Origin of the sequence: Neisseria sp. HMSC078H04, from assembly GCF_001838135.1 — a bacterium.
In the GTDB taxonomy this organism is placed as follows: Bacteria; Pseudomonadota; Gammaproteobacteria; order Burkholderiales; family Neisseriaceae; genus Neisseria.
This window is the reverse complement of sequence record NZ_KV835825.1, coordinates 172,209-219,832: the sequence shown is the minus strand read 5'-3', so window position 1 is coordinate 219,832 and position 47,624 is coordinate 172,209. Positions and strand designations below refer to the sequence as shown.

Here is a 47,624-nt window from a genome sequence, read left to right as displayed (position 1 = left end):
TTCGGTTCGGTTCGGTTCGGTTCGGTTCGGTTGCCATAATTGCGTCTTCCATCAATGATTACTTACAAAGTGTCCATTTTATCGGGATATGTTGAAAGTTAAAAGAAAAGAAGGCCGTCTGGAAAACTTTAATATTCGTTTTTCAGACGGCCTTCTTTTCACTTGCCGAAACAAGAATATTTGGTTTCTCAACTTTACAAAACGGTCAGTCCTGCTGCTTGCTTCTACCCCAAAAACTCTTTCAAAAACAGCAACACGCAGGCGAGTTCGTCGGCGGATTCGCGTTGGGTGCCGTTGCCGGTATGGCCGCCGCCGTCAGGCGAGTAGAGCCAAGATTGCGGCGAGGTTTCGCGCAGTTTGGCGTAGAACTTGAGCGCATGGGCGGGATGGACGCGGTCGTCGCTGAGGCTGGTGGTAATGAGCGCAGGCGGATAATCGATGCCGTCTGAAAGATTGTGATACGGCGACAATTCGCCCAGCCAGCGTTTGCAGACTTCGTATTTCTGCGGATTGCCGTATTCGTCCGTCCAGCTTGAACCGGCGGAGAGCAGCGGATAGCGGATCATATCGGTCAGCGGCACTTCGCACACCAGCGCACCGATGCTTTGCGGTTCGCGCACGAAGGCGGCGGCGGTAATCAGGCCGCCGTTGCTGCCTCCCTGTAAACCGATGTGTTTGGGCGAACTCATGCCGCGTTCGGACAAATCACGCACGACGGCAAGCAAATCGTCGACGCTTTTATGTTTGCTTACGCCTTGCGCCGCCTGATGCCAGCGCGGGCCGAATTCGCCGCCGCCGCGTATGTTCGCCAACACGAAGGCGTTGCCCTCTTCCAGCCAATATTTGCCGACGCTGCCCAGATAATGCGGTAATTCGGGAATGCCGAAACCGCCGTAGGCATAGACTAAGGTCGGCGTGTCGGGGGCGGCGTTTTTGCCGACGTGGAAATAAGGAATGCGCTCGCCGTCGGCCGAAGTCGTCCAAAACTGCTGCACGTTGATGCCGTCTGAATCGAACTGCTGCGGCTGACGGCGCATGATGGTCAGTTCCATCACGTTCAAATCCAGCGCAAACAGCGTCAGCGGCGTGGTGAAATCGCTGGCGGCAAGGTAAACCACATCGCCGCCCCACGGCTGGTCGGTCATTTCCAGCGCACCCGAAGGCAGACGCGGCAACTCGGCTTCCTGCCATTTGCCATCAGTAAAACGCCATGCTTTCAGACGACCCTGTACGTTTTCCAGTAGGCTCGCCACCACAAAACGCTTGGTCGTTTCCACGCTTTCCAATGCCTGCATTTCATCGGGCGCAAACAAAAGCTGCGCTGCCCCGAGTTCGCCCCGATTCAGCTTCACCGCCACCAGCGCGCCGCTCGGATAGCTTTGGTTCGCGCGGTTCCAGTCCTTGCGCAGTGTCAGCAAAAGATGTCCGGCCAGATAGCCGACTACGTCGCAATCGGCAGGCAGGTTCAACGGTTTCGCCTCGCCTTCGGCCGACACCTGCAAATAGATTTTGGTGTAAAAACCGTCAGACGCTTCAATCAAATCAATCGGCGAACCTTGCGGATCGAGATAACGCCACGCGTTCACCATCATGCCGTCTTCGGCAATTTGATACACCGGCAGGCTTTCCTCGAAACTTTTGCCGCGCTCCACCAGCCACACTTCGCGCGGATAGCCCGATTCGGTCAACTGGCGTTCGTCCCAAGCCGGACACACCCAAACGCTGTTTTCATCGCGCCACGACACATGGTTTTTGCCTGCCGGAAAGTGAAAACCGCCTTCTACCAACTCCCCCGCTTCCAAATCCACTTCCAGCGTGTACGCCGTATCGCCGCCCGATTTGCTCAGTGTTAACAACGCGCGGTTGGGCTTTTCCACCAAGTGCGACACGCCGCCCAGATATACATCGTCGCCGAGCAATTCGTCGAAATCCGCCACTGAAAACAGGATTTTCCACTCGGGATAGCCGGAACGGTAAGTCGCTGCGGTACACACGCGATACACACCCTTCGGATATTCTGCGTCCTGATGGAAATGGTACATCCGCGCGCGGTGTTCCTGACAAAACGGAATCTGCCGCGTGTCCTGCATCTGCGCCAAAATGCCGTCGGACAATTCGCGCGCTTTGTCGTTTTCTAAAAAACGGGCGCGCGTTTCGATATGCGCCGCAGCGGCAAACTCTTGCGTTTCGGGAGATTCGAGGTTTTCAAAATGGAGATAGGAATCGGGGTAAGATTTCATAGGAAAAGGCCGTCTGAGAGATTGGGAAACGGAATTATAACGGCAAAATCAAAAAAGGCCGTCTGAAACCTGCGTTTCAGACGGCCTGAGACATTATTTAAGTTAACGTCCGTATATTTTCCACAAACCTTCCTGCAAACCAAACGCAGGCTCGCCGTCTTGCGGCTGGATGCGAACGTAGCTGCCGTCAGGCTGCATCAGCCAAGCCTGGGTATTGTCTTCCAAGGCCATTTCCAAACCTTCGCAGATCACACGTTCTTTGAGTTCGGGCGTGGTAATCGGCGTGGCGACTTCAATGCGGCGGAAGAAGTTGCGACCCATCCAGTCGGCGCTGGAGATAAAGGTATCGTCTGCGCCGTTGTTATGGAAGCAATACACGCGCGAGTGTTCGAGTTGGCGGCCGATAATGGAGCGGACGCGGATGTTTTCGGACAAACCTTTTACACCCGGGCGCAAAGTACACATACCGCGCACAATCAGGTCGATTTGCACGCCTGCCGCGCTGGCCTGATACAGCGCATCAATTACGCTCGGCTCGATGAGTGAGTTCATCTTGGCGGTAATCCGCGCCGGTTTGCCGGCTTTGGCGTGCTCGGTTTCCTGCTTAATGCGGTCGATGACCATTTTGTGCAGGGTAAACGGGCTTTGATAGAGCTTGTTCAGACGACCCGGCTTGCCCAAGCCTGTGATTTCCATAAACAGAATGTTCACATCGGCAGTGATTTGTTCGTCAGCGGTGATGATGCCGAAGTCGGTGTAAATGCGCGATGTACCTTGGTGGTAGTTGCCGGTACCGAGGTGCGCATAACGCTTGAGCACGCCGTCTTCGCGGCGGATAACCAAAGCCATTTTGGCATGGACTTTGTAGCCGAATACGCCGTACACGACGTGCGCGCCCGCCTCTTCGAGCTGTTTCGCCCAGTTGACGTTGTTGGCTTCGTCAAAACGCGCCATCAGTTCAACGACGACGGTAACTTGTTTGCCAGCCAGTGCGGCCTTCATCAATGCGCGCACAAGCTCGGAATTGCTGCCGGTACGGTAGATGGTCATTTTGACGGCCAATACATCCGGATCGGCAGCGGCCTCGCGTATCATTTGGACAACCGGATCAAACGACTGATACGGGTGATGCAACAAAATCGGCGACTGTTTGACCAGCTTGAACACGGAACCGTTTTTGCGCAAGGCTTTCAGACGGCCTGCATTGCGTGGCGGAAACTTCAAATCCGGCCTGTCTACCAAATCGGGAACGGCATTGAGGCGCACCAAATTGACCGGCCCTTTGACCTGATACAGTTCGGCAGAAGTCAGCTTGAACTGGGCAAGCAGGAAGTCGTGAATATGCGCCGGACAAGTGTCCGCTACTTCCAAGCGCACGCCGTCGCCGTATTCGCGGTCGTGCAACTCGTTTTGAATCGCGGCACGCAGGTTTTTCAAATCTTCTTCATCAACCGTCAAATCGCTGTCGCGCGTGAGGCGGAACTGATGGCAGTCTTTAACCTTCATGCCGGGGAAAAGTTTGCCGACATGGGCGTGCAAAATCGAAGACAAGAACACAAAGCCTGCATCGCCGCCGCAAATTTCAGACGGCATGGGGACGACGCGCGGCAAAATGCGCGGAGCCTGCACAATCGCCATTCCTGACGGACGGCCGAACGCATCCGTGCCTTCGAGTTCGACGGCAAAGTTGAGCGATTTGTTTAACGGGCGCGGAAACGGGTGCGAAGGATCGAGGCCGATGGGGGTGAGAATGGGCAAAAGCTCGTTGTCGAAATAGTTTTCAATCCATTTCTTTTGCGCGGCCGTCCAATTGCGGCGGCGGTAAAAATGAATGCCTGCACGGTCAAGTTCGGGCTGAAGCACATTATTAAACAAATCATATTGCTCGCGGATCAGCGCCTGCGCCTCTTTTGTCACCGCCTCAATGGTTTCGGCTGCGGTTTTGCCATTGTCGAGCAGCTGATGCGGACGCAGTTTGTTTTCGCGTTTCAACCACGCCATACGCACTTCAAAAAATTCGTCCAAATTGGAAGACACGATGCACAGAAAACGCAAACGTTCCAACAAAGGAACTTTCGTATCCTGCGCCTGAGCCAGTACACGGCGGTTAAACGCCAACAGGCTGAGTTCTCGGCAGAGAATGCGGTTTTGCTCGGGCATGGTTCACTCCTGAAACATCGGTCATTAACACCATCAAGTATAACGTTTTGCCGACGTTCCGTCAGGTTTCAGACGGCCTTGACAGAAAACCTTATCCCTATTTGAGGCAAGACAAAGGGTTATCCGTTATTTTCTATACCGAAACAGCGGTTTTTGCTATAATGCGCCGTTTAATGCAACCGCAATACCACTGCTAAAGGATAAGAAAATGGGCTTTTTGCAAGACAAAAAAATTCTGATTACCGGCATGATCTCCGAGCGTTCCATCGCTTACGGCATCGCCAAAGCCTGCCGCGAACAAGGCGCGGAATTGGCATTTACTTATGTTGTCGACAAACTGGAAGAGCGCGTCCGTAAAATGGCGGCCGAACTCGGCTCCGAACTCGTGTTCCGCTGCGACGTTGCCAGCGACGACGAAATCAACCAAGTTTTCGTTGACTTGGGCAAACACTGGGACGGCTTGGACGGCTTGGTTCACTCCATCGGCTTCGCCCCTAAAGAAGCTTTGAGCGGCGACTTCCTCGACAGCATCAGCCGCGAAGCATTCAACACCGCTCACGAAATCTCCGCATACAGCCTGCCTGCGCTGGCAAAAGCCGCCCGTCCGATGATGCAGGGCCGCAACGCCGCAATCGTTGCACTGAGCTACTTGGGCGCCGTTCGTGCCATTCCTAACTACAACGTTATGGGCATGGCCAAAGCCAGCCTCGAAGCCGGCATCCGCTTCACTGCCGCCTGCCTGGGCAAAGAAGGCATCCGCTGCAACGGCATCTCCGCAGGCCCGATCAAAACCCTGGCCGCTTCCGGCATCGCCGATTTAAGCAAACTCTTGGGCCACGTCGCTTCCCACAACCCATTGGGTCGCAACGTTACCACTGAAGAAGTCGGTAACACAGCCGCCTTCCTGCTGTCCGACCTCGCTTCCGGCATCACCGGCGAGATTACGTACGTTGACGGCGGTTACAGCATCAACGCACTGAACGACGAAGAGAACTAAACGGTTTACACGCAAAACGCACTTTCATGATGAAAGTGCGTTTTTTATGACTATTACATTATGGCTTGAATAACTGCATAACCAAAAAGGCCGTCTGAAAGTCAAATACGGATACGAAACATTACCTTTACAGGTTTTTAATGATTATGTTTTCAACATTATTATATTATCATTCCACCTTAATCTGAAATTCCGATAGAGCATTGATTCTAAAGATAACATTCATGTTATCTGATACTTAGCCGCTGATAAAAAGTGGTGTAAAAAAGTAACAGAAAAAATTCAGACGGCCTGTTTTTTCATACAGAAGGCATAGAAGCCGGGCATTTTTAGCATGAAATACAAAATTTAACATTAATGAATTTTTCTTAACCGATAAAGCGTTAATATGCCTGCCGTTTTATTGAACTACATCTGATTTTGACTCAAACACATACAGGAGATTAATTATGTCAATCGCTTCAGAATTTAAAGAATTTATTATGCGTGGCAACGTTGTCGACCTCGCAGTCGGTATGGTTGTCGGTACAGCATTCAGCGGCATCGTCAAATCATTGGTTGACGATGTAATCATGCCTCCTATCGGTCTGCTGATCGGCGGCGTTGATTTCTCCAACCTGTTCATCACCCTGAAAGACGGCGCACAAGCCGCTCCTGCAGAAGGTTACGCCAATCTAGCAGCCGCTCAAGCAGCCGGTGCCGTTACCCTGAACATCGGTCTGTTCATCAATACTGTGATCAGCTTCCTGATCGTTGCCGCTGCCATCTTCTGTGTGGTTAAAGCCATCAACTCTGTGAAAAAAACCGAAGCTCCTGCTGAAGAAGCACCGGCAGAGCCTAGCGAAGAAGTTCTGTTGTTGCGCGAAATCCGTGACTCTCTGAACAAAAAATAATCACAATACCCAAACATACACACACAAACCAAGGCCGTCTGAAACCATTTCAGACGGCTTTTCTCATACCAATTTTCATTAAGCCCTTCCTATTGAAAAAAACATGCCCTCCCTTTCTCAGCAAGCTATCCTGCTTTTTCAAGCATGAAGCAACCCTCGTGGCAAACACAAAGCAAATGAGCAGTGCATCTCCTTACCAATAAAAAAGCCCGATGCGTTCAACATCGGGCTTTTAACTGGAAAACCAATCTTAATCTTTGCGTGTTTCCACCAAAATCATTTCGACTGCTACGTCTTCCACTTCTACTTTAGGCACATCCGAACGGCGTGTTTTGGCAACCGGTTCAGGTTGTGGCTGCGCAGCAAAAGCGGCAACGGCTTGCGGATCGGTTTCAACGAAGATCAAATCGCCCAAGCTCTCAGGTACAACGATTGCGACAGGCGCTGCTTCAGCTACGGCTTCAGTTTGTGTGGCAACAGTTCCGGCTGGTGCTTCAACCGGTGCAACAGTAGCCGTTGCATTCGGAGACAATACCGCAGCAATGGCTTCTTTGACATTGTTGACCGCAGATGCAAGCAGGGCTTGTTCGGCATCGGCTCCTTCAGTTTGCGCTACGGCAGGCTCGTCTTCGCTTTCAATCGCAAATACAAATGGCTCTGCGCTGGTCACTTCAGGCTCGGATACCACAATCACCAGCGGCTCGGCTTGGTCGCTTTCAGAAGACAATGTTGCATTTGCAGCTTCAACCGTTTCGTTCAAACCTAAAACATGCGCTACGGCAAAGAGGACTTTGTCGGCGGTGTCGGTAATGTTCAGGTATTGCTCGATTTTTGCTGAAGACGGAATATTGCGTTTTTTGCTGTTGGAACGGCGGTCGTTGCGATTGTTGCGCTGACGGTTGTTGCGGTCGCGTCCTTGACGGCCGTTGTTTTTCACACCCTCTTCGCTGCGGGCGTTGTCGTCCGCTTCAACTTGCGCCTGTTCGCCATCGGCTTGAACGTTCACGTCCTCAACACGGTTTTCCGCAGATTGATTACGGTTGCGCTCGTTGCGACTGTTGTTGCGGCGGCGTTTATTGCCGTTTTGTTCCGCTTGGTTTTCAGACGGCATCTCAGCCAGTGCAGCTACTTCTTGAACGTTTACGTCTTCAACCGTTTCCTCAACACGGTTGCGCTCGTTGTTGCGATCATCGCGGCGGTTGTTGTTACGGTTACGGTTGCGGCGCGTATCTTTACGCTCGTCGTTGCGGCTTTCGTTTGATTTGCTTTCTTCAAACTTGCTGTCGGCAGCTTCGGCATTCACTTCGCGCACTTCGACTTTGCTGCCGTCGTGTTTGTTGTTGCGGCGTGGATTTTGACGGCGGCTGTTTGAACGGCGGTTACTGTTTTGGCTGCGGTTGTTTGTAGTGCGTTTTTCAGCAGACTCTTGAGCAACTGCGGCAGGTGCAGGTGCAGGCTCACCGCCGAAAATGCGTTTCAACCAAGCTTTGAAGCTGTCCCACCAAGAGGCTTTTTTCTCAGGGGCGACAGTCGGTGCAGGCTGGGTATGGCGTACGCCTTTGACAGCTGGCTCAGGACGGGAAGCTTTAGCTTTTTCGCTGCCGAAAGGTTTGGCGGATTCGTCTTCTTCCGGCTCGGCAACGCGTTTGTAGCTCGGTTCGCCGTCTTCTTCTACGTCATCAATGCGGATGCGGTTGATTTCGTAGTGCGGATTTTCCAAGTGGATGTTTGGAATCAGGACGACGTTCACATCCAAACGCTCTTCCATCGCAAACAGCTCGGCGCGTTTTTCGTTCAACAGGAAGGTGGCAACATCGACAGGCACTTGTGCATGCACTTCGCCGGTGTTGTCTTTCATTGCTTCTTCTTGAATGATGCGCAAAACGTGCAGGGCGGTCGATTCGATGCCGCGGATGACACCGGTACCGGCGCAACGCGGACACGCAACATGGCTGCTTTCGCCCAGAGCCGGTTTCAAACGTTGGCGGCTCAACTCCAAAAGGCCGAAACGCGAAAGTTTGCCCATTTGCACGCGGGCGCGGTCTTTTTTGAGCGCGTCGCGCAGGACGTTTTCAACATCGCGTTGGTGTTTCGGATTTTCCATGTCGATGAAGTCGATGACGACCAAACCGCCCAAGTCGCGCAGGCGCATTTGACGGGCAACCTCTTCGGCGGCTTCCATATTGGTTTTGAATGCAGTGTCTTCAATATCCGAGCCGCGTGTGGCACGCGCAGAGTTGACGTCGATGGAAACCAAGGCTTCGGTGTGGTCGATCACAATCGCGCCGCCTGACGGCAGGCTGACGCTGCGTGAGAACGCACTTTCGATTTGGTGTTCGATTTGGAAACGGGAGAACAGCGGCGTGTGGTCTTGATAGAGTTTCAGACGGCCTACATTGCTCGGCATGACATAGCTCATGAACTCGGCAACTTGGTCATAAACTTCTTGATTATCCACCAGAATCTCGCCGATGTCGGGACGGAAATAGTCGCGAATCGCACGAATCAGCAGCGAGCTTTCCATAAAGAGCAGGTAAGGGTCATGGTGTGCTTTGCCTGCTTCTTCAATGGCTTGCCAAAGTTGCTTGAGGTAGTTTAAGTCCCATTCCAACTCTTCCGCGCTGCGGCCGATGCCGGCTGTGCGGGCAATAATGCTCATGCCGTTTGGAATGTCGAGTTCAGCCATGGCGGCTTTCAACTCTTGACGCTCTTCGCCTTCGATACGGCGGGATACGCCGCCGCCGCGCGGGTTGTTCGGCATCAATACCAGATAGCGGCCGGCCAGGCTGATGAAGGTGGTCAGTGCCGCGCCTTTGTTGCCGCGCTCGTCTTTTTCGACTTGGACGATGACTTCCATGCCCTCTTTGAGCACGTCCTGAATACGCGCCCTGCCGCCTTCGTAGTCGCGGAAATATGAACGCGATACTTCCTTAAACGGCAAAAAGCCGTGGCGGTCGGTTCCGTAATCAACGAAACACGCTTCCAGCGACGGCTCGATGCGGGTAATGATACCTTTGTAGATATTGCCTTTACGCTGTTCTTTGCCCAGCGTTTCGATGTCCAAGTCCAAAAGGTTTTGGCCATCGACAATGGCAACGCGCAGCTCTTCAGCCTGCGTTGCGTTGAATAACATTCTTTTCATAGTCACCTCGTGAACAGCGGCCGTTTGATTTGTGAATATCTTTTTCAGACGGCCTGTCTGTCCGGTTGGCACTCTTCAAAGGCAAGATGGGAAAATCCCCGTGTAACCAGTATTTGATTTGAAATCCGCAGGGTTGCATGCTTGAACTCAAGCCATGTGCGGACGGATTCGAATAAAGAAGGAAATAAAGAACAATGCGGCGGAAAGGTTGATGGTTCCGCTGCCGTCCGAATGCTGATGCTTCGGACAAAATAAGGCAGCCTACATCTTCTTATTATCGTAGCGCCGGTAATTTCGGACGGTGCTGCGCGGACTGCGTCTTACGCCCGGCCGGACGGCAGGTTCAATTCAAACTTAATTACGGGATTGCGTTTGCCGGCTTTGAACAAACACAAGGAAATGCTTTGCGGAGTGCGTTTTTAATATAAAATCTCGTTTTAACAATAAATCCGTTTCAGACGGCCTGCGACGGCAGGTTCGAGTCCCGAAACGGACGTTTGGGATTATAGAGAAAATGCACGCAATACGCAAAGATTCAGTCAGCCTGATTGCCGTTGCCGAACACGAGGAAGGCCAACGCCTTGATAACTATCTGATAAAAATCCTCAAAGGCGTCCCGAAAAGCCATATCCACCGCATTATCCGCGCCGGCGAAGTGCGGCTGAACAAAAAACGCTGCAAACCCGACAACCGCATTCAGGCAGGCGATACTATTCGCATTCCGCCGATACGCATCGCAGAAAAACAAAGGCCGGCTGAAAACCAGGCCGCGCCAGCACGCGAGTTTGACATCGTTTACGAAGACGATGCGCTTTTGGTCATCAACAAACCGTCCGGCGTTGCCGTCCACGGCGGCAGCGGCGTGAGCTTCGGCGTCATCGAACAAATCCGCCGCGCCCGTCCCGAAGCGCGTTATCTCGAACTCGTCCACCGCCTCGACAAAGACACCAGCGGCCTTTTGATGATAGCCAAAAAACGCAGCGCCTTGGTGAAACTGCACGAAGCCATCCGCAACGACCATCCGAAAAAAATCTATCTCGCGCTGGGTGTCGGCAGGCTGCCGAACGACCGCTTCCACGTCAAGCTTCCCCTGTTCAAATACACCGGCGCACAAGGTGAAAAAATGGTGCGCGTCAGCGAAGACGGCCAATCCGCCCACACCATCTTCCGCGTGTTAAACCGTTTTTCAGACGGCCTTTTGCACCAAGTCGGCCTGTCCGACCTGACCTTTGTCGAAGCCACCCTGAAAACCGGCCGCACCCACCAAATCCGCGTCCACCTACAATCGCAAGACTGCCCCATTGCCGGCGACGAACGCTACGGCGACTATCAGGCCAACAAACGCCTGCAGAAACTCGGTTTGAAAAGAATGTTCCTGCACGCTTCCGAGCTGCACCTCGCCCATCCGCTGACCGGCGAAAAACTAATCCTGAAAGCCCACCTGCCGCAAGAATTAGCGCAATTTGTTTTAATGCTGGAAAATCAGGAAAAGGCCGTCTGAAAGGAAACCCATGAAACCCAAACTCATTATTTTCGACTGGGACGGCACGCTTGCCGACACCACCAACCCCATCATCCACACCTTTCAACAAAGCTTTGCCGATTGTGGCCTGCCCGTTCCCGAAGCCGACCAAATCCGTCCGCTCATCGGATACAGCCTGTCCGGCATCATCCGCCGCCTTGCCCACAACGTCAGCGAACACGTTCAGGAAACCCTGATTGAGACCTATGCCGCGCACTACCTCAATCCCAACAACCGCAACATGACCCTGTTCACCGAAGCCCTGCCCTGCCTGCAACGCTTGAAACAACAAGGCTATTGGCTTGCAGTAGCGACCGGCAAAGGCCGCAGCGGACTGGATAGGTCCATCGAGCAAACCGGCACCCAAGCCTTTTGGCTGGAAACCGCCTGCGCTAGCGAATATCCGTCCAAACCCGCGCCCGATATGGTACTCGCCCTCTGCGACCGACTGGGTGTTGAGCCGGAAGAGGCCATCGTCGTCGGCGACACCACCCACGACCTAGAAATGGCCGCCAACGCCAAAATCCGCGCCATCGCAGTCACCACCGGCGCGCACACCGCCCAACAACTTTCCGCCATGCCCCATGTCGCCATGCTCAACAGCTTGGCCGAATTGCCTGATGTATTGGAAACCTTATAAAAGGCTATGCAACATCTATATTAAAGGCCGTCTGAAACCTATGTTCAGACGGCCTTTAATTTGTTTTATCGATCCGAGCGCACCCTGACAAATGTTGCAAATTTCGGCGTTCCCTTTTGCGTAAAACCACGATAACGGTAAGTAATCAGCGCACCGATTTTCGGCGGATGGTCGCGGTCTTTATCCTTAAAACCGCTGCCGATACGAAACTCGCCATATCGGTTTTTGCATCCTACTGCACCCAAACGCCCGACATTGCGCCCTTTGCCCTCATAATGACGCGTTACCGTACATTCATCATCATATTCACTTTTCAGCTTCAACAGCTGCCCATTTCTACCGCTTGCATAACGGGCTTCAGGTTGACGCAGCATCACCCCTTCCCCACCCAGCGCTTCAACTTGTTTCAAAAAATCCAAAGCATGCTGTTTGTCGCGCACCTTGACTTGCGGAATAACCGTAAACCGTGCCGACGGGTGTGATTTCAGCCATTTCGAAGCCGTTTCCAGCCGCTGATACAGATTACCCTGCGCCTGCGGCACATCAAAAACATGCAAACGGATGCCGTCCCAATTTCCCGAGGCAGAACGCACCATCGCGGAAATTTGCTCAAACCGCCCTCGTCTTTATCGTTACAATTTGACATCCCCCATGATTTCATGAATACTGTAAATAAGCAGTACCAAAGATTGGAGGAATTATTATGAGTGGTTCAAGCAAATTTTTCTTTATTTTATCGGGTATTTTAAGCATTATCCTGGGGATATTCTTACTCTTAAATCCCGTTATTAATCTCATGGCTTTTGCCTGGCTATTTTCTATTATCTTTTTTGTCAGTGCAGTCAGCTCCATTATAAATTATTTTATGTTACCCCCTGAATTGCGTAGCGGCTGGTATCTCATCAGCGGTATTATCAATGCTCTATTCGGTATCTTTCTCGTATGCGGCGGATTTGCATTCCTACCGTTAGTATTCCCGATCACAATCGGCATCTGGATGGTAATCGATGCTATCATCATTTTCATTAAATCAAGAAAGTCCGACAGCATGGTATCACTCATGGGACGTAATGCAAAATGGCTTGCACTAATTCTTTTACTATTAGGCCTATTACTCATATTCCAGCCGATTGCTTCCGGTAAGGTATTTATCTACTTTATCGCTTTCGGTTTCTTATTTGACGGAATTTATTCCATCGGTGAGGCTTTTAAAAAATAGAATATAACTAAATAATTACACTATAAGATCGACCAGGTACTGCCAAATAGCTGTCATAAATTACGATGTCTATTTCGTATTTGTGGCAGCTATTTTATTTGTTTTGGCTAGCCGTCATGGTAAATGTATTCGCCTACTACATTTGCAAGTGGTTAGACGCTTTTCTAGCTCTTTTATTTAGCAACTAGCCCAAAACGCTCTAACATTAGCGTAATATGGTTCGCATTACATTATTCATAAGACACTTTTCCATACTTGCTTTTGTTATTATATATGCATAATAACAAAAGACCGTCTGAAACGTAAACAAACATTAAATAAGCATTTCCTAGGAACACCCATGGCACTCCAATTTGAAATCAACGCCGTTACCCCCTTCCGTCAAAACTGCACGCTGATTTGGGATGACGAAACAAAAGAAGCCGTTTTGACCGATGTCGGCGGCGACGTCCCTTATTTATTGCAACAAGTCCAAAGCAAAGGCCTCAAGCTGACCGCCATTTGGCTGACCCACGGCCATCTTGACCACGCAGGCGGCGTGGTTGAACTTTTGAAAACCTGCGACGTACCCGTTCTCGGCCCGCACAAAGACGACGAATTCCTGCTCCAAGCCCTTCCGCAAACAACGGCGCAATACGGCTTCCCTGTTTCTCCGTCATTCACGCCGACACGCTGGCTGGAAGAAGGGGAAACGCTCAAAGTCGGCAACCATAGCTTCCAAGTCCTCCACATTCCCGGCCACACCCCCGGCCAAGTCGTTTTTTACAACGCCGAAAACAGTCTTTTAGTCGCAGGTGATGTCTTATTTTATGAGACCGTTGGTCGCACAGATTTTCCGCGCGGCAATCATGATGACCTCATAAACAATATCTGCGCTAAACTATTAACCCTGCCCGAAACCACGCAAGTTATAGCCGGACACGGCCGCATGACCAGCATCGGGCATGAGAAAAGGTACAATCCGTTTCTGGTTCGTTAATATGAATGTTGTATAAAGCCAACATTCTGGCATACACAGATTATGCGTATAAAGGAAAACTGGCATACAATTTGCAGGGATAATACCCGAAAGATTAAGTACCTAATCTCCGGCAAATGCCAAAATGAACTAAAGCACAAAGATAACAAGGTATTACGCAATACAACCTGATTTATCAAAAACCGGAAATCTCTAAACCCCAAGCCTTACTCGCAGTGAAATTGTTACAAAGTGACAATAAATGTCAGTCAGGCCGTCTGAACGGTTCTGCCGACTCAGGCGGATACAACGGAGATGAGGCGCAATGCCCTGCCGGAATGTGCCGATGTTCTGTTTGTCAAACCGTCGGGTACATCTTTAAGAAGCACAACATTATTTGGGTAAACCGGCAAACTCGCTGCCGGCACTAACAGGCCGTCTGAAAAGTTCGGCTGGTAAAATCAATAAAAGGATTATCAAATGAAAAAAATCGCAAAAGTGGGCTTCGTCCTGCTGGCTACCGGCCTGCTGGCCGCCTGTGCTACTAAGAGCAAAATCACTCCTGAAGGCACTACAGACGAGCCACGCTTCCCTAAACCTTACTCCCTGACCTTCAACAAAGACCGTGGTACATTCCCGACTTTTGACGAGCTGGATCAAATGCGTCCTGGTCTGACCAAAGACGACATCTACAAAATCCTCGGCCGTCCTCACTACGACGAAGGCATGGTTGGCGTGCGTGAATGGGACTACCTGTTCCACTTCTACACCCCAGGCGTAGGCGTTGACCCTGAAAACACTTCCGGCGTTGAAGGCATCACTACTTGCCAATACAAAGTGATCTTCGACAAAGACAAATTTGCACGCAGCTTCTTCTGGAATCCAGTATTCCCTAAAGATGCTGTATGTCCTCCTCCAGCACCTAAACAAGAGCCTCAAGTGATCATCCGCGAGATCATTAAAGAAGCTCCTAAACGCATCCGTCAATAAGGACAAATTTGAAACGGATCCTATTGGGTATAGCCTTGGCAGCAGGTCTGAATTCTTTGGCCGCTGCCGATGCTGTCAGTGACTATATCCAGCGTAAAAAAGTTGTGGTCAATACAGCTAAGGCGGAGCTTTGCTTTGCCGATGACGGTCAGTGCCATCCGGTACTGATTGGCAAGACCACTCCGAAAGGCAAATTCAATATGACGCCGATGATGACCAGCAAACCGGGTTACGGTGGCGAGGTTATCGGCTTCAAAGAAGAAAATGACTTTCTGTTTGCGTTACACAGGGTATGGACGCTCAAGCCGCAGGAAAGACGCATGGAACGCATCGCCTCCCCTCACGTGGCCGACCGCATCATAACCAATGGTTGTATCAACGTACAAAATAATGTGTACGAAAAACTGCGTCAGTATTTCATTCTGGAAATCATCTGATGTAAGTCAGTCAAACAAAGGCCGTCTGAAACTTTTCAGACGGCCTTTCTTCTCAAACGAAAATTCAACGGCAATTTACTTGCTCCGTCAGTACCAAACGAAGAATATTTGACCGCTTCATCCTCAATTCGTCCTCAAGCCATATCACTTTTTACCATATCCAAAGAACCAACGGTTATTTATGCCGTTTCTCGCCCAATGCTAGAATCGCGCGTTTATATATCGGCTCGCCGAGAAATCAAATAAATAATATAGTGGCAGGAATAGCTTTTATTTCCTGCCCCCTACACACACAAACATCATGACCGATTCTTCTGCCAAATTACCCAATTTGTGGCTGCTGATTGCCGCTGCTGCCTCCATCCTGCTGATTACCATCGGCATGAGAATGACTTTAGGGCTTTTTGTCCTGCCCGTCGTCAACTCGACCGAATTGAGCATGACCCAGTTCAGCCTGATTATTGCCGTTTTCCAATTAATGTGGGGCATATCGCAACCCTTGTCCGGCGCGTTGTCCGACCGTTTCGGCGCGTTTAAGGTTTTAGCCGGCGGTACGGTTCTGTTGATTGCCGCCTGTCTGATGGTTCCGCAAATGCCGACTTATTGGGGGCTGATGCTGGGTATCGGTTTATTGTTGGCATTCGGTACGGGTTCGGGCGGATTTTCCATCATTATGGGACAGGTCGCCGCCAAAACGCCGCCTCATCGGCGCGGCTTAGCTTCCGGCTTGGTCAATGCAGGCGGGTCCGCAGGGCAATTTTTGTTCGCGCCGCTGGTTCAAGGTTTGATTGCCCTCCCCCACGTCGGCTGGACGGGGACATTTTATGTTTGGGCAGTCATTGCCATCTTGATTTTGCCGATTTCTTGGTGGCTGGCCGGCGGCAAACATGCTTCTCACACCGTCCATACTGACGACGGCGGCCAAACCTTGAAGCAGGCCGTCTGTAAGGCTTTCGCCAACCGCAGCTATATCTTGTTGCATTTGGGTTTCTTTACCTGCGGTTTCCACATTGCCTTTTTGGTTACCCACCTACCAACCGAAATTTCACTTTGCGGCCTCCCCGCTACGGTCGCTTCGACCTCCATTGCCATTATTGGTTTGGCAAACATCGCCGGCTGTATTTTTTCAGGCTGGTGTACCGGCAGATTTTTGGGCAAATACGTCCTCTTCGGTTTATATGCTTCGCGTGTCGCCATGATATTGATTTATCTGGCCGCACCTAAAACCGATTTAAACTTCTATCTTTTCGCCGCTGGACTCGGTTTCACTTGGTTGGCAACCGTCGCCCCCACCGCCGCCATTACCGGCAAACTTTTCGGTACGCGCTACTTGGCCACCCTCTTCGGGTTGACCATGTTGAGCCACCAAATCGGCGGCTTTTTGGGTTCGTACATCGGCGGCATCGTCATCACGCGCTTCAACGATTACGGCTGGATGTGGTACGCCGACGCAGTCTTGGCAGGCGCGGCCGCCCTGTTGAATTTACTGATTCATGAACGGAAAGCGGCTGCCGCCTGACGCGGAAACCTTGACATTTCAAGGCCGTCTGAAACGTTTCAGACGGCCTTTGCCTTATTCCATTTTTTGTGTTTTATCCACAATCGATATTCCTATCCATTATTTAACACTCTCTTACAAACCCGTTAAAATACTGCCTTTATCATGCTGATTGTCTGACTCTGATGAACTGGTCTTATCTGATCGATGCCATCCCTAAATTTGTCGATGCGGCAAAGCTGACGCTGGAATTGTCGGTATATGGCGTCGTTTTGTCGTTGCTGTTCGGCCTGCCCGTTGCCGTGGTTACGGCATACCGCATCCGCCCCTTCTACGCATTGGCACGCACCTATATCGAACTGTCGCGCAATACGCCCCTGCTGATCCAATTGTTTTTCCTGTATTACGGCCTGCCGAAAATGGGCATTAAATGGGACGGTTTCACCTGCGGCGTGATCGCACTGGTTTTCTTGAGCGCAAGCTATATGGCGGAAGCCATCCGCGCCGGTATTTTGGCCGTCCCCAAAGGGCAGATCGAAGCGGGCAAGGCCATCGGTTTGAGCCGCTTTCAAGTGTTCCGCTATGTCGAATTGCCTCAGGCATGGGCGGTCGCCGTTCCCGCCATCGGCGCAAACGTATTGTTTTTGATGAAAGAAACATCTATCGTCAGCGCGGTCGGCATTGCAGAATTGTTGTTCGTTACCAAAGACATCATCGGCATGGACTATAAAACCAACGAAGCCTTGTTCCTGCTGTTTGCCAGCTACCTGATCATCCTTCTGCCCGTTTCGCTTCTGGCGCGCTGGGCAGAAAACCGCGTACGGAGTGCAAAATATGGTGTTTGACTGGCTGTTTGAAGGACAAAATGCGGCACGCTTGGGCGAAGGCTTGTTGCTGACGGCGCAGATTTCCCTGGTCTCCGTTGCCGTCTCCTGCGTATTGGGTACGCTGTTCGGCTTGGTTTTGCGTTCGCGCAACCGGCTCATCCGCTTTATCGGACGGTTTTATCTCGAAACCATCCGAATCGTGCCGATTTTGGTGTGGCTGTTCGGCCTGTATTTCGGCCTATCCGTCTGGACAGGCATCCACATCGACGGATTTTGGGTCTGCGTCTGGGTATTTACCATGTGGGGCATCGCCGAAATGGGCGATTTGGTCCGCGGTGCATTGGAATCGATTGAAAAACACCAGGTCGAATCAGGCCTGGCACTCGGCTTGAGCCGCGGGCAGGTATTCCGCTACATCGAGCTGCCGCAAAGCATCCGCCGCGTATTGCCCGGCGCCGTCAATCTGTTTACGCGCATGATCAAAACCAGCTCGCTCGCCTCCCTTATCGGCGTCATCGAAGTCGTCAAAGTCGGCCAGCAAATCATCGAAAACTCGCTGCTGACGCAACCCAATGCTTCATTTTGGGTTTACGGCCTAATTTTTATGCTGTATTTCTTCTGTTGCTGGCCGCTGTCGCTGCTGGCGGCAAAACTTGAACAAAAATGGGAACACTGACATGGCTTTACTGAGCATCCGCAACCTGCACAAACAATACGGCAACGTAACCGCCATTCAATCCTTAGACTTGGACTTGGAAAAAGGCGAAGTCATCGTACTGCTGGGCCCGTCCGGCTGCGGCAAATCCACCCTCCTGCGCTGCGTAAACGGTTTGGAGCCGCACCAAGGCGGCAGCATCGTGATGGATGGAGTCGGCGAATTCGGCAAAGACGTTTCCTGGCAAACCGCCCGGCAAAAAGTCGGCATGGTCTTTCAAAGCTATGAACTGTTTGCCCACATGACCGTCATCGAAAACATCCTCTTAGGCCCGGTGAAAGTACAAAACCGCAACCGTGCCGAAGCAGAGGCACAAGCCGACAAACTGCTGGAACGCGTCGGCCTGCTCGACCGCAAAAACGCCTATCCGCGCGAACTCTCCGGCGGCCAGAAACAACGCATCGCCATTGTCCGCGCCCTGTGCCTGAATCCGGAAGTCATCCTGCTGGACGAAATCACCGCCGCACTCGACCCCGAAATGGTGCGCGAAGTCTTGGAAGTGGTTTTAGAACTCGCCCATGAAGGCATGAGCATGCTCATCGTAACCCATGAAATGGGGTTTGCCCGCAAAGTTGCCGACCGCATCGTCTTCATGGACAAAGGCGGCATCGTCGAATCGTCCGACCCCGAAACCTTCTTCTCCGCCCCCAAAAGCGAACGCGCCCGCCAATTCTTGGCAGGCATGGACTACTGATTTTATTTTCAGGCCGTCCAAACCCTTTTTCAGACGGCCTCCACTTTCAACCAAACATTTGAAAAGGAAACACTCATGCAATTGAATGCCAAATTCAAAGCCCTCCTCGCCTCTGCCGCCATCGCCGTCGGCCTGACTGCTTGCGGAGGCGGCTCCGGCGATGCCCAATCTTCACAAAGCAGCGGCGCGGCAACCGTTGCCTCCATCAAAGAAAAAGGCGTCATCCGTATCGGCGTATTCGGCGACAAACCTCCGTTCGGCTATGTTGACGCCAACGGCAAAAACCAAGGCTTTGACGTTGAAATCGCCAAAGACCTGGCCAAAGATCTGCTCGGCAGCCCCGACAAAGTCGAATTCGTCCTGACCGAGGCCGCTAACCGCGTCGAATACGTCCGTTCCGGCAAAGTCGACCTCATCCTCGCCAACTTCACCAAAACACCCGAACGCGCCGAAGCCGTCGATTTCGCCGACCCTTACATGAAAGTGGCCTTGGGCGTAGTTTCCCCAAAAGACAAACCAATTACCGACGTTGCGCAATTGAAAGACCAAACCCTTCTGGTCAACAAAGGCACTACCGCCGACGCCTTCTTCACCAAAAGCCATCCTGAAGTCAAACTGCTGAAATTCGACCAAAATACCGAAACCTTCGACGCACTGAAAGACGGCCGCGGCGTAGCACTCGCCCACGACAACGCCCTGCTGTGGGCATGGGCAAAAGAAAACCCGAATTTTGAAGTCGCCATCGGCAACCTCGGCCCTGCCGAATTCATCGCCCCGGCTGTTCAAAAAGGCAACACCGACCTCCTGAACTGGGTCAACGGCGAAATCGCCGCCATGAAAAAAGACGGCCGTCTGAAAGCCGCCTATGAAAAAACCCTCTTGCCCGTGTATGGAGAGAAAGTCAAACCGGAAGAATTGTTGGCGGAATAAACCGACTATTTTCTCGGCAAAAAGTCACTTGGCCGTATTTCAGCTATCCGATTTTTGATTGATTTAAACAAATATCATACCTAACAACAGGCCGTCTGAACGTATTATCGATATCTTCAGACGGCCCATTGTTTAAAAACGAATAACATGATAACCTTTTAATAATGGATGAAATAATTCGTCCGATATTTCCACAAAGCAAAAAGGACTCTATCTTATGAACCGTCGTCAATTTATCGGCAGCGCTGCTGCTGTTTCCCTCACCGCCGCCGCTTCTTTCGCCCGTGCTCACGACCATGCAGGCCATGCACACCATGTTGGTCACGCGCATTCTGCACCGCGCGCCTACGAAGCTGCGCGCAAAGCGGCCGCACATTGCGTTGAAGCCGGTCAAATCTGTCTGGCACACTGCATCGCCCTGTTGAGCGAAGGCGATACCTCCATGAAAGACTGCGCAGCCGGCGCTAACCAAATGTTGGCACTGTGCGGCACATTGCAAAACCTCGCTGCCCAAAATTCACGCCTGACCCCGTCTTTGGCAAAAGTGTGCATCGAAGCCTGCAAACAATGTGCTGCCGCCTGCAAAGAACACGCCAGCCACCACGCTGAATGCAAAGCCTGCTACGAATCTTGCTTGGCTTGCATTAAAGAATGCGAAAAAATTGCCGCTTAAGCACTATTGAAAAAAGGCCGTCTGAATTTCAGACGGCCTTTTATTTTGCTATTTTATTCACGCTATTCGGCTGCAAGCTCTTGCTCATCGAGCAGTTTTTTCCGAACAATCGCAGGATTACCCGCAGCCACGCAATAAGGCGGCACATCTTTGGTAACCACCGAACCTGCGCCGATTACCGCGCCCTTACCGATGGTAACACCACCCATGATAATCGCACGCCGACCAATCCAGACATCGTCTTCAATCACAATCGGGCGGATGTCCGTATAGCCTTCAAAGCGGCGGGTTTCAGGGTTGAATTTGTGGTTGGTCGAATAAAACAGGCATTCCGGCCCCATCATCACGTTCTTGCCGAGGGTCAAACCGCGACAGATTTCGCAGTTTACGCCGATACCCGAATTATCGCCGACTACCGTATCCGGAAAGACGTATCCGCCTTTTTCAATATTGACGTTTTTACCGATGTTTGGAGAAATGCATGCAGCCAAAGCGGCGCGGAATTTTTGCGCAATTCTGCCGAATGGTTTGCAATAAGACGGAGGCAACATTCCTCCCCAAACACGCAAAATGCACGTCAATATCCTTTTCCACATTGATTCCGTCTCCTGTTCGTACAAGCGTAAATATTATTCAGACTATTATTCTTCTTAAAGTTTCACATCTAGAAGAGGTTTTACATCCTCTTTTCAGTTAGATTACAGCCCGATTACACAACATTTGGTTTGAAACTCTATTCTAAACTGTTCTCGCCTGTTGCGAAACTGCCCGCTACGCAAAATATCCGCTTGACGAAACAGCCAAAAATAGCGAAAATCCCACGCTTAACTGAAGTACAGGCAAAACCCCTGTGCCCGCTTAATCGAAAGGAAATCAAATGAAACAAGGTATTCACCCGAACTACCACGAAATCAACGTTACCTGCTCTTGCGGCAACAAATTCGTGACCAAATCCGCAATGGAAAAAGACAGCTTCAACGTTGAGGTTTGCTCTCTGTGCCACCCTTTCTACACCGGTACTCAAAAAATCGTCGACACTACCGGTCGTGTGGACAAATTCAACAACAAATTCGGCAACCTGTTCAAACGCTAATTGCCGCTTTGTCAAAAAGACTGCTTCGTGCAGTCTTTTTTGCATTCAGGCCGTCTGAAACATTTCTTTCAGACGGCCTGAGCTTTTTGTCGTCAACCGAATGCCATATCATTCCAAACACCCGAGAAAAACGAGCCGTCAGCATTATTTTACAAAGCTCTCCGGTCCGGCATATCGCGCAAACCCGTCAAACCCTGTACCATTGCTATTCAAACCAACCGTTTTTTGACCTTCCATGCTGACTTACACACCGCCCGATCCGCGCCGCCCCCAAAAAACCCATGAAAAACCATGGCTTCTGCTGCTGATGGCCTTTGCCTGGCTGTGGCCGGGCGTGTTCTCGCATGACTTGTGGAACCCTGCCGAACCCTCCCTCTTTACCGCCTCCGAGTCCATGAAAAACGGCGGCAACCTGCTGATTGCACAAATCTTCGGCCAACCCGATTTCACCATCTCCCCTGCTTTTTTATGGGCTGCAACCGCATTCCAAACCCTGTTTTCGCCTTGGGCGGCCGATGCCTATGATGCCGCACGTTTTGCCGGCGTGGTATTTACCGCCATCGGACTGACCGCTAGCGGTTTTGCCGGTTTCAACTTTCTCGGCAGACACCATGGCCGCAGCGTTGTCTTGATCCTTATCGGCAGCATCGGTTTGCTGCCCATCGCCCACTTCCTCAATCCCATGTCGGCCGCTTTTGCTGCGTTTGGATTGATTCTGTGCGGCTTTTCACTGGCACGCCGCCGCGTTATTATTGCCATTTTGCTGTTGTGCTGCGGCTGGGTTTTACTCTCCCTCTCCTCAGGCTACCTGCTGACCGCGGCCATGATGTTTTTGGCAATTGCCCTGTCGCTCCATTCCACTTGGCAAAGCAAACGCTATCTGCTGACCCTGATTGGCGCCATCGTCGTTTCCCTGCCCCTGCTGATTCTGTATCCTCTGGTTTTATCCAAAACCAATCCAGAATGGTTTGATATTTGGTTCAACCATTATTCCTTCGGCGTATTCGGCGGCTTCCATCAGATTCAGACGGCCTTCAACCTGCCCTATTATCTGAAAAACCTGCTGTGGTTTACCCTGCCTGCCTGGCCGCTAGCGGCATGGACGCTCAGCCGCACGCGTATCCACGATAAAAACTGGGGCATTTTGAGCCTGTCGTGGCTGGTTATCATGACAGCCCTGCTCGCCATCAACCCGCAACGCCTGCAAGACAACCTCGTTTGGCTGTTGCCGCCGCTCGCCCTGCTCGGTGCGGCACAACTGGACGGCCTGCGTCGCGGCGCAGCTGCATTTATCAACTGGTTCGGCATCATGGCATTCGGTCTGATTGCCGTCTTCCTGTGGCTGGGCTTCTTCGCCATGAACTACGGCTGGCCTGCCAAGCTGGCCGAACGCGCCGCCTATTTCAGCCCATATTACATCCCCGACATCGACCCAATTCCGATGACCGTCGCCCTGCTGTTTACCCCGTTGTGGCTTTGGGCGATTACGCGTAAGAACATCCGCGGCCGCCAAGCCGTAACCAACTGGGCAGCCGGCGTGACCTTGGCCTGGGCCTTGCTGATGACCCTGTTTTTACCATGGCTCAACGCCGCCAAAAGCCATGCGCCGGTGGTTCACCAAATGGAAGCCGCGCTTTCTTCCGAATTGAAACAGAAAATTTCAGACGGCCTCGAATGTATCAGCATCGACGGCCAAGACCAGCGCACACGAATCGCGTGGACACAATACAGCCATATTAAAACCACGACCGACAACCCATCCTGCCGCTACCGCCTCATCCGCCAAGCCGCCAACATCGGCGCACCTTCGGGCTGGCAAACCTTGTGGCAAGGCGCAAGACCGCGCAACAAAGCCGAGACTTTCCTATTGCTGGAAAAAACTTCAGCGCAATAAATCACACCAGCCTCAAAACTGAATACCCCTGGTTCAACAAAGGCCGTCTGAAAGAACTTTTATCCTTTCAGACGGCCTTTGACTTACTTTAACACCGCTTCCCGTACAATGGCCCTTTTCCCTTATCTGCCTAAAAACATGAAACCCAACCGCCTTTTGCCCCTCGTCCTCTTATTGACCGCCCTCTCCGCCCATGCCAAAGATTTCATCATCTACGACCGCATGGACTACGTTGGCAAACCCGACCTGACCGCCGACAAACTCTCTAAAGTGTTCTTGGTTTACGAAAGCGAGCTGGTCAAACCCGATCCGACAGGCAAACGCAAACACGGCGTACTCAACGAAGCACGTATCCGCGAATTGGCCAAACAATCGCGCCGCGAAGGCTACCGCACCATTTCCACCGACATCGAAAGCTGGTTTGCCGAAAAAGACGGCCAGCTGCTGACACCCGACGAGTTGAGAACCGACTTCGCGCGGATGTACCAAATCTTCAGAGAAGAAAACCCGCGCGCCTTCATCAGCAACTACGGCATGCCTTCCGAACACCTGCACGGCATCCGCCACTACCGCCCCAACGTTGACAACGAAACCATCTTGGCCAAATGGCGGCAAGTCAGCAAACGCCGTGCGCCCACCGCCGCCATCAGCGACTATGCCAATCCTGTGTTCTACATCACTTCCCCCGATTTGGTGCAATGGGAAAAAGACGTGAAAACCGCCGTTGACGACATCCATCAACGCTTTCCCAACAAAAAAATCATCGGCTACATTTGGCCGCAATATTATTCAGCCACCAACAGCCCTTATTTCAAACAGTTCATCGACCCCGTCCGCTGGCGCAAAATGCTCGAAATCAGCAAAAAATACACCGACGGCGTGATTATCTGGTCGGATAAGCGCGATGAAAACAACCAAATCGTGCGTTGGAACGATCCGCGCATTCAAGCCACGATGAAAGCGACTCAAGCCTTCATCCATGCCAATGCCAAAGAAATCAAGGTGGAAGGTTTGCAGAAATATTAAAAACAAGGCGGGCATATTTACCCGCCTTTTTATTTACCTACACAACTGTCTGTATGTTTGACACAACACGCTGCAAAACGACCGTACCACCAACGCTTCTGCGTTCTTTCACACGTTTTTACCCGTTATTCCTAAGCGCAGGCCGTCTGAAAATTGCCCGAATATCCAATACCCTTTACAATACCCGTAATTAAAATACATTTTTCGACACCCCCCTCCTGCATGAGTTCCACACCCTTCATCGAAATGAAAGACGTTGCCTTCGCATATGGCGACCGTCCGATTCTGAACAACATCAACTTCAGCATTCCACAAGGCAATTTCGCCGCCGTAATGGGTGGTTCGGGCAGCGGTAAAACCACGCTGATGCGCCTGATTACGGGTCAAATCCGCCCGCAATCGGGCAAAGTGCTGATTGAAGGGCGCGATTTGGCCGCATTTTCGGCGCAGGAGCTGTACGAACACCGCCGCCGCATGGGCGTTTTGTTCCAACACGGTGCATTGTTTACCGACTTATCCGTCTTCGACAACATCGCCTTCCCCATGCGCGAGCTGACGGATTTGCCCGAAGCGGTCATCCGCGATTTAGTATTGCTGAAGCTGAATGCAGTCGGTTTGCGCGGCATTGAAAACCTGATGCCTTCCGAGCTTTCCGGCGGTATGTCGCGCCGCGTCGCCCTCGCGCGTACGATTGCGCTCGACCCTGAAATCATGTTGTACGACGAGCCTTTCACCGGCCTCGACCCGATTTCGCTGGGCGTTATCGCCCACCTCATCAGCCGCGCCAACAAAGCCCTGCGCTCCACCAGCGTGATGGTAACGCACGACATCGAAAAATCGCTGGAAATCGTCGATCAAGTCATTTTCTTGGCACACGGCGAAATCATGTTCTCCGGCTCGCCCAAAGAAATGCGCGAACTCGACTCGCCTTGGGTACGCCAGTTCGTCGGCGGTTTGGCAGACGGCCCCGTCGCCTACCGCTATCCGGCGCAAACGACTTTAAAACAAGACTTGCTGGGCTGATGTTCAGACGGCCTGAAACTTAAACCAGGCCGTCTGAAAACCATTTAACCAATCAACTGAAACCTATGAATTTTATCCGTTCCGTCGGGGCAAAAACCCTCGGCTTCATCCAATCGCTGGGCAGCATTACGCTGTTTTTCCTGCAGATCCTGGCCAAATCAGGCACGGCGTTTGCCCGCCCGCGCCTGAGCATCCGCCAGATTTACTTTGCAGGCGTGTTGTCCGTCCTGATTGTCGCCGTCTCCGGCCTGTTTGTCGGCATGGTGTTGGGCTTGCAGGGCTATACGCAGCTGGCAAAATTCAAATCCGCCGATATTTTGGGCTATATGGTTGCCGCTTCCCTGTTGCGCGAATTGGGTCCCGTATTGGCGGCCATTCTGTTTGCCAGCAGCGCGGGCGGTGCCATGACCAGCGAAATCGGTTTGATGAAAACCACCGAGCAGCTTGAAGCGATGAACGTGATGGCGGTCGACCCCGTGGCGCGCGTGGTTGCGCCGCGCTTTTGGGCGGGCGTGTTTTCCATGCCTTTGCTGGCGTCGATTTTCAACGTTGCCGGCATTTACGGCGCGTATTTGGTCGGCGTCGAATGGCTGGGTCTGGACGGCGGTATTTTCTGGTCGCAAATGCAAAACAACATTACCTTCCATTACGACGTACTCAACGGCTTAATCAAATCCGCCGCTTTCGGCGTAGCCGTTACGCTGATCGCCGTACATCAAGGCTTCCACTGCATACCGACTTCCGAAGGTATTTTGCGCGCCAGTACACGCACCGTAGTTTCTTCCGCCCTGACCATCCTCGCCGTCGACTTCATTTTGACCGCATGGATGTTTACCGACTAAAGGCCGTCTGAAACGACACTTAAAAAGAATGAAACAAGGACAATAACACATGAAAAAAAATGCTTTGGAATTTTGGGTAGGACTGTTTGTCTTATTGGGCGCGGCCGCCATCGGCTTTCTAGCCTTCCGCGCTGCCGGCGGACAATCGTTCGGCAAATCCTCTCAAACCTACACCGTCTATGCTGATTTCAGCGACATCGGCGGCTTAAAAACCAACGCGCCGGTCAAATCCGCAGGCGTACTGGTGGGCCGCGTTGCCTCTATTCAGCTCGACCCTAAATCCTATCAGGCAAAAGTCGCCCTCAATCTGGACAGCCAATATCAGTTCAGCAGCGACGTTTCTGCACAAATCCTGACTTCAGGCCTGTTGGGCGAACAATACATCGGTCTGCAGCAAGGCGGCGATACCGACTCTTTGGCGGCCGGCGACACCATTACCGTCACCAGCTCCGCCATGGTTTTGGAAAACCTTATCGGCAAATTCATGACCAGCTTTGCCGAGAAAAACGCAGATGGTGAATCTGCCGGTCAAAACAAACAATAAACACATATCCACTCAATATTCAGGACAATCTCATGAAAAAAACTTCCTTCATCAGCGCATTGAGCATCGGCGTATTAAGCATCAGCATGGCATTTGCCTCTCCTGCCGACGCAGTCAACCAAGTACGTGAAAACTCCGTTCAAGTACTGAAAATCCTCAACAGCGGCGATGCCAATACCGCACGTAAAAAAGCCGAGGCTTACGCCATCCCTTACTTCGACTTCCAACGCATGACTGCTTTGGCCGTCGGCAATCCGTGGCGTACTGCGACTGACGCACAAAAACAAGCGTTGACCAAAGAGTTTCAAACCCTGCTGATCCGCACCTACTCCGGCACCATGCTGAAATTCAAAAACGCCAAAGTCAACATCAAAGACAATCCTGTCGTAAACAAAGGCGGTAAAGAAATCATCGTCCGCGCCGAAATCAACGTTTCCGGCCAAAAACCGGTCAACATGGACTTCACCACCTACCAAAGCGGCAGCAAATACCGCGCATACAATGTTGCAGTCGAAGGCGCAAGCCTGGTTACCGTATACCGCAACCAATTCGGCGAAACCATCAAAGCCAAAGGTATCGACGGCCTGATTGCCGACTTGAAAGCCAAAAACGGCGGTAAATAATCCACCCCCGCACCATGCCGCCTGATGTTCAGACGGCATGGTGCCTTACATCATCAAGACACCATGCAAACAGAAATCCGCAACGGCACGCTCTACATCAGCGGCGACGTTACCGTCAAAACCCTGACCGCCTCCGCCTTTGCGCGCTACGAACAACAATGCCGTCTGAAAGAAACAGACTGTATAGACTTCAGCCAAGTAGGCAAAGCAGATTCAGCCTGCGTTTCCCTGCTGCTCAACGCTCTGCGCCGGACAGACAAAAAACCGACCATTCAAAATATTCCCGATTCCGTCCGCGCACTGGCCGAACTTTACGAAATTAAAGACTGGTTGCAATCATGAAAAAAACCACCGCCTCCCTCTGCCTCATCATCAGCATAGCCTCCGCGCCCGCACTCGCCGAACGTAATCCGGCCGACCCCTACGAAGGCTACAACCGCACCGTTTCCAAGTTCAACGACAAAGCAGACAAATACGTCCTTTCCCCTGTCGCACGAGGCTATCGCAAAGTAACGCCCAAACCGGTGCGTACCGGCGTGAGCAACTTCTTCAACAACCTGCGCGATGTTGTCAGCTTCGGCAGCAACGTGCTGCGCCTCGACGTCAAACGCGCCAGCGAAGACCTCGTCCGCGTCGGCATCAACACCACCTTCGGCCTTGGCGGTTTAATCGACGTAGCCGGTGCAGGCGGTGTGCCCAGCAATAAAAACACCCTCGGCGACACCTTCGCCTCATGGGGCTGGAAAAACAGCAACTACTTCGTCGTCCCCCTGCTCGGCCCGTCCACCGTACGCGACACCGTCGGCAACGCCGTCACCACCGTCTATCCGGTTAAAAACGCCGTCTTCCACACCAGCGCAGGACGCTGGGGCACAACCGGTCTGCAAGCCATCAACACCCGCAAAGAGCTCCTCGACCTGACCGACAGCCTCGAAGGCGCAGCCATCGACAAATACAGCTACACACGCGACCTTTACATGAAAGTCCGCACCCAACAAACTGGCGGCACGCTCCCTCAAAGCGAAGACGACAACATCGACATCGATGACCTGGTGGACAGTAACGCCACTTCCGAACCGGTAGCAGCACCCCAATCTACTCCGGCAGAAATCCCCGATACAGCCAATCCCCAAACCCTGTATCAAACACCATCAGCAAACCCCTGATTGTTCCAAAAAATAAAGGCCGTCTGAAATTCAGACGGCCTTTATCCCCCAAAAGATAGCCAGTCCCCCACCTTTGCTATATCATTCAACTATACAGAAACCAAGGAAAACATCATGTACGAAGTCAACCGCAGCGTCTTCCTGCTTATCCCCCTTGATCCTTTTTGGAACTGGCTGAAATCCCTGCCCGGCAATCACCTTGATGGCCTGACACTTGAAGATATCCAAGCCGATGCCAATTCCTACCTCGTTCGCCCGTGCGAGACTGCCGACGAAGTATGGGACGAAATCGAAGCGCGTTTTGAAGATATTTTTGCTGCCGAATTGGCTGACTGGTGCGAAGACGAAAGCGAATGGCCGGATTTGAATGCTGACATTTTCAACGAATGGTTCGACATCCAACTCTCCACCGTAATTACCGACCTCGAACACGAACCAATCGCACGCGAAGAGTTCCAACCCATCAATCTTAACTGATGAAACTGACCGTCCGCAACTACCACCTCGACGGCTACGGCCACGTCAACAATGCGCGCTATCTCGAATTTCTCGAAGAAGCGCGCTGGACGTTTTTTCAAGAGCATGACCTTCTGTCCGAACTCAAAGGCATCATGCTCGTTGTTGCACGCGTTGATATCCGCTATCGCCGCCCGTCGCTTGAAGGCGATGTTTTAACCTTCACAGGCCGTCTGAAAAACATCGGCACACGCCACATCATCCTCAGCCAAACCGCGACCCTGCCCAACGGCAAAGCCGCCATCGAAGCCGAAGTTACCCTTATGCCCGTCAGCAGCGAAAGCGGCCGCAGCATCAGCGTTCCCAAAACCTTAGCACACGCAATTCAAAACCTCGAATCATGAAAAAAATACTCACACTCCTTGTCGTTGCCACGATTGGTGCGCTTCTTGCCTTTGTCCTTATCCCCAGCAACAAAGCCGCCCCTGATTTTGCCCTGCCCGACCTGCAAGGCAAAACCATTACCAACGCCGATTTGAAAGACAAAGTTACCCTCATTAACTTCTGGTTTCCCTCCTGCCCCGGCTGCGTGAGCGAGATGCCTAAAATCATCAAAACCGCCCAAGATTATCAAGGCAAAAATTTCCAAGTCCTCGGCATTGCCCAGCCCATCGACCCTATTGAGAGCGTCCATCAGTACGTCAAAGAATACGGCCTTCCTTTCACCGTTATGTACGATGCCGACAAAACTGCCGCAAAAGCCTTTGGCACACAGGTTTACCCGACTTCTGTCCTGATTGACAAAAACGGTAACATCCTCAAAACCTACGTTGGTGAACCTAATTTCTCCCAACTCTATCAAGAAATCGACCAAGCCCTCGCCCAATAAATCCAAGGCCGTCTGAAACCATATTTCAGACGGCCTAAAACCGAAATATCCTTTATAATAAGCAACATTTTATCCGTTCAGACACCAAGCTCCTCTATTAACAAAGGCCGTCTGAAACAACCGAATACCCATAAGAGAACATCATGAAATTTATCGACGAAGCAAAAATCGAAGTCGCCGCAGGTAAAGGCGGTAATGGCGCAACCAGTTTCCGCCGCGAAAAATTCGTACCGCGCGGCGGCCCTGACGGCGGCGACGGTGGCAAAGGCGGCAGCGTTTGGGCAGAAGCCGACGAAAACACCAACACCCTCGTCGAATACCGCTTCGTCAAACGCTACCAAGCCAAAAACGGCGAAAAAGGCCACGGCTCCGACCGCTACGGCGCAGGGGCGGACGACATCGTCCTCAAAATGCCCGTCGGCACCCTTATCCGCGACCTCGACACCGACGAAATCGTCGCCGATCTCACCTACCACGGTCAGCGTGTCTGCCTCGCCAAAGGCGGCAAAGGCGGCTTGGGCAATATCCACTTCAAATCCTCCGTCAACCGCGCACCCAAACAATCCACGCCCGGCGAAGAAGGCGAAACCCGTTCCCTGCAACTCGAACTCAAAGTCCTCGCCGATGTCGGCTTATTAGGCATGCCCAACGCCGGTAAATCCACCCTGATTACCGCCGTCTCCGCCGCACGCCCCAAAATCGCCAACTACCCCTTCACCACCCTGCATCCGAACTTAGGCGTCGTGCGCATTGATGAAAACCACAGCTTCGTCATGGCGGACATTCCCGGCCTGATTGAAGGTGCGGCAGAGGGCGCAGGCCTCGGCCATCGTTTCCTCAAACACTTATCACGCACCGGTCTGCTGCTGCACGTCGTCGATTTGGCGCCCTTCGACGAAACCGTCAATCCAGCAGAAGAAGCCCTTGCCATCATCAACGAATTGCGCAAATACGATGAAGAACTTTACGGCAAACCACGCTGGCTCGTGCTGAACAAACTCGACATGCTCGACGAAGAAGAAGCCCAAGCGCGTAGCGCCGCCTTCCTCGAAGCCATCGGCTGGGACTATCCGAAACCAGATGACCGCTTCCAATTCGATATGGAAACTCCGCGCCTCTTCCAAATCAGCGCCCTGACCCACCAAGGCACACAGGAATTGGTACACCAAATCAACCAATACCTGACCGAGAAAAAACGCATTGAAGCTGAAAAAGGCGAAGCGGAGCAAGCAACCGCAAATGTTGAGATTGCCGAGCAACAGCCTAAAACCGATACAGGCGTGTTTAAGCCGGAATAAAAAATTTCAGACGACCTTTGTTTGATAAAGAGGTCGTCTGAATATAATATTGATACAATATTGCGGATATTTCCTATGTATAAGATTCATAAAGATTTTAATTTTCTAAAAAATTTACTAACTGAATTTTTATCTCAGCCTGACTTAATTGAGCGCTTCCAAATCATGAAACAAACAAAAATTTCTGGTTGGGAAACTTGGTTTCAAATTGAACTAGCGATATTTTTACAACAACATGAAAATGTTGCTGAATGGGAGCGTGAATCACGGCATTCTCTAGATAAAAGAAAAAAAGACTACCGAAATAATATATCAATTGATTTTTATATCAGGCAAAAATATGCGCAAGAATCAATCCCCTTAGAAATTAAACAAAATGAAGTTGCTCGAACATGCATTAGAAACATGATTAATGACATCGAGAAATTTAGAAGCATAAGACGTTCAAGTCTAAGAACAGGAAGAGAACCATGGTGTTTGGGCATTCATAACAAAGTAACTGAAAAAACTATTCGAGATTATCTAATCGACTATGAACTTAATTATCTTGAAAACTGTCTTTGGATACATGAGATTCCTGATACAGAATATATGGTTACATTATTTTAATCTCGTCTCTAAATTTCATAAATTATCTATTGAATAGAGCCTATGACCACCATCTACAACACCCTTACCCGCCAAAAAGAACCCTTCACCCCCATCGATCCTAAAAACGTGCGTATGTACGTTTGCGGCATGACTGTTTACGACTATTGCCACTTGGGTCACGCCCGCGTGATGGTCGTGTTCGACATGATTGCCCGCTGGTTGCGCGAGTGCGGCTATCCGCTTACTTATGTGCGCAATATCACTGATATCGACGACAAAATCATCGCCCGTGCGGCTGAAAACGGCGAAACCATCAGCGAACTGACCGCGCGTTTCATTCAGGCTATGCACGAAGATGCCGATGCTTTGGGTGTGTTGCGTCCGGATATTGAGCCGAAGGCGACGGAAAACATCCCGCAAATGATTGCCATGATTGAGACCCTGATTCAAAACGGCAAAGCATACCCTGCCGCAAACGGCGACGTTTATTACGCCGTGCGCGAATTTTCCGCTTACGGACAATTATCGGGCAAATCGTTGGACGACCTGCGTGCTGGCGAGCGCGTGGAAGTGGACGGTTTCAAACGCGATCCGCTTGATTTTGTCTTGTGGAAAGCTGCTAAAGCAGGCGAGCCGGCATGGGAAAGTCCGTGGGGCAACGGCCGTCCGGGTTGGCACATCGAATGCTCTGCCATGAGCGAAAACCTGTTCGGCGATACTTTCGATATTCACGGCGGCGGCGCAGACTTGCAGTTCCCTCATCATGAAAATGAAATCGCTCAAAGCGTCGGTGCCAGCGGTCATACCTGCGGACATGACCACGCGCAAACCCACCACGGTCAAAGCATCGCCAGCCACGTCAAATACTGGCTGCACAACGGCTTCATCCGTGTGGACGGCGAAAAAATGTCCAAATCGTTGGGCAACTTCTTTACCATCCGCGAAGTATTGAAACAATACGACCCGGAAGTCGTGCGCTTCTTCATCCTGCGCGCCCACTACCGCAGCCCGCTGAACTACTCCGACGCGCATTTGGACGACGCAAAAGGTGCGCTGACTCGTCTGTATACCACGTTGAAAAACACTCCTGCGGCTGAGTTTGATTTATCCGAAAACGCCAATGACTACACCCGCCGCTTCTACGCCGCCATGAACGACGATTTCGGCACGGTCGAAGCGGTTGCCGTGTTGTTTGAGCTGGCAGGCGAAGTGAACAAAACCAATGATGCGCACCTCGCCGGCTGCCTGAAAGCCTTGGGCGGCATCATCGGTCTGTTGCAACGCGATCCGATTGAGTTTCTGCAAGGCGGTGCTGTTTCAGACGGCCTATCCAACGAAGAAATCGAAGACTTAATTGTTCGACGCAAACAGGCACGCGCGGATAAAAACTGGGCGGAATCCGACCGTATCCGCGACCTTCTGAACGAACACAAAATCATTCTGGAAGACAATGCCAGTGGTACGACTTGGCGCCGCGGTTGATTTCATGGCATAGATAAAAGGCTGTCTGAAACTGTTTTCAGACGGCCTGTTTAATTTTGGTATTTCAAAAAGGGCGCAAACATTACTCCCTTTGTTTAAAACATCATTTCATTTATGCGCCAAATACTTTCAGACGGCCTTCGATTGGTTGGAAGGCTTTTTCACCGGCTGAAGCCGCGATACCGCCAATCACCATTTGCGCACGCAACAACCAGCTTTCCGGCAAGTTCCATTCTTTGGCAATGGCCGCATCAGGCAGTGGATTGTAGTGTTGCAGATTGGCGCCGATACCGGCAGCCGCCAATGTTGTCCATACAGCATATTGAACCATGGCATTTGCCTGATCCGCCCAGATCGGGAAGTTGGCTGCATAAGATGGTAACTGCTCTTGCAAGCCTTTGACAACATCTTGATCTTCAAAGAACAAAACTGTCGCCGCGCCTGCCTTAAATAAGTTCAGTTTTTGTGCAGTGGCTTCAAACTGCTCGGCAGGAACAACCGCACGCAACGCTTCTTCGACAAAATGCCACACTTTGGCATGTTCTTCGCCAAACAATACAACCACTCGGGCAGATTGCGAATTGAAAGAAGACGGCGTATGCAAAACGGCGTGTTCGATGATTTTGGTTACTTCCTCATTGGACAGAGGCAGGGTGTTGTTCAATGCATAGATAGACCGACGGGTTTCAGCAGCTTGTTGCAAAACAGAATAAGTCATGATCTTTTCCTTAAATTAATCTTTATCTTTACCAAAAACGTTATCCAAAGCCCACGCTCCGCCACCGGCTACTGTCAGATACAAAAACACGAAGCAGAACAAAACGGCAGATTCGCCATAGTTGGCCAATGGGAACAAAACATTACCAGAAGACGCGTGCGCCATAAAGTAGGCGACTGCCATCTGACCGGACAAAACAAACGCGGCCGGACGCGTAAACAGGCCCAATATCAATAAGATACCGCCGACAATTTCCAAAATACCGGCCACCAGCATCAAGCCTTCGGGCGCACCGCCCATAGACATCGGAAAACTGAAAAACTTGGCCGTACCATGCAGCAAAAACAAATACGCCGCAACAATACGCAAGACAGACAATACAACAGGTTGGAATGATTTGAGGGCTGACATCTTAATAATCCTTATTTTAATAGCTACCTGAAAGAGGTAGGGAGCAACTTCAATAAGTGCAGTATAGATAATTCCCAGTAAGAGATATATACTCGAATTATTGATACAACGTTTCCTAATAAGAAATCATGGATACCCTATTCAGCCTGAAAGTTTTCCGCCAAGTGGTTCAAAGCGGCAGTTTTACCCGTGCCGCCGATCAGCTCGACATCTCCACCGCCATGGCCAGCAAACACGTTAGCCATCTGGAAAACACCATTCAAGCCAAGCTCTTACACCGCAACAGCCGCAACCTCCACCTGACCGAAGCAGGCGAAGAATACTACCGTCAATGCAGCTACGCGCTGGATACCTTGGACACCGCTGCCCAAAAAGCGGCAGGCGGCGCTGACACGCCGCAAGGTATGTTGCGCGTTACCATGCCCTTGTGGTTTGCAGGCGGCAATATGAGCGCATGGTTGGCCGAATACCGCCAGCGTTATCCCAAAGTAACGCTCGACCTCGTCCTCGACAACCGCCATATCGATCTCATCGCCGAAGGTTTCGACCTCGCTTTGCGCGTTTCCAAAACCCCCTCCCCTTCGCTGATCGTCAAACCGCTGGCCAAAATCGAGTTCGTCCTGCTTGCTGCCCCCGACTACCTTGCCCGACACGGCACACCCGATACACCCGAAGCCGTCATGCAGCACCAAGCCATCTTGCCTTCCTATACCAGTCAACAAAACTGGGAAATTACCCACCGCCAAACCGGAGAAAAAGCCATTCTCCACCTCTCCCCTGTTATCCGCAGCGACAACACACTGATGATCCGCGAGCTGATTAAAGCAGGTGCAGGCATAGGCTATCAGCCCCTTTGGGCGGTTCAGCAGGAATTGAAGGAGGGCACATTAATCCAACTCCTGCCCGCTTACACCATCTGGACAGATCAACTGAACGCCACCTATGTCGACAGGGCATTTCTCAGTGCGAAAGTGCGCAGCTTTATCGACTTTCTCAATGAAAAAATATCGGAAGGATAAACATCAAGGCCGTCTGAAACACTTTTCAGACGGCCTTTAATCAAAGCAACAATCCAATCAATAATTGGTCGAGCAGAACTGTTCGCGTTTGTCCGCATCGGCGGCATAGCATGTCAAACCCATGCCTGACGCATTGCTGTTGTTCGCTTTCGCACCCGGTTTCTTGTTCACCAAAACCTTACCGTTTTTTCCGATTTCAACGGTCACGCCTTTGCCGTTTTTCAACTTCCATTTCAACACTTGCGCATCGGCACTTTGGCACTTGCTGACTGTACAGCCGCCTTCTGTTGCGACGTTGCCGTTTTTATAAATCACGCACTGTTGCTGGCTGTCAGTACAGGCCGCATATGCAGCAACGGAGAAACAGGAAATCAGCGCGGCAAACAAAACAGGTTTCATGGTTTGAACTCCTAAGGTTGTGATGATGGGTTTGTGATATTTGGAACTATACGCTTATTTGTATGTACCTCCTACAAAATGTATCGGTAACATTCAACGGGCGCAGTACTATATCCATTCCACTAATTATCTCATTCACCCCATACAATAAAGGCCGTCTGAACATCACTTTTCAGACGGCCTTCAATTGGTTTTCTACCTTAACGCTTCAACTTCGCAAACGCATCCGCCATTGCTGAATTGGTTGGGGCTCGCTCGTTGCGTTGGGGTTTGCGGTCGCGGCGTTCTTGATGTCGGGTTTCAGACGGCCTGTTGCTTTTGGCGGCACTGCCTGGTTCATCATCCAAACGCATGGTCAGCGCGATGCGTTTACGCGCAGCATCGACTTCCAGCACTTTCACTTTCACTACGTCGCCGGCTTTCACCACTTCGCGCGGGTCTTGAACAAATTTATTGGACAGGGCGGAGATGTGCACCAAACCGTCTTGATGGACGCCGATATCCACGAACGCGCCGAAGTTGGCGACGTTGGAAACCACGCCTTCGAGTATCATGCCGACTTGCAAATCGCTGATTTCATGTACTCTTTCATTAAATCTAGCAGTTTTAAATTCACCACGCGGGTCACGGCCGGGTTTTTCCAGCTCGGACAAAATATCCAGAATAGTCGGCAGGCCAAAGCGTTCGTCGATGAAGTCGGACGCTTTGATTTGCTTCACGCGCTCGCGGTTGCCAATGAGTTCGGTGGCGGTAATGCCTTGTTGCGCCAGCATTTTGGCGACGACAGGATAGGCTTCGGGGTGGACGGCGCTCGCATCCAGCGGCTCTTTGCCGCCATTAATCCGCAAAAAGCCCGCCGCCTGCTCGAAGGTTTTTTCGCCCAAACGCGGCACTTTCAGCAGTTTTTTGCGGCTGTCGAACGCACCGTTTTCATCGCGGTAGGCAACGATGTTTTGGGCAAGGGTTTGATTCAAACCGGAAATCCGCGCCAAGAGCGGGGCGGAAGCGGTATTCACGTCCACGCCGACGGCGTTCACGCAGTCTTCGACCACCGCGTCCAGCGATTTGGCGAGCTGGCTTTGGTTCACGTCATGCTGATACTGCCCCACGCCGATGGATTTGGGGTCGATTTTGACCAATTCGGCGAGTGGGTCTTGCAGCCTGCGGGCGATGGACACCGCGCCGCGCAGGGAAACGTCCAAGTCGGGAAACTCGCGCGCCGCCAGTTCGGACGCGGAATAAATCGACGCGCCGGCTTCGGACACGACGATTTTGTGCAGCCCCATTTCCGACATTTCACGCACCAGTTCACCCGCGATTTTGTCGGTTTCGCGGCTGGCGGTGCCGTTGCCGATGGCGATGAGCTTCACGCCGTGCTGCTTAATCAGGCGCGACAGTATTGCCAACATATTGTTTTCTTGATGCAAATAGACGATGACGGTATCCAGCAGCTTGCCCGTGTCGTCCACCACGGCGCATTTCACGCCGTTGCGGTAGCCGGGGTCGAGACCCAAAGTAGTCAGCCGTCCGGCGGGCGCGGCAAGCAGCAAGTCTTTGAGATTGCGGGAAAACACGGTAATCGCGTCAGTGTCGGCGGCTTCTTTCAAACGATTTAGGGCTTCAAGTTCTAACGACAAAAAGATTTTTGCGCGCCAAGTCAGACGTACGGTATCGCGCAGCCATTTGTGGCCGTCTGAAATCTTGAAGCGGCGGGCGATGATTTGTTCGTATTCACTTTGCTGCGTAATCGGCGTGTCGTCGGGTTGGTATTTGAGCGCAATGTTCAAAATGCCTTCGTTGCGGCCGCGCAAAACCGCCAGCGCGCGGTGGCTGGGCATGGCGCGGACGGATTCGCGGTGGTCGAAATAATCGCTGAATTTTTCGCCTTCAGTTTCTTTGCCTTCAACGACTTGCGCGTGGATTTCGGCTTCGTTCCACAGCTTGTCGCGCAGCGTGCCGATGAGTTCCGCGTCTTCGGCAAACTGTTCCATCAGAATCGCGCGTGCGCCGTCCAGCGCGGCTTTGGCGTCGGGGACGTTTTCGTTCAGGTAGCCTTGCGCGGCGGCTTCAAGATCCTGTGGCTGCTCGGCAAGCAACACGTCCGCCAGCGGCTGCAAACCGTATTCGCGCGCGATTTGCGCTTTGGTGCGGCGCTTGGGTTTGTAGGGCAAATACAGGTCTTCCAGCGCGGTTTTATTGTCGGCGGCTTCGATTTGCGCTTTGAGGTCGTCTGAAAGTTTGCCTTGCTCTTCAATGCTTTTTAAAACAACAGCTTTGCGATCTTCCAACTCGCGCAGGTATTGCAGCCGCTCGGCAAGCTGGCGCAGTTGCGTATCGTCCAGCCCGCCTGTAGCTTCCTTGCGGTAACGTGCAATAAACGGCACAGTTGCGCCGTCGTCCAAAAGCTCAATGGCGGCATTGATTTGCGCGGTAGTGGCGGAGAGTTCTTGGGAAAGAATGTGAGTAATGTTCATCAATAGAATTCCAACGGACAGGCCGTCTGAAATTTCAGACGGCCTGATTTAAAAAACAATCGCTTTAAGGCAGCGAATTATAATATTCGTAGGCTTTGTCCATATCTTCAAACTGGTGCATATGCCCTTTTTCCAGCACCATCGCATTATCGCAATATTGCTTCATGGCGCTGTGGCTGTGCGACACCAAAATGATGGAACGGTCTTTGCGCTTTTCAAACAACTCGTACTTACATTTATCGGCAAAGCGCGAGTCGCCAACCGCAATCACTTCGTCAATCAGATAGCAATCAAACTCTACCGCCAACGACAAAGCAAATGCCAAACGCGCCTTCATACCTGAAGAATAACGCTTAACCGGCTCGTAAAGATATTGCCCTAGCTCGGAAAACTCTTCGGTAAAGTTCTTCACATAATCGATATCGACATTGTAAATCCGGCAGATGAAACGCAAATTGTCCATACCGGTCAGGCTGCCTTGAAACGCACCGGAGAATGCCAAAGGCCAAGAAATACTCATCGTCCGCTTGATTTCACCCGTGGTCGGCGGCTCAACGCCACTGATCAAACGGATGAGCGTCGATTTACCTGCACCGTTGCGGCCGAGAATACCGATTTTCTCGCCCTTCTCCATTTTGAAGTTGATATCGTGCAAGACTGTCCGCCAACCTTGGCGGGTCAGATAGCGTTTGGAAACGTGTTCAACTGAAATCATTGCGGCTCAACCCCTTTGCTGAATCTCGCCACCATCGCCAAACCAAGCAGCAGCAAAACTAAATTACACAACAAAATATACCAAGGATTTTCGTAAGTCGTAACGCTGTTACCAAAATATCCGGCACGGAACATTTCTGTACCATGCACCATCGGAAGCATCAGCACATAGTGTTGCAACTGCTGAGGCAGGTTGTGTACGAAGAAAAACACGCCGGACAAAGGCATCATCACAAAACTGATGGTACTCCAAACTTTGCCAAACGGCTCAAAGTGAAACGCCACCGAACAGATGACCAGCCCCAATCCAACGGCAAACATTGCCATCAAAAGCCAAGCCAACAACATATAGAAAATATCTGCCGGTACATCAATCCAGCCGATGACGACCAATGCAGCCATAATCACAACCTGCGCAATGGTGGCACCGGCAATCTCCAACAACATACGCGCAAAAATGGTATCTAAAACACGTACATTTCGGTGATACAGCAGGCTTGTGTTGGCCGCAATCGAACCGATGGCGCGATTAGAGGCATTACGCCACATCATCATCATCGGATAGCCTGTCAGCGTGAAAGCCACGATATTCAAAGCCGACACGTTGTGCATGCGGAAAAACTTCCACATCAACACCATAACCAAAGTCAGCAGCAAAGGTTCGACAAATAACCACAAAAAACCAATGTTATTACGACCGTAGCGAGTAATAATTTCACGCATTAAGAGCGCGCCGATTACCCTTTTTTGGATAAGCAGCGACTCCAAAAACGATGTTTTATGTAGCTCTTTCATCAGTTTTTATGCTCACGGATACTTGCAGACAGCAACACGGCAATGCCATAGACAATCAAACCGATGACAAACGTTGCCACAATGTTGTACAGACGGTTTGGTTCATGCGCCAAGTCAGGTTTGTTCGGCTGGGAAATCACTTCCAAATACAATTGCTGACGATCTGCTTCCGCTTTCGCACTTTCCAAAGAAGTCATCGCTGCAGCCAATTGTTTCTCAGCCAATTCGTTTTCCAAATACACGCGCTGATATTCCGCCGCCTGATTGGACAACGAACCCTCGCCACCGCCGGAAATCGCTTTCATTTGTTGCGAGATTTCTTTACGCAAGCTCTTTTCACGCGCAATCAAACCTGGAATTTGCGGGTTTTCAGGCGTAACGGCTTTTACCTGGTCAAGCTGAGTTTGAATGACAATCAACTCGTCCTGCAATTTGGATACCAAACCCATTTGCACATCGGATTGCGCCTTCAAGTCAAAAATACCGTTGGACACACGGAATTTTGTCAATTGAGCCGAAGCTTCTTTAACTTTCTCTTCAGCCGAATTGACCACTTCCTGAGCATAACGAATCGTATCCTGACGCGCACGTTCGTTCAGCTGGTTGATCAATACCTCACCCTGTTTGAGCAAAGCATCATTGATCTTTTGAGATTCACCGGCATTGAAAGATGTAACGCTCAAATTGGAAATGCCTGAGACAGAGTCAAAATGGATGGATACCTTATCGCGGTAGTATTGATAAAACGCCTCATCCTCGCCACGCAGGCCAAAACCATTAAAACGGCTGAAAATATCGCCTTCTTTTTCATAAAAATCACGAACGGGCATTTTCTTACGCAACGCGTCCAAAGCCGAACGCGACTGCATATATTCCTGCACGGTATAAATATCGTCTTGCGCACGAGAGAAACCAGACCCCTGCAAAATAGCGCCCAAGCCGTTCAAAGACGATTGGCTTTTAGGAGAACGCACCACAAAGCTGGACTGGGATGTGAACTGATCAGAAGCAAATAGTCCGTAATACACACCGGAACACAAAGTCGGCACGATAACCGTTACCCAAAGCAACGGATTAATCTTACGCAACCAAGACTTTTTGGCCTTTTTCTTTTCGGGAGCCGGTTGTTCCGGTTTCACATCCACATTTGCAGAAACTTGCTCAGACATTATTTTCCCCATCAGTTCACTAAATTATTAATACTGTTCGCACCGCTAACCACAGGCGAGAACACAAATGACAAGAACTTGCGTACTTCGGCCATCGGTGCATTCGATACATACACCACGTCCTTATCCTTCACAGGGAAACGCTGCATCCAAAACATAGAATTCGCATCTGCCAGGTTCAAACGGTAGACCACAGGAATCTCCGCACGATCGCCATAACCCTTTTCAACCCATTTAGATTGTTTCTCAGGAGGCAGCTCGGACAAAGGCGCATAACGGAATACAAATACGCCGCGCGCATCTGCACGATAATCCTGCAGACCGCCCATACGTCCCACAGCCTCAGCCAAAGATAAGCCCTTCACAGAGAAACCAATCTGCTGCGTATGACCGACCGCACCCATAGACGTAAACGTGCTTGGATTAGTAATCATTGTGACTACATCACCGCGGCGCAACAAAATATTTTGACGCGGATGCGCCACCAAGTCTTCCAAAGCAATCGTTCTGACAACATTGCCACGTGTCAGCTGTACGTTCGTATCCTGAACATTCGCAGTCGAACCGCCCACGGCAGCCACCGCATCCAACACACGCTCGCCTGCAGCCGTCAAAGGCATACGCACACTGTTACCCGCGCGGATAACCGATACATTCGCCGCATTGTTTTGAACCATGCGCACCATTACCTGCGGCTGGTTCGCCATTTTTTTCAGACGGCCTTTAATAATGTTTTGCACCTGAACCGGTGTTTTACCAAGGACAGACACATCGCCGATAAACGGCACAGAAATCGTACCTGAAGAGCTGACCATCTGTTCAGGCAGCTTCGTTTGCTGCGCATTACCCGAACCGGTAGACGACAAAGCCCCGCCGAACAACACAGCCGGAGGAGCTTCCCAAATCGTAATGTCCAGCACATCGCCTATATTGATAGCCCCTATTGATGATGTACCATCGCCCAACTGAGCAAATGACTGATTAACTTGCGCTTGATATAGTGACTGAGCCACCGCACCATTCACATCAATCAATTCCACCTCCGGCACTTCGGCTGTAGCCTGCTGTTGCCCCAAAGCAACAACATTTCGCGTACTCGGACCAGAATTAGGAAGAGAAGAGCATGCGGCCAACAGGCTGACACACAACAATAACATGCCCCTGCGGGTAAGACATTCTGCTTTCAACATTGATTAAATCTCACTATACTTTTAATTAAGCACGACCATTATAACACCTGATGAAATATTAGGCCGTCTGAAAACCTGACATAAGTATCAAAAACATCACATTACAGCGAATACCGTCATGAGAAAACTTAAAAAACTGATTCGGCAACCAGGTGTATTCTTCCGCGACTATCTCAACAAAAGATACCCTGTCTGCAACGCCGAACAGCGTACAACAGAGTCTGACGAACCGGTCATTATCGACAACACCCTGTATTTAGCCGAACTTGAAAATAGTATCAACCTTCACCCTATTAAAGTTGATGTCGTTTTCACATGGGTAAATAACCAAGATTCCAAATGGCAGCAACGTCGGCGCCAACATAGCCCTACTGCCGAACAAAACGCACTCCACAATAATGACGAAGCCCGTTTCAGCAACCACAACGAACTTTACTATTCACTTCATAGCGTGCGTACCTTCCTGCCGTGGGTCAACCATATCTACATCATTACCGACAACCAACGCCCCGACTGGCTCAATCCTGCCGACTATCCCAATGTCAGCATAATAGATCACAGTCAAATCATTGACCCGCAATACCTGCCCACCTTCAATTCGCATGTAATCGAAGCACACCTGCACAACATTCCCAATCTAAATGAACACTTCATCTATTTTAACGATGATGTATTTGTTGCCCGACCATTACCGAAGGAACATTTTTTTCACGCCAACGGCATTGCCTCTCTTTTTATTGCAGACAAAAGCCTAAAACAAATGTCCGAAAGAGGAACTGACACACCCACTCTTTCCGCCTCAAAAAACTGCATCGCACTATTACAACAGCACTACGACTGCCACATCGACCGTCCGTTAGTACACACCTATATCCCACTAAATAAAAGCAGCTTTCAATTTGCTTGGCAGCACTACCGAACTGAGATTGAAGCCTTTTTATCCAACCGTTTCCGTTCTAACCACGATCTCAATCTTGCCACCTTCCTCGTACCTTGGCTGATGTTTTTAAACAGGAAATCTACAGCAGGTAATGAAATATGTTATTATTTTAATATCCGCTCCAACAAAGCGCCTGCCCAATATATCAAGCTCTTGGAAAATAAAAAAAATGGGCGGCAGCCACACTCTTTTTGTGCCAACGATTTTCACAGCCAGCAACAGATTGAAAACTACCAGGACAAACTGATTCAAATGCTGGAAAATTACTTCAAAACCAAATAAAAATAAAAGGTCAAAAAAATGAACAATAAAAAATTTCGGAAGCTCTTACGAGACCCTAAACTCTTTTTCCGCGACATGTACGCCAAACGCGTAATGAAACTCAAAAAATACCTTCCCTTAAAATACGAAGGTAATAATCAATTTACAATCGTTTCAGCTGTTTATAACGTCGAAAAATACCTTGATGAATACTTTGACAGTATTGTCAAACAAAGCTTGAATTTCAAAAAACACATTCAAATCATTCTAGTAGATGATGGGTCGACCGACCATTCGGCAGAAATCATCAAACGATGGCAAGCCAAGTTTCCCCAAAATATCCATTATTTTTACAAAGAAAATGGCGGCCAGGCCTCGGCACGCAATCTGGGTTTACAACATACACAAACTGAATGGGTAGTATTTACGGACCCTGACGATTATCTTCACCCTGACTACTTCAAATCAGTAGATACTCAAATTAGCCAACATCCGTCGGCAGTAACCGTAGCTACTAACATGAAGTTTTTCTTTGAAAATCAAAATATCATTAAAGACAGTCATCCTCTAAGATTCCGTTTTAACAAAACCCACGTTATTGATGTTGCTAAGCTCGATAAATTTATCAATATGTCTGCTGCCTCAACCTTTTTCAGAGTCAGCCATATTAAAAAACAGAATTTGGTGTTTAACCACAATGTTAAGCCAAACTTTGAAGATGGCAAATTTATTGCAGACTATTTATTAGATTTGCAGGACGCAAAAGCTGTGTTTGACAGAGATGCCGTCTATTTCTATCGCAAACGTGAAAGTGGCACATCCACTTTAGATACTTCTTGGCAAAAAGTAGAAAAGTTTTCTAATGTTTTTGAGTATGGCTTCTTGCCTATGCTTCAAAACTATAAAAACCGCTTAGGGCATGTACCCTCCTCAATACAAAAAACCGCATTATATGATATGGCTTGGTATATCCAACAATTGCTTAATAGACCTGAACGTCTAGATTTGTTGGATACCAAACAAAAATCACATTTTTATGATCTAATGCAGCAGGTTTTTAATTATATTGATCAAAAAAATATTATGGAATTTGGCTTAGCGGGAGTATGGCTATTCCATAAAGTTGGTATGCTTGGAATGTTCAAACAGAGCGAGCCTCCATTCCAAATCGCCTATATTGAAAACATCGATCGTGAACGCAAACAGTTCCTTATCAGCTATTTTACCTATTTTGACCAGCCATATTCTGTGCAAGCCGATGGGCGTGATCTTATTCCTGTCTATGCAAAAAGCGTGGTCAATAAGCTAAATGAACAATTATTTGTTTACGAAAAACGTTTATGGGTTCCCTATGGTGATGTTGTAGACAACGCCAAAATTAATATTCTACTTAACAAAAAAGCAATGCGAATTTCAATTAAAGGTAAAACCTTTATGCACGGCATCGCATTAAATGAACTTATCGGTTTATTTACGCCGTCTGAAAAATACCTTTCAGACGGCAGCTGGCTTTTAATGGATAGGGAAACTAAAGCTGACGACAACGCTGAGCATTTTTATCGTTATATGATGCAGAACCACCCTGAACAAACTTGCTATTTCGTACTCAACAAAACTGCCCCAGACTGGAGCCGTCTCGAACAAGAAGGCTTCAAACTTGTAGAATTCGGCGGTAGTGAATATGAACGACATTTGCGTAAAGCTGAAAAAATCATTTCCAGTCATTTGGAAAAACACATCAACAATTATTTTGGGGATTTATACGAACACAGCAAAAAATTTGTCTTTCTTCAGCACGGAGTAACCAAAGACAATCTTTCTGCATGGACAAATAGCAAACAAAACCTACACTGTTTCATTACCACTACTGAGCCAGAAAGTCGCTCGATTAAGGCTGACTTCAATACCTACAAGCTGACCGAAAAAGAAGTAGCACTAACTGGATTTCCACGCTACGACTCCTTACTATCAAAAAATAAGCCCGACAGTCGCAAGATCCTGATTATGCCAACTTGGCGCAATAACATTGTCGGTCAAAATATCGGTACAGGTAGCAATACTCGTACGCTCAACAGTGCTTTTATGGAAACTGACTATGCCCGTTACTGGCAGGCTCTGCTTCACGACCAGCGCCTGAAGGAAATGGTAGAAACCTACGGCTACGAAGTAATTTTTGCACCACACCCAAATATCGAGCCCTATTTGGAAGTAATGAATGTCCCTACCTATATAAAAATCTGGAGTGGACTGCGTGAAACTGAAAGTATTCAGTATCTTTTCGGACGTTGCGCCGTATTGATTACCGACTACTCATCAGTAGCATTTGACATGGCCTATCTGAATAAAGCAATTATTTACTATCAATTTGATAAAGAAGCCTTCTTTTCAGGTACGCACACCTATCAAAAAGGCTATTTCTCTTACGAAACTGATGGATTTGGCCCTATTACCATCAATCAGCATGAAACGCTGGGTGAATTAGAAAACATTTTAAAATCAGGACATGCCAAACCCGAATATCTTGCTCGCATCCGCGATACTTTCCCCTTCCAAGAAGGTGGCAACTGCGAACGTGTGTATCAAGCTATTACTGCTCTTGACCATGCCGAAACCGCTGACAATATGCCGATTTTAATCAATATGATTAAGCAAGCAGAGAATCATCAAGTATGGGACTTGGCTGCAAGCCGTATCCAAACCCTGCTTGATACAGGCCGTCTGAATGCGGAAGAAACAGCTGATTATCGCCATCGTTATCTGAACGCTTTATTTGAGAGCAAACAGTTTGATACTTTGCAAAACCTGTTACCTGATTATCCCGATACCGCTGGTTACTGGCATGCGAAAATAGACTTATATATCGGTAATGCTGTTAAAGGGGCGGAATTTTTTGCTGAAAACGAGCATATAGGAACGCAAAATGATTTACTTATCTCATTGCTTGCAGCCTCATTTCACCAAGCAAAAAGGCCGTATGAAAAACTGTTTTCCCGGATAGGTACAGACTTACCCGACTCATATCAACCTTTGTTGACCGTAGCACAAAAGCTATCGGAGCAGAATTATTTTGTAGCATTGGCTTTACTGAGAATGTATATTGATAGCTTGGATGATCGCCAAAAAGGCTATCTCAAACCCGAGCTGTTGGCTTCTTACCTCTGCATGAAACTTGGCAACTTACAAGGCGCGCATCAGTATTTGGTTGCTTTTGAAAAGCACACAAAAAACGACCCAAGTTGTCGCATTGCCATTGCAAGACTTGCAAAATTACGTGGTGACTCTGAAAAATTATTTACCCAGCTTAACCGTGCCTTTGAAGAAAACTTACTCTTAATTCCTGAAGATTTAACAGTTGATTACCTGAAAAAAATGTACGCTACCGGCAACACTGACGGCGAAGGATATCTATTGGCTCAACTGCGCCAAAAATATCCTGAGAATCCGTCTTTGGCCTTGTATGAAGCTGAAAAACTTGCCCAAAACCAAGATTGGGAGTCTGTCACCAAAATATTGGCTAATTTTGCACAAACCTCACCGGAGACGGTGTATCTTTATACAACCGCTTTATGCCGTCTGAAAAATACCGAAGCAGTCAATCAGGTATTTAAAGGTATTAAGCAACTCAATACTTTTGAGTATTGGAAACTGGCTGCAGAAGTGGCCTATATCAACAGTAATAAAGAATTGTTAACAATATGCTTGACCGAGCAGCTCAATATTTTAAAACGTAACCAATAAACAAACATAGATTTTAATGGCATTCACGTGGAGCAATAAAACATGCAACATTTTTTTTCAGCAGTCGACCTTTCTCAAAATAATATTTTTGCATTCTGGGAATCTCCCAACCCCATTCCTGCTTATTTAGAGTTATGCAAAGAATCATGGATTAAAAATATTCCCAACTGCAAAATCCACATTCTGAATCACAGTAATCTGTACCAATATATCGGCGATACCTATGATCTGGAACAACTGAAATCCATCTCTTTCGCTATGCAGTCAGACATCATTTCAGCAGCCGTCCTGGAAAAGTTTGGAGGATTATTTTTAGATTTGGATTGCATTGTTA

Annotated in this window: 45 protein-coding genes and 1 pseudogene (1 of these 46 only partly in view); 33 read left to right on the top strand and 13 right to left on the bottom strand. The window is 50.1% G+C overall.

The genetic code is table 11. The annotated features are described in order from the left end of the window. Positions 1 to 224 precede the first annotated feature (224 nt). Entirely contained in the window at positions 225 to 2,240 is a 2,016-nt protein-coding gene (locus tag HMPREF2560_RS02960; RefSeq protein ID WP_070873705.1) for a prolyl oligopeptidase family serine peptidase, read from the bottom strand. Positions 2,241 to 2,342: 102 nt separating this feature from the next. Then, entirely contained in the window at positions 2,343 to 4,400 is a 2,058-nt protein-coding gene (ppk1, locus tag HMPREF2560_RS02955; RefSeq protein WP_070873704.1) for a polyphosphate kinase 1, read from the bottom strand. Between the two features lie 208 nt (positions 4,401 to 4,608). Between ppk1 and fabI the strand changes: the two genes are divergently transcribed. Together fabI and mscL are read left to right on the top strand one after the other, a co-directional pair. Further along, entirely contained in the window at positions 4,609 to 5,397 is a 789-nt protein-coding gene (gene fabI / locus HMPREF2560_RS02950) for an enoyl-ACP reductase FabI (protein ID WP_070873703.1), read from the top strand. A gap of 449 nt (positions 5,398 to 5,846) precedes the next feature. After that, on the top strand, positions 5,847 to 6,290 hold the full coding sequence (gene mscL, locus HMPREF2560_RS02945; RefSeq protein WP_036492108.1) for a large conductance mechanosensitive channel protein MscL: 444 nt from the start codon (positions 5,847 to 5,849) through the stop codon (positions 6,288 to 6,290). Between the two features lie 250 nt (positions 6,291 to 6,540). Here the strand turns inward: mscL and HMPREF2560_RS02940 are convergent, their stop codons facing one another. Further along, positions 6,541 to 9,432: an Rne/Rng family ribonuclease gene (locus HMPREF2560_RS02940; RefSeq protein ID WP_070873702.1), complete on the bottom strand. Its 2,892-nt coding sequence runs from the start codon at positions 9,430 to 9,432 to the stop codon at positions 6,541 to 6,543. 514 nt (positions 9,433 to 9,946) lie between these two features. On the opposite strand from HMPREF2560_RS02940, the gene HMPREF2560_RS02935 reads away from it, so the two are divergent. Both HMPREF2560_RS02935 and HMPREF2560_RS02930 read left to right on the top strand, forming a co-directional pair. Then, a complete protein-coding gene (locus HMPREF2560_RS02935; protein ID WP_039861877.1) occupies positions 9,947 to 10,933 on the top strand; it encodes an RluA family pseudouridine synthase in 987 nt (328 codons plus the stop codon). Positions 10,934 to 10,943: 10 nt separating this feature from the next. Next, entirely contained in the window at positions 10,944 to 11,594 is a 651-nt protein-coding gene (locus HMPREF2560_RS02930) for an HAD-IA family hydrolase (RefSeq protein WP_070873701.1), read from the top strand. A gap of 65 nt (positions 11,595 to 11,659) precedes the next feature. On the opposite strand, the pseudogene HMPREF2560_RS02925 reads toward HMPREF2560_RS02930, so the two are convergent. After that, positions 11,660 to 12,217 (bottom strand): annotated as a pseudogene (locus HMPREF2560_RS02925) (DNA ligase); the annotation flags it as partial. An 80-nt stretch (positions 12,218 to 12,297) separates the two neighbouring features. Between HMPREF2560_RS02925 and HMPREF2560_RS02920 the strand changes: the two are divergent. The 10 genes from HMPREF2560_RS02920 (at position 12,298) to HMPREF2560_RS02875 (ending at position 20,535) form a co-directional block, all read left to right on the top strand. Beyond that, entirely contained in the window at positions 12,298 to 12,813 is a 516-nt protein-coding gene (locus tag HMPREF2560_RS02920) for a DUF308 domain-containing protein (RefSeq protein WP_070629697.1), read from the top strand. 340 nt (positions 12,814 to 13,153) lie between these two features. After that, positions 13,154 to 13,792 carry an MBL fold metallo-hydrolase gene (locus HMPREF2560_RS02915; RefSeq protein ID WP_070873700.1) on the top strand — a complete coding sequence of 213 codons (639 nt, stop codon included), beginning with the start codon at positions 13,154 to 13,156 and terminating at the stop codon, positions 13,790 to 13,792. Between the two features lie 459 nt (positions 13,793 to 14,251). Further along, positions 14,252 to 14,761, top strand: a complete 510-nt coding sequence (locus HMPREF2560_RS02910) for an outer membrane protein assembly factor BamE (RefSeq protein ID WP_004519039.1) — start codon at positions 14,252 to 14,254, stop codon at positions 14,759 to 14,761. An 8-nt stretch (positions 14,762 to 14,769) separates the two neighbouring features. Further along, positions 14,770 to 15,198: a hypothetical protein gene (locus tag HMPREF2560_RS02905; RefSeq protein ID WP_049332858.1), complete on the top strand. Its 429-nt coding sequence runs from the start codon at positions 14,770 to 14,772 to the stop codon at positions 15,196 to 15,198. 301 nt (positions 15,199 to 15,499) lie between these two features. Further along, positions 15,500 to 16,717, top strand: coding sequence for an MFS transporter (locus HMPREF2560_RS02900; RefSeq protein ID WP_070606244.1), 1,218 nt, complete (start codon positions 15,500 to 15,502; stop codon positions 16,715 to 16,717). Between the two features lie 164 nt (positions 16,718 to 16,881). Continuing rightward, positions 16,882 to 17,541, top strand: a complete 660-nt coding sequence (locus HMPREF2560_RS02895) for an amino acid ABC transporter permease (protein WP_070606246.1) — start codon at positions 16,882 to 16,884, stop codon at positions 17,539 to 17,541. Continuing rightward, positions 17,531 to 18,199: an amino acid ABC transporter permease gene (locus HMPREF2560_RS02890; RefSeq protein WP_070606248.1), complete on the top strand. Its 669-nt coding sequence runs from the start codon at positions 17,531 to 17,533 to the stop codon at positions 18,197 to 18,199. The genes HMPREF2560_RS02895 and HMPREF2560_RS02890 overlap by 11 nt, the downstream gene beginning before the upstream one ends. 1 nt (position 18,200) lies before the next feature. Beyond that, a complete protein-coding gene (locus HMPREF2560_RS02885) occupies positions 18,201 to 18,932 on the top strand; it encodes an amino acid ABC transporter ATP-binding protein (protein ID WP_070606252.1) in 732 nt (243 codons plus the stop codon). Between the two features lie 75 nt (positions 18,933 to 19,007). Then, the gene (locus HMPREF2560_RS02880; protein ID WP_070606254.1) at positions 19,008 to 19,862 is read left to right on the top strand and encodes an amino acid ABC transporter substrate-binding protein; all 855 of its coding nucleotides are present in this window, start codon (positions 19,008 to 19,010) and stop codon (positions 19,860 to 19,862) included. A 217-nt stretch (positions 19,863 to 20,079) separates the two neighbouring features. Further along, positions 20,080 to 20,535: a four-helix bundle copper-binding protein gene (locus HMPREF2560_RS02875; protein WP_070606256.1), complete on the top strand. Its 456-nt coding sequence runs from the start codon at positions 20,080 to 20,082 to the stop codon at positions 20,533 to 20,535. A gap of 62 nt (positions 20,536 to 20,597) precedes the next feature. On the opposite strand, the gene HMPREF2560_RS02870 is transcribed toward HMPREF2560_RS02875, so the two are convergent. Continuing rightward, entirely contained in the window at positions 20,598 to 21,131 is a 534-nt protein-coding gene (locus HMPREF2560_RS02870) for an acyltransferase (RefSeq protein WP_070829773.1), read from the bottom strand. A 281-nt stretch (positions 21,132 to 21,412) separates the two neighbouring features. Here HMPREF2560_RS02870 and rpmE point away from each other — a divergent pair, with 281 nt between their 5' ends. The 15 genes from rpmE (at position 21,413) to cysS (ending at position 33,462) form a co-directional block, all read left to right on the top strand. Next, positions 21,413 to 21,628 (top strand): 50S ribosomal protein L31, encoded by a 216-nt coding sequence (gene rpmE / locus HMPREF2560_RS02865; RefSeq protein WP_003681847.1) that lies wholly within the window; start codon positions 21,413 to 21,415, stop codon positions 21,626 to 21,628. A gap of 235 nt (positions 21,629 to 21,863) precedes the next feature. Continuing rightward, complete coding sequence (locus HMPREF2560_RS02860) at positions 21,864 to 23,522, top strand: ArnT family glycosyltransferase (protein ID WP_070829771.1); 1,659 nt, start codon at positions 21,864 to 21,866, stop codon at positions 23,520 to 23,522. A 138-nt stretch (positions 23,523 to 23,660) separates the two neighbouring features. Beyond that, positions 23,661 to 24,548 carry a hypothetical protein gene (locus HMPREF2560_RS02855; RefSeq protein WP_249967602.1) on the top strand — a complete coding sequence of 296 codons (888 nt, stop codon included), beginning with the start codon at positions 23,661 to 23,663 and terminating at the stop codon, positions 24,546 to 24,548. A gap of 222 nt (positions 24,549 to 24,770) precedes the next feature. After that, the gene (locus HMPREF2560_RS02850; RefSeq protein WP_003748015.1) at positions 24,771 to 25,571 is read left to right on the top strand and encodes an ABC transporter ATP-binding protein; all 801 of its coding nucleotides are present in this window, start codon (positions 24,771 to 24,773) and stop codon (positions 25,569 to 25,571) included. A 65-nt stretch (positions 25,572 to 25,636) separates the two neighbouring features. Next, positions 25,637 to 26,413 carry a lipid asymmetry maintenance ABC transporter permease subunit MlaE gene (mlaE, locus tag HMPREF2560_RS02845; protein WP_070504179.1) on the top strand — a complete coding sequence of 259 codons (777 nt, stop codon included), beginning with the start codon at positions 25,637 to 25,639 and terminating at the stop codon, positions 26,411 to 26,413. A gap of 49 nt (positions 26,414 to 26,462) precedes the next feature. Further along, positions 26,463 to 26,957 carry an outer membrane lipid asymmetry maintenance protein MlaD gene (gene mlaD, locus HMPREF2560_RS02840; RefSeq protein WP_003748012.1) on the top strand — a complete coding sequence of 165 codons (495 nt, stop codon included), beginning with the start codon at positions 26,463 to 26,465 and terminating at the stop codon, positions 26,955 to 26,957. A 32-nt stretch (positions 26,958 to 26,989) separates the two neighbouring features. Further along, a complete protein-coding gene (locus HMPREF2560_RS02835) occupies positions 26,990 to 27,580 on the top strand; it encodes an MlaC/ttg2D family ABC transporter substrate-binding protein (RefSeq protein ID WP_070873699.1) in 591 nt (196 codons plus the stop codon). A 63-nt stretch (positions 27,581 to 27,643) separates the two neighbouring features. Then, entirely contained in the window at positions 27,644 to 27,922 is a 279-nt protein-coding gene (locus HMPREF2560_RS02830) for an STAS domain-containing protein (protein ID WP_070873698.1), read from the top strand. Further along, on the top strand, positions 27,919 to 28,746 hold the full coding sequence (locus HMPREF2560_RS02825; protein WP_070873697.1) for an MlaA family lipoprotein: 828 nt from the start codon (positions 27,919 to 27,921) through the stop codon (positions 28,744 to 28,746). Before HMPREF2560_RS02830 ends, HMPREF2560_RS02825 begins: the two co-directional genes overlap by 4 nt. 114 nt (positions 28,747 to 28,860) lie before the next feature. Next, positions 28,861 to 29,223, top strand: a complete 363-nt coding sequence (locus HMPREF2560_RS02820) for a VacJ (RefSeq protein ID WP_070734927.1) — start codon at positions 28,861 to 28,863, stop codon at positions 29,221 to 29,223. Continuing rightward, positions 29,223 to 29,606: an acyl-CoA thioesterase gene (locus HMPREF2560_RS02815; RefSeq protein ID WP_070873696.1), complete on the top strand. Its 384-nt coding sequence runs from the start codon at positions 29,223 to 29,225 to the stop codon at positions 29,604 to 29,606. The genes HMPREF2560_RS02820 and HMPREF2560_RS02815 overlap by 1 nt, the downstream gene beginning before the upstream one ends. Beyond that, positions 29,603 to 30,091 carry a peroxiredoxin family protein gene (locus HMPREF2560_RS02810; protein WP_070873695.1) on the top strand — a complete coding sequence of 163 codons (489 nt, stop codon included), beginning with the start codon at positions 29,603 to 29,605 and terminating at the stop codon, positions 30,089 to 30,091. Before HMPREF2560_RS02815 ends, HMPREF2560_RS02810 begins: the two co-directional genes overlap by 4 nt. Positions 30,092 to 30,234: 143 nt before the next feature. Beyond that, complete coding sequence (gene obgE / locus HMPREF2560_RS02805; RefSeq protein WP_070873694.1) at positions 30,235 to 31,389, top strand: GTPase ObgE; 1,155 nt, start codon at positions 30,235 to 30,237, stop codon at positions 31,387 to 31,389. Between the two features lie 75 nt (positions 31,390 to 31,464). After that, complete coding sequence (locus tag HMPREF2560_RS02800; RefSeq protein WP_070873693.1) at positions 31,465 to 31,998, top strand: hypothetical protein; 534 nt, start codon at positions 31,465 to 31,467, stop codon at positions 31,996 to 31,998. A 42-nt stretch (positions 31,999 to 32,040) separates the two neighbouring features. Beyond that, a complete protein-coding gene (cysS, locus tag HMPREF2560_RS02795) occupies positions 32,041 to 33,462 on the top strand; it encodes a cysteine--tRNA ligase (protein WP_070829918.1) in 1,422 nt (473 codons plus the stop codon). Between the two features lie 112 nt (positions 33,463 to 33,574). Here the strand turns inward: cysS and HMPREF2560_RS02790 are convergent, their stop codons facing one another. Both HMPREF2560_RS02790 and HMPREF2560_RS02785 read right to left on the bottom strand, forming a co-directional pair. Further along, on the bottom strand, positions 33,575 to 34,180 hold the full coding sequence (locus tag HMPREF2560_RS02790; RefSeq protein WP_070606286.1) for a nitroreductase family protein: 606 nt from the start codon (positions 34,178 to 34,180) through the stop codon (positions 33,575 to 33,577). 15 nt (positions 34,181 to 34,195) lie between these two features. Beyond that, positions 34,196 to 34,591, bottom strand: a complete 396-nt coding sequence (locus tag HMPREF2560_RS02785) for a DoxX family protein (RefSeq protein WP_070606288.1) — start codon at positions 34,589 to 34,591, stop codon at positions 34,196 to 34,198. Positions 34,592 to 34,719: 128 nt separating this feature from the next. Between HMPREF2560_RS02785 and HMPREF2560_RS02780 the strand changes: the two genes are divergently transcribed. Next, positions 34,720 to 35,610, top strand: a complete 891-nt coding sequence (locus HMPREF2560_RS02780; RefSeq protein WP_070606290.1) for a LysR family transcriptional regulator — start codon at positions 34,720 to 34,722, stop codon at positions 35,608 to 35,610. A gap of 57 nt (positions 35,611 to 35,667) precedes the next feature. On the opposite strand, the gene HMPREF2560_RS02775 is transcribed toward HMPREF2560_RS02780, so the two are convergent. The 6 genes from HMPREF2560_RS02775 to HMPREF2560_RS02750 all read right to left on the bottom strand — a co-directional run bounded on the left by HMPREF2560_RS02775 (position 35,668) and on the right by HMPREF2560_RS02750 (position 42,351). Further along, complete coding sequence (locus HMPREF2560_RS02775; protein WP_003683849.1) at positions 35,668 to 36,009, bottom strand: hypothetical protein; 342 nt, start codon at positions 36,007 to 36,009, stop codon at positions 35,668 to 35,670. A gap of 200 nt (positions 36,010 to 36,209) precedes the next feature. After that, positions 36,210 to 38,483, bottom strand: coding sequence for a Tex family protein (locus HMPREF2560_RS02770; RefSeq protein WP_070606292.1), 2,274 nt, complete (start codon positions 38,481 to 38,483; stop codon positions 36,210 to 36,212). A gap of 64 nt (positions 38,484 to 38,547) precedes the next feature. Then, the gene (locus tag HMPREF2560_RS02765; RefSeq protein ID WP_036492188.1) at positions 38,548 to 39,198 is read right to left on the bottom strand and encodes an ABC transporter ATP-binding protein; all 651 of its coding nucleotides are present in this window, start codon (positions 39,196 to 39,198) and stop codon (positions 38,548 to 38,550) included. Next, on the bottom strand, positions 39,195 to 39,992 hold the full coding sequence (locus tag HMPREF2560_RS02760) for an ABC transporter permease (protein ID WP_004519071.1): 798 nt from the start codon (positions 39,990 to 39,992) through the stop codon (positions 39,195 to 39,197). The genes HMPREF2560_RS02765 and HMPREF2560_RS02760 overlap by 4 nt, the downstream gene beginning before the upstream one ends. Continuing rightward, entirely contained in the window at positions 39,992 to 41,161 is a 1,170-nt protein-coding gene (locus tag HMPREF2560_RS02755; protein WP_036492193.1) for a capsule biosynthesis protein, read from the bottom strand. The genes HMPREF2560_RS02760 and HMPREF2560_RS02755 overlap by 1 nt, the downstream gene beginning before the upstream one ends. An 11-nt stretch (positions 41,162 to 41,172) precedes the next feature. Further along, positions 41,173 to 42,351 (bottom strand): polysaccharide biosynthesis/export family protein, encoded by a 1,179-nt coding sequence (locus HMPREF2560_RS02750; RefSeq protein WP_070873692.1) that lies wholly within the window; start codon positions 42,349 to 42,351, stop codon positions 41,173 to 41,175. A 118-nt stretch (positions 42,352 to 42,469) separates the two neighbouring features. On the opposite strand from HMPREF2560_RS02750, the gene HMPREF2560_RS02745 reads away from it, so the two are divergent. The 3 genes in view from HMPREF2560_RS02745 to HMPREF2560_RS10810 are tightly spaced (at most 42 nt apart) and all read left to right on the top strand, a layout consistent with a single transcriptional unit that may run on beyond the window. Further along, positions 42,470 to 43,573 (top strand): Stealth CR1 domain-containing protein, encoded by a 1,104-nt coding sequence (locus HMPREF2560_RS02745; RefSeq protein WP_070873691.1) that lies wholly within the window; start codon positions 42,470 to 42,472, stop codon positions 43,571 to 43,573. Positions 43,574 to 43,591: 18 nt separating this feature from the next. Continuing rightward, positions 43,592 to 47,290, top strand: a complete 3,699-nt coding sequence (locus HMPREF2560_RS02740; protein ID WP_070873690.1) for a CDP-glycerol glycerophosphotransferase family protein — start codon at positions 43,592 to 43,594, stop codon at positions 47,288 to 47,290. Between the two features lie 42 nt (positions 47,291 to 47,332). After that, a protein-coding gene (locus tag HMPREF2560_RS10810; RefSeq protein ID WP_083314043.1) for a capsular polysaccharide synthesis protein crosses the window boundary here: on the top strand, positions 47,333 to 47,624 show its 5' end (the start). It continues 2,012 nt past the right edge of the window; 292 of the gene's 2,304 nt are visible here — the first part of the coding sequence; it begins with the start codon at positions 47,333 to 47,335; the stop codon falls past the right edge of the window.

What these genes read in the sequence shown, in the direction of transcription:
- mscL (WP_036492108.1), top strand. Translation starts at nt 5,847, where the DNA reads ATGTCAATCGCTTCAGAATTTAAAGAATTTATTATGCGTGGCAACGTT.
- HMPREF2560_RS02895 (WP_070606246.1), top strand. Translation starts at nt 16,882, where the DNA reads ATGAACTGGTCTTATCTGATCGATGCCATCCCTAAATTTGTCGATGCG.
- HMPREF2560_RS02935 (WP_039861877.1), top strand. Translation starts at nt 9,947, where the DNA reads ATGCACGCAATACGCAAAGATTCAGTCAGCCTGATTGCCGTTGCCGAA.
- HMPREF2560_RS02770 (WP_070606292.1), bottom strand. Translation starts at nt 38,483, where the DNA reads ATGAACATTACTCACATTCTTTCCCAAGAACTCTCCGCCACTACCGCG.
- HMPREF2560_RS02880 (WP_070606254.1), top strand. Translation starts at nt 19,008, where the DNA reads ATGCAATTGAATGCCAAATTCAAAGCCCTCCTCGCCTCTGCCGCCATC.
- HMPREF2560_RS02775 (WP_003683849.1), bottom strand. Translation starts at nt 36,009, where the DNA reads ATGAAACCTGTTTTGTTTGCCGCGCTGATTTCCTGTTTCTCCGTTGCT.
- HMPREF2560_RS02875 (WP_070606256.1), top strand. Translation starts at nt 20,080, where the DNA reads ATGAACCGTCGTCAATTTATCGGCAGCGCTGCTGCTGTTTCCCTCACC.
- HMPREF2560_RS02900 (WP_070606244.1), top strand. Translation starts at nt 15,500, where the DNA reads ATGACCGATTCTTCTGCCAAATTACCCAATTTGTGGCTGCTGATTGCC.
- HMPREF2560_RS02750 (WP_070873692.1), bottom strand. Translation starts at nt 42,351, where the DNA reads ATGTTGAAAGCAGAATGTCTTACCCGCAGGGGCATGTTATTGTTGTGT.
- HMPREF2560_RS02825 (WP_070873697.1), top strand. Translation starts at nt 27,919, where the DNA reads ATGAAAAAAACCACCGCCTCCCTCTGCCTCATCATCAGCATAGCCTCC.
- fabI (WP_070873703.1), top strand. Translation starts at nt 4,609, where the DNA reads ATGGGCTTTTTGCAAGACAAAAAAATTCTGATTACCGGCATGATCTCC.
- HMPREF2560_RS02755 (WP_036492193.1), bottom strand. Translation starts at nt 41,161, where the DNA reads ATGTCTGAGCAAGTTTCTGCAAATGTGGATGTGAAACCGGAACAACCG.
- HMPREF2560_RS02930 (WP_070873701.1), top strand. Translation starts at nt 10,944, where the DNA reads ATGAAACCCAAACTCATTATTTTCGACTGGGACGGCACGCTTGCCGAC.
- HMPREF2560_RS02960 (WP_070873705.1), bottom strand. Translation starts at nt 2,240, where the DNA reads ATGAAATCTTACCCCGATTCCTATCTCCATTTTGAAAACCTCGAATCT.
- HMPREF2560_RS02870 (WP_070829773.1), bottom strand. Translation starts at nt 21,131, where the DNA reads ATGTGGAAAAGGATATTGACGTGCATTTTGCGTGTTTGGGGAGGAATG.
- HMPREF2560_RS02740 (WP_070873690.1), top strand. Translation starts at nt 43,592, where the DNA reads ATGAACAATAAAAAATTTCGGAAGCTCTTACGAGACCCTAAACTCTTT.
- HMPREF2560_RS02745 (WP_070873691.1), top strand. Translation starts at nt 42,470, where the DNA reads ATGAGAAAACTTAAAAAACTGATTCGGCAACCAGGTGTATTCTTCCGC.
- HMPREF2560_RS02885 (WP_070606252.1), top strand. Translation starts at nt 18,201, where the DNA reads ATGGCTTTACTGAGCATCCGCAACCTGCACAAACAATACGGCAACGTA.
- HMPREF2560_RS02790 (WP_070606286.1), bottom strand. Translation starts at nt 34,180, where the DNA reads ATGACTTATTCTGTTTTGCAACAAGCTGCTGAAACCCGTCGGTCTATC.
- HMPREF2560_RS02910 (WP_004519039.1), top strand. Translation starts at nt 14,252, where the DNA reads ATGAAAAAAATCGCAAAAGTGGGCTTCGTCCTGCTGGCTACCGGCCTG.
- HMPREF2560_RS02810 (WP_070873695.1), top strand. Translation starts at nt 29,603, where the DNA reads ATGAAAAAAATACTCACACTCCTTGTCGTTGCCACGATTGGTGCGCTT.
- HMPREF2560_RS02760 (WP_004519071.1), bottom strand. Translation starts at nt 39,992, where the DNA reads ATGAAAGAGCTACATAAAACATCGTTTTTGGAGTCGCTGCTTATCCAA.
- HMPREF2560_RS02860 (WP_070829771.1), top strand. Translation starts at nt 21,864, where the DNA reads ATGCTGACTTACACACCGCCCGATCCGCGCCGCCCCCAAAAAACCCAT.
- HMPREF2560_RS02830 (WP_070873698.1), top strand. Translation starts at nt 27,644, where the DNA reads ATGCAAACAGAAATCCGCAACGGCACGCTCTACATCAGCGGCGACGTT.
- HMPREF2560_RS02855 (WP_249967602.1), top strand. Translation starts at nt 23,661, where the DNA reads ATGAAACCCAACCGCCTTTTGCCCCTCGTCCTCTTATTGACCGCCCTC.
- HMPREF2560_RS02780 (WP_070606290.1), top strand. Translation starts at nt 34,720, where the DNA reads ATGGATACCCTATTCAGCCTGAAAGTTTTCCGCCAAGTGGTTCAAAGC.
- ppk1 (WP_070873704.1), bottom strand. Translation starts at nt 4,400, where the DNA reads ATGCCCGAGCAAAACCGCATTCTCTGCCGAGAACTCAGCCTGTTGGCG.
- HMPREF2560_RS02920 (WP_070629697.1), top strand. Translation starts at nt 12,298, where the DNA reads ATGAGTGGTTCAAGCAAATTTTTCTTTATTTTATCGGGTATTTTAAGC.
- HMPREF2560_RS02765 (WP_036492188.1), bottom strand. Translation starts at nt 39,198, where the DNA reads ATGATTTCAGTTGAACACGTTTCCAAACGCTATCTGACCCGCCAAGGT.
- mlaD (WP_003748012.1), top strand. Translation starts at nt 26,463, where the DNA reads ATGAAAAAAAATGCTTTGGAATTTTGGGTAGGACTGTTTGTCTTATTG.
- HMPREF2560_RS02940 (WP_070873702.1), bottom strand. Translation starts at nt 9,432, where the DNA reads ATGAAAAGAATGTTATTCAACGCAACGCAGGCTGAAGAGCTGCGCGTT.
- HMPREF2560_RS02800 (WP_070873693.1), top strand. Translation starts at nt 31,465, where the DNA reads ATGTATAAGATTCATAAAGATTTTAATTTTCTAAAAAATTTACTAACT.
- cysS (WP_070829918.1), top strand. Translation starts at nt 32,041, where the DNA reads ATGACCACCATCTACAACACCCTTACCCGCCAAAAAGAACCCTTCACC.
- HMPREF2560_RS02915 (WP_070873700.1), top strand. Translation starts at nt 13,154, where the DNA reads ATGGCACTCCAATTTGAAATCAACGCCGTTACCCCCTTCCGTCAAAAC.
- HMPREF2560_RS02820 (WP_070734927.1), top strand. Translation starts at nt 28,861, where the DNA reads ATGTACGAAGTCAACCGCAGCGTCTTCCTGCTTATCCCCCTTGATCCT.
- HMPREF2560_RS02815 (WP_070873696.1), top strand. Translation starts at nt 29,223, where the DNA reads ATGAAACTGACCGTCCGCAACTACCACCTCGACGGCTACGGCCACGTC.
- HMPREF2560_RS02785 (WP_070606288.1), bottom strand. Translation starts at nt 34,591, where the DNA reads ATGTCAGCCCTCAAATCATTCCAACCTGTTGTATTGTCTGTCTTGCGT.
- HMPREF2560_RS02835 (WP_070873699.1), top strand. Translation starts at nt 26,990, where the DNA reads ATGAAAAAAACTTCCTTCATCAGCGCATTGAGCATCGGCGTATTAAGC.
- rpmE (WP_003681847.1), top strand. Translation starts at nt 21,413, where the DNA reads ATGAAACAAGGTATTCACCCGAACTACCACGAAATCAACGTTACCTGC.
- HMPREF2560_RS02850 (WP_003748015.1), top strand. Translation starts at nt 24,771, where the DNA reads ATGAGTTCCACACCCTTCATCGAAATGAAAGACGTTGCCTTCGCATAT.
- obgE (WP_070873694.1), top strand. Translation starts at nt 30,235, where the DNA reads ATGAAATTTATCGACGAAGCAAAAATCGAAGTCGCCGCAGGTAAAGGC.
- HMPREF2560_RS02890 (WP_070606248.1), top strand. Translation starts at nt 17,531, where the DNA reads ATGGTGTTTGACTGGCTGTTTGAAGGACAAAATGCGGCACGCTTGGGC.
- mlaE (WP_070504179.1), top strand. Translation starts at nt 25,637, where the DNA reads ATGAATTTTATCCGTTCCGTCGGGGCAAAAACCCTCGGCTTCATCCAA.